Annotated in this window: 45 protein-coding genes and 2 tRNA genes (1 of these 47 running past the window's edge); 28 read left to right on the forward strand and 19 right to left on the reverse strand. The window is 63.3% G+C overall.

The features are described from left to right. Positions 1 to 1,370 carry the 3' portion of a hypothetical protein gene (locus tag GRS80_RS07145; protein ID WP_160046938.1) on the forward strand. It extends 1,009 nt beyond the left edge of the window, so the window shows 1,370 of its 2,379 coding nt (coding positions 1,010-2,379); its start codon lies off the left edge, out of view; it ends in the stop codon at positions 1,368 to 1,370. A 190-nt stretch (positions 1,371 to 1,560) separates the two neighbouring features. Here GRS80_RS07145 and GRS80_RS07150 read toward each other — a convergent pair whose 3' ends face one another. Beyond that, entirely contained in the window at positions 1,561 to 2,064 is a 504-nt protein-coding gene (locus GRS80_RS07150) for an ArsR family transcriptional regulator (RefSeq protein ID WP_160046939.1), read from the reverse strand. 185 nt (positions 2,065 to 2,249) lie between these two features. After that, complete coding sequence (locus GRS80_RS07155) at positions 2,250 to 2,450, reverse strand: hypothetical protein (protein WP_149080380.1); 201 nt, start codon at positions 2,448 to 2,450, stop codon at positions 2,250 to 2,252. A 511-nt stretch (positions 2,451 to 2,961) separates the two neighbouring features. Here GRS80_RS07155 and GRS80_RS07160 point away from each other — a divergent pair. The 3 genes from GRS80_RS07160 to GRS80_RS07170 all read left to right on the forward strand — a co-directional run bounded on the left by GRS80_RS07160 (position 2,962) and on the right by GRS80_RS07170 (position 5,217). Next, positions 2,962 to 3,294, forward strand: a complete 333-nt coding sequence (locus GRS80_RS07160) for a helix-turn-helix domain-containing protein (protein WP_160046940.1) — start codon at positions 2,962 to 2,964, stop codon at positions 3,292 to 3,294. A gap of 367 nt (positions 3,295 to 3,661) precedes the next feature. Continuing rightward, on the forward strand, positions 3,662 to 3,937 hold the full coding sequence (locus tag GRS80_RS07165) for a PadR family transcriptional regulator (RefSeq protein WP_149080378.1): 276 nt from the start codon (positions 3,662 to 3,664) through the stop codon (positions 3,935 to 3,937). Between the two features lie 281 nt (positions 3,938 to 4,218). Next, complete coding sequence (locus GRS80_RS07170) at positions 4,219 to 5,217, forward strand: DUF1616 domain-containing protein (RefSeq protein WP_160046941.1); 999 nt, start codon at positions 4,219 to 4,221, stop codon at positions 5,215 to 5,217. A 201-nt stretch (positions 5,218 to 5,418) separates the two neighbouring features. Here the strand turns inward: GRS80_RS07170 and GRS80_RS07175 are convergent, their stop codons facing one another. After that, entirely contained in the window at positions 5,419 to 5,949 is a 531-nt protein-coding gene (locus tag GRS80_RS07175; RefSeq protein ID WP_149080376.1) for a hypothetical protein, read from the reverse strand. Between the two features lie 621 nt (positions 5,950 to 6,570). On the opposite strand from GRS80_RS07175, the gene GRS80_RS07180 reads away from it, so the two are divergent. The 7 genes from GRS80_RS07180 to GRS80_RS07210 all read left to right on the forward strand — a co-directional run bounded on the left by GRS80_RS07180 (position 6,571) and on the right by GRS80_RS07210 (position 15,545). Continuing rightward, a complete protein-coding gene (locus GRS80_RS07180; protein ID WP_343161484.1) occupies positions 6,571 to 7,152 on the forward strand; it encodes an acyltransferase in 582 nt (193 codons plus the stop codon). Further along, entirely contained in the window at positions 7,149 to 8,285 is a 1,137-nt protein-coding gene (locus GRS80_RS07185; protein ID WP_160046942.1) for a DegT/DnrJ/EryC1/StrS family aminotransferase, read from the forward strand. The genes GRS80_RS07180 and GRS80_RS07185 overlap by 4 nt, the downstream gene beginning before the upstream one ends. Next, positions 8,282 to 9,283, forward strand: a complete 1,002-nt coding sequence (locus GRS80_RS07190) for a Gfo/Idh/MocA family oxidoreductase (RefSeq protein ID WP_160046943.1) — start codon at positions 8,282 to 8,284, stop codon at positions 9,281 to 9,283. The genes GRS80_RS07185 and GRS80_RS07190 overlap by 4 nt, the downstream gene beginning before the upstream one ends. After that, the gene (locus tag GRS80_RS07195) at positions 9,283 to 10,842 is read left to right on the forward strand and encodes a nucleotide sugar dehydrogenase (RefSeq protein WP_160046944.1); all 1,560 of its coding nucleotides are present in this window, start codon (positions 9,283 to 9,285) and stop codon (positions 10,840 to 10,842) included. Before GRS80_RS07190 ends, GRS80_RS07195 begins: the two co-directional genes overlap by 1 nt. Beyond that, positions 10,835 to 11,986: a glycosyltransferase family 2 protein gene (locus GRS80_RS07200; RefSeq protein WP_160046945.1), complete on the forward strand. Its 1,152-nt coding sequence runs from the start codon at positions 10,835 to 10,837 to the stop codon at positions 11,984 to 11,986. Before GRS80_RS07195 ends, GRS80_RS07200 begins: the two co-directional genes overlap by 8 nt. A 32-nt stretch (positions 11,987 to 12,018) precedes the next feature. After that, complete coding sequence (locus GRS80_RS07205; RefSeq protein ID WP_160046946.1) at positions 12,019 to 12,870, forward strand: alpha/beta hydrolase; 852 nt, start codon at positions 12,019 to 12,021, stop codon at positions 12,868 to 12,870. A gap of 380 nt (positions 12,871 to 13,250) precedes the next feature. Further along, positions 13,251 to 15,545 carry a DUF6517 family protein gene (locus GRS80_RS07210; protein WP_160046947.1) on the forward strand — a complete coding sequence of 765 codons (2,295 nt, stop codon included), beginning with the start codon at positions 13,251 to 13,253 and terminating at the stop codon, positions 15,543 to 15,545. Positions 15,546 to 15,578: 33 nt separating this feature from the next. Here GRS80_RS07210 and GRS80_RS07215 read toward each other — a convergent pair whose 3' ends face one another. Continuing rightward, complete coding sequence (locus GRS80_RS07215; RefSeq protein WP_160046948.1) at positions 15,579 to 16,385, reverse strand: hypothetical protein; 807 nt, start codon at positions 16,383 to 16,385, stop codon at positions 15,579 to 15,581. A 532-nt stretch (positions 16,386 to 16,917) separates the two neighbouring features. Here GRS80_RS07215 and GRS80_RS07220 point away from each other — a divergent pair. Together GRS80_RS07220 and GRS80_RS07225 are read left to right on the forward strand one after the other, a co-directional pair. After that, on the forward strand, positions 16,918 to 17,862 hold the full coding sequence (locus GRS80_RS07220) for an SDR family oxidoreductase (protein WP_343161487.1): 945 nt from the start codon (positions 16,918 to 16,920) through the stop codon (positions 17,860 to 17,862). A gap of 156 nt (positions 17,863 to 18,018) precedes the next feature. Further along, positions 18,019 to 18,591 carry a hypothetical protein gene (locus GRS80_RS07225; protein ID WP_160046949.1) on the forward strand — a complete coding sequence of 191 codons (573 nt, stop codon included), beginning with the start codon at positions 18,019 to 18,021 and terminating at the stop codon, positions 18,589 to 18,591. Between the two features lie 255 nt (positions 18,592 to 18,846). Here GRS80_RS07225 and GRS80_RS07230 read toward each other — a convergent pair. Next, positions 18,847 to 18,921 (reverse strand) — tRNA-Val (locus GRS80_RS07230). A gap of 184 nt (positions 18,922 to 19,105) precedes the next feature. Between GRS80_RS07230 and trpD the strand changes: the two genes are divergently transcribed. The 4 genes from trpD to trpG are packed head-to-tail and all read left to right on the forward strand — an operon-like array spanning position 19,106 to position 23,134. After that, positions 19,106 to 20,122 carry an anthranilate phosphoribosyltransferase gene (trpD, locus tag GRS80_RS07235; RefSeq protein WP_160046950.1) on the forward strand — a complete coding sequence of 339 codons (1,017 nt, stop codon included), beginning with the start codon at positions 19,106 to 19,108 and terminating at the stop codon, positions 20,120 to 20,122. Then, positions 20,119 to 20,778 (forward strand): phosphoribosylanthranilate isomerase, encoded by a 660-nt coding sequence (locus tag GRS80_RS07240; RefSeq protein WP_160046951.1) that lies wholly within the window; start codon positions 20,119 to 20,121, stop codon positions 20,776 to 20,778. Before trpD ends, GRS80_RS07240 begins: the two co-directional genes overlap by 4 nt. Next, positions 20,775 to 22,457 (forward strand): anthranilate synthase component I, encoded by a 1,683-nt coding sequence (gene trpE, locus GRS80_RS07245; RefSeq protein WP_160046952.1) that lies wholly within the window; start codon positions 20,775 to 20,777, stop codon positions 22,455 to 22,457. The genes GRS80_RS07240 and trpE overlap by 4 nt, the downstream gene beginning before the upstream one ends. Beyond that, positions 22,454 to 23,134 carry an anthranilate synthase component II gene (trpG, locus tag GRS80_RS07250; protein ID WP_160046953.1) on the forward strand — a complete coding sequence of 227 codons (681 nt, stop codon included), beginning with the start codon at positions 22,454 to 22,456 and terminating at the stop codon, positions 23,132 to 23,134. Before trpE ends, trpG begins: the two co-directional genes overlap by 4 nt. Positions 23,135 to 23,408: 274 nt before the next feature. Here trpG and GRS80_RS07255 read toward each other — a convergent pair whose 3' ends face one another. Then, complete coding sequence (locus GRS80_RS07255; protein WP_149080362.1) at positions 23,409 to 23,594, reverse strand: hypothetical protein; 186 nt, start codon at positions 23,592 to 23,594, stop codon at positions 23,409 to 23,411. Between the two features lie 476 nt (positions 23,595 to 24,070). On the opposite strand from GRS80_RS07255, the gene GRS80_RS07260 reads away from it, so the two are divergent. Next, complete coding sequence (locus GRS80_RS07260) at positions 24,071 to 27,226, forward strand: adenosylcobalamin-dependent ribonucleoside-diphosphate reductase (protein WP_160046954.1); 3,156 nt, start codon at positions 24,071 to 24,073, stop codon at positions 27,224 to 27,226. 107 nt (positions 27,227 to 27,333) lie between these two features. Next, positions 27,334 to 27,516, forward strand: coding sequence for an HVO_2523 family zinc finger protein (locus GRS80_RS07265; RefSeq protein ID WP_160046955.1), 183 nt, complete (start codon positions 27,334 to 27,336; stop codon positions 27,514 to 27,516). Between the two features lie 182 nt (positions 27,517 to 27,698). On the opposite strand, the gene GRS80_RS07270 is transcribed toward GRS80_RS07265, so the two are convergent. Further along, positions 27,699 to 28,430 (reverse strand): VTT domain-containing protein, encoded by a 732-nt coding sequence (locus tag GRS80_RS07270; protein WP_160046956.1) that lies wholly within the window; start codon positions 28,428 to 28,430, stop codon positions 27,699 to 27,701. Between the two features lie 102 nt (positions 28,431 to 28,532). Between GRS80_RS07270 and GRS80_RS07275 the strand changes: the two genes are divergently transcribed. Continuing rightward, positions 28,533 to 28,928: a DUF5830 family protein gene (locus GRS80_RS07275; RefSeq protein WP_160046957.1), complete on the forward strand. Its 396-nt coding sequence runs from the start codon at positions 28,533 to 28,535 to the stop codon at positions 28,926 to 28,928. A gap of 22 nt (positions 28,929 to 28,950) precedes the next feature. On the opposite strand, the gene GRS80_RS07280 is transcribed toward GRS80_RS07275, so the two are convergent. Then, positions 28,951 to 30,060: a hypothetical protein gene (locus GRS80_RS07280; protein WP_160046958.1), complete on the reverse strand. Its 1,110-nt coding sequence runs from the start codon at positions 30,058 to 30,060 to the stop codon at positions 28,951 to 28,953. Positions 30,061 to 30,163: 103 nt separating this feature from the next. Between GRS80_RS07280 and GRS80_RS07285 the strand changes: the two genes are divergently transcribed. After that, positions 30,164 to 30,316: transfer RNA gene (locus GRS80_RS07285), tRNA-Met, on the forward strand. A 397-nt stretch (positions 30,317 to 30,713) separates the two neighbouring features. On the opposite strand, the gene GRS80_RS07290 is transcribed toward GRS80_RS07285, so the two are convergent. The 5 genes from GRS80_RS07290 to GRS80_RS07310 form a co-directional block, all read right to left on the reverse strand. Beyond that, positions 30,714 to 31,013 carry a HalOD1 output domain-containing protein gene (locus GRS80_RS07290; protein WP_160046959.1) on the reverse strand — a complete coding sequence of 100 codons (300 nt, stop codon included), beginning with the start codon at positions 31,011 to 31,013 and terminating at the stop codon, positions 30,714 to 30,716. A gap of 114 nt (positions 31,014 to 31,127) precedes the next feature. After that, positions 31,128 to 34,274 (reverse strand): GAF domain-containing protein, encoded by a 3,147-nt coding sequence (locus GRS80_RS07295; RefSeq protein WP_160046960.1) that lies wholly within the window; start codon positions 34,272 to 34,274, stop codon positions 31,128 to 31,130. 147 nt (positions 34,275 to 34,421) lie between these two features. Further along, entirely contained in the window at positions 34,422 to 36,104 is a 1,683-nt protein-coding gene (locus tag GRS80_RS07300) for a gamma-glutamyltransferase family protein (RefSeq protein ID WP_160046961.1), read from the reverse strand. Between the two features lie 47 nt (positions 36,105 to 36,151). Beyond that, entirely contained in the window at positions 36,152 to 37,213 is a 1,062-nt protein-coding gene (locus GRS80_RS07305; protein ID WP_160046962.1) for a site-specific DNA-methyltransferase, read from the reverse strand. 98 nt (positions 37,214 to 37,311) lie between these two features. Continuing rightward, complete coding sequence (locus GRS80_RS07310) at positions 37,312 to 37,887, reverse strand: hypothetical protein (RefSeq protein ID WP_160046963.1); 576 nt, start codon at positions 37,885 to 37,887, stop codon at positions 37,312 to 37,314. A gap of 320 nt (positions 37,888 to 38,207) precedes the next feature. Between GRS80_RS07310 and GRS80_RS07315 the strand changes: the two genes are divergently transcribed. Further along, positions 38,208 to 38,852 (forward strand): hypothetical protein, encoded by a 645-nt coding sequence (locus tag GRS80_RS07315; RefSeq protein ID WP_160046964.1) that lies wholly within the window; start codon positions 38,208 to 38,210, stop codon positions 38,850 to 38,852. Between the two features lie 6 nt (positions 38,853 to 38,858). Here GRS80_RS07315 and GRS80_RS07320 read toward each other — a convergent pair whose 3' ends face one another. Both GRS80_RS07320 and GRS80_RS07325 read right to left on the reverse strand, forming a co-directional pair. Then, positions 38,859 to 39,446, reverse strand: coding sequence for an NAD(P)H-dependent oxidoreductase (locus tag GRS80_RS07320; RefSeq protein ID WP_160046965.1), 588 nt, complete (start codon positions 39,444 to 39,446; stop codon positions 38,859 to 38,861). A gap of 72 nt (positions 39,447 to 39,518) precedes the next feature. Continuing rightward, positions 39,519 to 40,454: an A/G-specific adenine glycosylase gene (locus GRS80_RS07325; protein WP_160047002.1), complete on the reverse strand. Its 936-nt coding sequence runs from the start codon at positions 40,452 to 40,454 to the stop codon at positions 39,519 to 39,521. Positions 40,455 to 40,586: 132 nt separating this feature from the next. Between GRS80_RS07325 and GRS80_RS07330 the strand changes: the two genes are divergently transcribed. The 4 genes from GRS80_RS07330 (at position 40,587) to GRS80_RS07345 (ending at position 43,426) form a co-directional block, all read left to right on the forward strand. Next, entirely contained in the window at positions 40,587 to 41,438 is an 852-nt protein-coding gene (locus GRS80_RS07330; RefSeq protein WP_160046966.1) for a triphosphoribosyl-dephospho-CoA synthase, read from the forward strand. Then, the gene (locus GRS80_RS07335) at positions 41,435 to 42,040 is read left to right on the forward strand and encodes a DUF447 domain-containing protein (protein ID WP_160046967.1); all 606 of its coding nucleotides are present in this window, start codon (positions 41,435 to 41,437) and stop codon (positions 42,038 to 42,040) included. Before GRS80_RS07330 ends, GRS80_RS07335 begins: the two co-directional genes overlap by 4 nt. 132 nt (positions 42,041 to 42,172) lie before the next feature. Then, a complete protein-coding gene (locus GRS80_RS07340; RefSeq protein WP_160046968.1) occupies positions 42,173 to 43,159 on the forward strand; it encodes a hypothetical protein in 987 nt (328 codons plus the stop codon). A 75-nt stretch (positions 43,160 to 43,234) separates the two neighbouring features. Continuing rightward, the gene (locus GRS80_RS07345) at positions 43,235 to 43,426 is read left to right on the forward strand and encodes a 30S ribosomal protein S17e (RefSeq protein WP_149083046.1); all 192 of its coding nucleotides are present in this window, start codon (positions 43,235 to 43,237) and stop codon (positions 43,424 to 43,426) included. Between the two features lie 147 nt (positions 43,427 to 43,573). Here GRS80_RS07345 and GRS80_RS07350 read toward each other — a convergent pair whose 3' ends face one another. Further along, the gene (locus GRS80_RS07350; RefSeq protein ID WP_149083045.1) at positions 43,574 to 43,831 is read right to left on the reverse strand and encodes a hypothetical protein; all 258 of its coding nucleotides are present in this window, start codon (positions 43,829 to 43,831) and stop codon (positions 43,574 to 43,576) included. Between the two features lie 240 nt (positions 43,832 to 44,071). Here GRS80_RS07350 and asd point away from each other — a divergent pair, with 240 nt between their 5' ends. Then, positions 44,072 to 45,106: an aspartate-semialdehyde dehydrogenase gene (asd, locus tag GRS80_RS07355; RefSeq protein WP_160046969.1), complete on the forward strand. Its 1,035-nt coding sequence runs from the start codon at positions 44,072 to 44,074 to the stop codon at positions 45,104 to 45,106. Positions 45,107 to 45,110: 4 nt separating this feature from the next. Here asd and GRS80_RS07360 read toward each other — a convergent pair whose 3' ends face one another. Further along, positions 45,111 to 45,545, reverse strand: coding sequence for a universal stress protein (locus GRS80_RS07360; RefSeq protein WP_160046970.1), 435 nt, complete (start codon positions 45,543 to 45,545; stop codon positions 45,111 to 45,113). A gap of 174 nt (positions 45,546 to 45,719) precedes the next feature. Next, positions 45,720 to 46,712, reverse strand: coding sequence for a D-2-hydroxyacid dehydrogenase (locus GRS80_RS07365; protein WP_235019662.1), 993 nt, complete (start codon positions 46,710 to 46,712; stop codon positions 45,720 to 45,722). A 109-nt stretch (positions 46,713 to 46,821) separates the two neighbouring features. On the opposite strand from GRS80_RS07365, the gene GRS80_RS07370 reads away from it, so the two are divergent. Continuing rightward, complete coding sequence (locus GRS80_RS07370; RefSeq protein WP_160046971.1) at positions 46,822 to 48,213, forward strand: NAD(P)/FAD-dependent oxidoreductase; 1,392 nt, start codon at positions 46,822 to 46,824, stop codon at positions 48,211 to 48,213. Positions 48,214 to 48,524: 311 nt separating this feature from the next. On the opposite strand, the gene GRS80_RS07375 is transcribed toward GRS80_RS07370, so the two are convergent. Continuing rightward, positions 48,525 to 48,878 carry a hypothetical protein gene (locus tag GRS80_RS07375; protein WP_160046972.1) on the reverse strand — a complete coding sequence of 118 codons (354 nt, stop codon included), beginning with the start codon at positions 48,876 to 48,878 and terminating at the stop codon, positions 48,525 to 48,527. Positions 48,879 to 49,301 lie beyond the last annotated feature (423 nt).

Below are 49,301 nucleotides of genomic sequence, written 5' to 3' on the forward strand. Positions count from 1 at the left end.
ACGACAACGGTGTCGACGATAACGCCGTCGACGACAACGACGAGCACGAGCAGGAAACCTACGAGGACCTGCGACTCGAGGTAACCATCGAACAGGCGAACGTCTTCCTCCTGATCGAACTTCCGGACGAACCCGTCCTAGAGGAGCCGGTCGAGGAGGAGCCTGAAGAAGAGCCGGTTGAAGAAGAACCCGAAGACCCAGTCGAAGAGGAAGAACCGATCGAGGAGGGGCCTGAAGAAGAGCCGGTTGAAGAAGAACCCGAAGACCCAGTCGAAGAGGAAGAACCGGTCGAAGAAGAGCCTGAAGAAGAACCGGTTGAAGAAGAACCGGCTGAGTCGTTCACCGTTGACTCGCTCGACGCACCGGAATCAGCGGAAGTCGGTGAAACGATCACCGTAACGGCCACGGTCACCAACCCTGGTGACGACGAAGCGACGCAAGACGTACAGTTCCGACTCGAGGGTGACCTCGTCGAAGCACAAGAGGTAACACTCGACGCCGGTGAGACCGACGACGTCGTCTTCGACGTCGAGACTGACGAACTCGAGGCTGGAGAGTACATCCACATGGTACTCACCGACGAGTTCGGTGAAGTGGCGATCCTCGAACTCACCGACGAACCCGAGGAGGAACCGGTTGAGGAAGAACCCGAAGAACCGGTCGAAGAAGAGCCTGAGGAAGAACCAGTCGAAGAGGAACCCGAAGAACCAGTCGAGGAGGAAGAACCGGTTGAGGAAGAACCTGAGGAAGAGCCGGTCGATGAGGAACCTGTCGAAGACGAACCACAGCCCGCACAAGTGACGTTCGAAGACCAGGCCTCCGACGGCGAGACGGTCGTCGTCGACGAGGTCACGATGGCAAGCGGCGGGTTCGTGGTGATCCACGACAGCAGCCTCCTCGTTGGAGAGGTCGTCGGAAGCGTCATCGGTGCCTCGGAGTACCTCGAGGAAGGAACCCACGAGAACGTCGAAATCACGCTCGACGAACCACTCGAGGAAGATGAGACGCTGATCGCGATGGCTCACCGCGACACCAACAACAACCAGGAGTTCGACTTCGTCGAATCTGACGGCGCTGACGACGGTCCGTACGAGGTTGCCGGTGAACCGGTGACCGACGACGCGGTCGTCACCGTCGACGGCGAATCGAACGAGGAGCTTGCGAACAACGAGCAGTCAGCGAACACCGAACACGCCGATAATCAGAACGTCAACAACAAGGACGCTGACGACAAGCACGTTGACGACAAGCACGTTGACGACAAACACGTCGACGACAAGGATGCTGACGACAAACACGCTGACGACAAGGACGACGACAAGGGAATCGTCGATAAAACCGCCAAGCCGATGATCAACGCCCCCGCCTGATCAGCCACCAGTCCAACGGACGGAGCGTAAACGGATTTTCTTGTCGGAGTTTCCGTCGTTCTTCTCGGCACTCACCTCGTACGATCTACCGTTCTCCGGTTGATCCTCAGCCTGTGGTTCTACCGGTACAGCAATCCGTATCAGTCGTCGCTCAACTCGCTGACGAAAGATCAGGAGGTGGTAGGCGAACTCAACTCAACAGCCGATAGATGCTACTGGCGGCCACCACGAGTAACACCAGAACGCTCGAGAGGACCGGATCGAGAGTCGAGAGGACCGGAAGATCGAGGCCGGCGAGTGCGATCACGATCAGCCCCAGCAGACAGATCGCGAAATGAAACTGGAGGATCGACGGTCGGTCGTCTTCGTGGCCGTTGATGTAGGTCAGGACGGACTCGAAGTTGCTCCCAGGCTCGATCGTCTTCGCTTCCGAGTCATACTCGATGACGCGGTCCTCCTCGAGTTGCGGGAGGTGGGTCTGCTGTAAGGAGACGTAGACGCTCTTGTACAGGTTGTTCGGAACGGATGACGTATCCGATTCGGTTGCCGCGATCTCCGTTGCGACGTCCGAGACATCGACCTGACTCGATTCCTGTGCGAGAAGCTGGACGATCGCTCGACGGCGGTCGTTACCCAGAATGTGAAAGACGTCGCTTTCCGCCAGCGAATCCGATCTACTCGTCTGGACAGACATCGTCAAGAGGAGCGTGAAACCGCGTTCTCGACAGGCTGTCCGTCATTGACCGTCATACATGGCTTGGATTTCACCGACCATCGACTTTAACCTCCGGTATCTTTTTCAGCCTAAGTGCTATGGAAATATAGTCATTCAACTCGGCGTCTGCACACCAAAACACATCGAGGGGCGACTCGAGTGAGCTATCGGGGTTCGTCACCTGGAAGGTGATCGCCGGATTGCATCTCACGATAGGTCGTACAGGACGGACAGCCGTGGACGACGTCGCCGTTGTCGCCGAAGACGCGTGCGAACTGCTGTGTGACGTGTGTACCACAGTTTCGACAGCGTGCACCTGCCGTCGACGATTCCATCGGTCGCCAGTCGTGTTGTGTGGATTTCATGAGTGGTGGGGGTGGAAACTCGGACGATCAGTGTCTGGTTCGACGTATCGGTGCTCGTCCGGGCGTCGTAGGAGTCAGGGGAGTAGACGCGAATAAAGGACACAGACTGTTCACTCACTGCGGTTCCGGATAGGGTGGGAAACGTCCAGTTTCTATGCGATTTCGGCGACTTCACCCGACACAGTGTCGGATTCCGAAACGAATCGTCGATCGATCTCAACGTGAGTTCAGACAAGTTGCGCCGTATTCGACCGACAAAGCAGGTCTTGTTCGGCGGCTCCGAGGAGGGAAATACGTGATTTCGTAGAACAAATACGATATTTCACGAGAGAATGAATGACCTTCGATCGGGAAGGCCCATCGTTATAAAATACCACTATCGCTTACCGATCGTTCCGTTGGAACGCTATGATGTCAACGAACGCGGCCTCACGACGGTCCGGAGAATCCGCACTGAATCCCCTCACAGCGGAGGGTGAACAGAACGATGCGTTCGAACCGAGGAGCGACAATGTCCACGAAAGCAACTAATACCCAGACGGAACCGTCCGTCGATCCGGCGACGCAACTCGACGTCCTCGGGGATACATGTGCTCGGACGATTCTCGTCGCGACGAGCGACGGGCCAAAGACGGCAAAAGAGCTGACGGATCGGACCGACAGCTCGTCCGCGACAGTGTATCGACGAATAAACAACCTGCTCGAGAGTGATCTCCTCGCCGAGTGTATCCGGTTCGAGGACGATGGCTCTCACACGACGGCCTACGAGGCGACGGTCGAGCAACTCGCCGTGAGAATCGACGAAGGTGGAATACGCGTCTCTCTGTCACGTACCGACGACTGATACGGATTGTTGGAGCGTGTTACCGGTGATCGTTCGGACGGGGTCATCGATCGCCGATACCGAACGACAACGGTCCGTACGAGAAGACGGTCGGACAGGTATCGTCTGCGCATCTCCGAAACGTCAGGCCGGAACCATCCAGCGAACTGGGAATCGAAGTCACTGTCCGAGAGAGACATTCTGGAGACGGCGACCCACTGGTACCGGACACATCAACGCGTATCGTCGACCCGACGTTTACGAAACCGAGACGTTCTCGAGAACAATCACTTTAGTTCCAGAAACAAATTGTGAAAGATGGCTGTACAACCCTGTATGATACGGATAACAAACATCTACTCAGTGGAACGGTCACTGTGATTGAACAATGCACGATCTGACTGGCTTTCAGCGAGACCTGTTGTACGTCATCGCGGGCGCAGATCGTCCGTCGGGCCAAACCGTCAAGGACGAAGTCGAGAAATACTACAGTTCCGAGATCAATCACGGGCGACTGTATCCGAACCTCGATACGCTGGTCAACAAGGAACTAGTAGAAAAGGGACAACTCGACAGACGCACGAACTACTACGCGATCACCGACGACGGCCGCCAACGTATCGACGAACGTCGCGAATGGGAACAACAGTACGTCGAATTCTGACGATGTCCGCGCTGGATCGGCGTTCTCTTGTGTGCTGACTCCATAGCTGGGGATACTTCCATCGGATTCACTTGCGTGGGTCCACGGACGGTATCTCGTCTTGCAGACGTACGGTCGAGTGGTTGATATCCTCCTCGCACTGAAGCGCAAGGTATTGTGCCTGTTCATCCCATAGCTCGGCCATAACAAAACGGTGGAGCGTGGAAGGTCTCACCCAGAATGGTACGGGCACCGTCTACAGCAGATCGGAAGAGACCGGATACAACCGAGGTGTTCGGCCGATGAGTTTTCGAAAGTATACGCGAACTCGACTGGCGTCCGTGCTCTCCTATCCTGCGGACCTCGCAACCGTCTCGGCACTCGCCGTCCTCTCGTATTTCGTCATCACATCCGTTTCGGACGGGGGAGCCGCCACGCTGTTTTTTGCCATTCCGCTCGCGTTGTTTCTCCCGGGATACGCGTTGGTATCGGTGCTGTTTCCGACCGCAAAGCAATCGCCTCGAGAGACGCCAGCGGTGGCTACGAATCGGCGTGGAATCGACGCCACCGAACGGATCGGACTCGCGTTCGCCCTGTCACTGGCGATCGTTCCACTGGTCGTTTTGACGCTCCCGGTTACCGAGTGGGGCCTCGAGACCGAACCGTTGGCTGCCAGCCTCGCGGTGTTTACCGTCGGTTTCGCACAGCTAGGTGCCATTCGTCGTCTCCGGAGACCGGAGCCGGAACGGTTTACCGTTTCGCCGATCGCCAGCGTGATAGCCGTTCGACGAACGGACGATGCTGTGCTAACGGCGTCGTCGATACTCCTCACGGTCGCGGTCGCGACCGCAATCGGGGCGTTGATCGTCGGATTCTTGATCCCCGCATCGGCGGGCGGGTTCACCGAACTCGGCCTCTACACGGCGGACGAGGACGGTGAGTTAGTCGCCGGAGACCTCCCGGACGAGATCGAGCCCGGGGAGCAGGTGCCCGTTACGGTCTCGATCGAGAATCAAGAGGGCGAACGGACGGCGTACACGGTCGTCGTCCAGCAACAGGTCCTCGAGGACGGTGCCGTGGTTGATCGGACAGAGCTACAGGAGGTCGACGCGAACGTTTCGGACGGAGCGACGGTTACCAGTCAGCGCCAGATCGGGCCGACTGCCGAGCCCGGAGAGACCGTTCGAATCAGCGTTCTTCTGTACGAAGGCGATCCTCCAGTCATCCCGACGAACGAGAACGCAGACGAGGACACGTACTTCTGGGTGACGGTAACCGACGACCCGCAGATCGACGAGTGATAGGCAGCGAACGTCGACCCGGAACGATCGCACACGAGGGGGAAACGACGGTCGACACCGACTCGAGGCGGAGATTCGGCGACGAGATGACGGACACGGCAGCTGACGTCGAGGCGAGGTGGACACTCCGAGTCCGGTTTTCAGACGTCACGACAAGATACGGTACCGATCGGCTCCGTGGAGGGCGACGAGAATCGGTCGTTATCGGCTCGCACGGCCGAGCGGAAACTGGCGGTCGGGCCGTCGCGAGACGTGCTGTACGATCGAGAGCGCGAGGACGACGACACAGACCGCGACTGCGACGAGTGTCACGATTGCAGTCGTACCGGTCAGAGCCCAGGCGAGTGCGAACACCGACGTGCCGCCGATCGCGACCGCGAGATAGAGACGGTGCCACTCGCGTTCTCTCCCGAGGTTTCGATCGAGATAGGGTTCGAACACGTCGTCGTTCGGCAGGAGTTCGATCAGGTGGGCGTCCGGATCCCAGTCAACGATTCCGTGGTCCTCGAGCATCGGCAGGTGCGTCTGGTACAGCGAGATGTACACCCGGCGACGCTGTGTTCGCGTGATCTCTTCCGGTGGTGCATCGTTTTCCCAAGCGGCGACTCGTTCGACGAGTTCCGTGAGGTCACAGGAGCCGCCCTGTCGTTTCAGGAACTGAACCGTCCGCCGGCGTCGGGCGTTGCTGAACACGTCGAACAACTCAGCCTGGGAGAGGTCGTGTTCAGCCATGGATGCCCTCGCGTTCCCGAGTCGAGCATCGATCGGGTGTGATCGGATACCTCACACGAACACGTGTCACACCCTCTCCCTTTACTATCGCACGGCTACCTCCTGATAATCGAATTGTACCGGTTAGCGGGCGTGACTAACGGGTAATCCAATGTTTCGGGTGGTCTCGACCGCTCGGTGGTGACGATCGACGGATCAATCACCGTTAGCGACGGCCTCCAGATTGCACTCGCGTCGTTCGGTACGAGGTCGACTCCGTCCACCGTTCCGTGTCGCGTTTTTCCCGCAGTTCGCCCGCCCCGAACGTGGTCGTCGGTGTGTACACTATGTTCCGGTCGGTTCTCGCGGTCCGGTCACCTTCGAACCACAACAGTCATCGAAATCGACAGTTCAGTGCATGCAGGTGGCCGCTCCCCCTCCGGTCACGGTCATCACCGAGACTGTAGTTCGTGGCTACGGACCCCTCAAGCCGGGGATAACAAAACCTCGTTACCGGCTGTATCAGGACGATTCCCACCCGGGTATCGAGCTACCGATGACACAGCAACACCGACGACGACCACGAGTTCGAGTGCGTGCGAGATCTTCCTCGAGACGCTCGAGAACTGACGGAGGTGAACCGTGACGAGCGAACTCGTCCAGGGAGCGGACTGTACGATCGACGACGACGTGACCGTCGGCTACGGCGAGTTCGCCGAGCCGACCCGGCTCGGGCGCAACGCGACGATTCGATCCGGGTCGATCGTCTACGGCGACGTGACGATCGGCGACGACTTCTCGACGGGTCACGACGTCCTCGTTCGCGAGGAAACCCGAATCGGCGACGACGTGCTCGTCGGCACCAAGACGGTTATCGACGGACAGACGACGATCGGTTCGCACGTGAGCCTCCAGACGAACGTCTACGTGCCGACCCAGACGACGATCGGTGACAACGTCTTCGTCGGGCCCGGTGCCGTTCTCACGAACGACGAGTATCCGGTTCGAAGCGACGCGGCGCTCGAGGGGCCGACGATCCGCGACGGCGCTTCGGTCGGAGCGAACGCGACGCTGTTACCGGGCGTCGCCGTCGGGGAGAACGCGTTCGTCGCGGCCGGCGCGGTCGTCACGGCCGACGTCCCGCCGAACACGCTCGCCGTCGGGTCGCCCGCCGAAACGCAGCCCTTACCAGCCCCACTCGAGGGGCCGAACCAGATCGCATGAGCGAAACGACCGACCCCGACCTCGACGATTCGGTTCGGATCGCGGATCCTTCGATCGACACCGACGTGATCGATCGGATCGAGTCGGCACTCGAGGAGGGAGCGCTCGCCGACGGCCCCGAAGTACGGGCGTTCGAATCGGAATTTGGAGCCTACTGTCGAACCGACCACGCCGTCGCGACGTCGAACGGGACGACGGCACTCCACGCCGCACTCGAGGCCCTAGACGTCGAGGACGGCGACGCTGTGATCACGACACCGTTCTCGTTCGTCGCGAGCGCAAACGCCATCCGACTCGCCGGGGCGACGCCGGTGTTCGCCGACATCGATCTCGAGACGTACACGCTCGATCCCGCGGACGTCGAGCGGGTCCTCGCCGAACGCGACGACGTCGTCGGTCTCCTGCCGGTCCACCTCTACGGACTGGCCGCCGACATCTCGGCGCTGTGTGAACTCGCCGACGAGCACGATCTCTTCGTTCTCGAGGACGCCTGCCAGGCCCACGGCGCGGCGGTGCGTGGCGACCGGGTCGGCGGCTTCGGCGACGCCGCCTGCTTCTCGTTTTACCCGACGAAGAACATGACGACCGGCGAGGGCGGCATCGTCACCACCGACCGCGAGGACGTCGCCGAGCGGGTCGCGAGCTACGTCAATCACGGCAGAGCCGAGAACGGAACGGGCGACTACGACCACGTTCGACTCGGGCACAACTACCGAATGACGGCACTCGCCGCCGCGATCGGTCGGAGCCAACTCGAGCGGTTGCCCGCGTTCAACGAGCAACGGCGGGAGAACGCGGCGTACTACGACGATCGGCTGGCCGATCTCCCGCTCGAGACGCCGACGGAGCCCGACGGGTACAGACACGTCTACCACCAGTATACGGTTCGAACGGACGACCGAGACGCACTCGCCGAGGGACTCGCGGCCAGAAACGTCGACGCGGCGATCTACTACGAGACGCCGATCCACCGACAGCCGGCCTACGAGACGGTCAGCACCGCCGCGGCCGAACTTCCGCGCGCGCAACGGGCGGCCGAGACGGTTCTCTCCGTGCCCGTCCATCCCGCCCTCAGCGAGCGCGACCGACGTGCCGTCGTCGAAGAAATCTACGACTATTTCCATAACCAATGAACACGGAACCAACGAGGACGTCGCCCAGACCGGTGCAGGTGGGCGTCGTCGGTGTCGGAGCAATGGGGGAGAATCACGCACGCGTCTACAGCGAACTCCGAAGCGTCGACCTGGTCGGCGTCACCGACCACGACGTCGACGTGGCGAGACGGGTCGCCGCCGAGTACGGGACGGAGTGTCTCGATATCGACCCGCTTCTGGAACGTTGTGATGCGGTGACGGTCGCGGTGCCGACTCACGCCCACTACGAGACGGTCTCGCGGTGTCTCGAGGCGGGCGTTCACGTGCTGGTCGAGAAGCCGATCGCTGAGACGATCGAGCAAGGCCGGACGATGGCCAAACTCGCCCAGAACGCCGGGGTCGTCCTCCAGGTCGGCCACATCGAACGATTCAATCCGGCAGTCCAGACCGTCGGCGATCTGATCGACGATCTCGACGTGATCTCGATCGAGGCGGAGCGACTCGGCCCGCCGATCGATCGGTCCGCGCCGGGCAACGTCGTCTTCGATCTGATGGTCCACGACGTCGACATCGTCGCCTCGTTGCTCGAGGACGGCCCCGAATCGATTTCGGCCATGGGCACCGAGGACGGCCGATACGCCACCGCGACGATGGGCTACGGCGACGTCGTCGCGACCGTGACGGCGAGTCGCGTCACCCAGAAGAAGGTGAGAAAGCTCACCGTCACCGCCCGCGAGTGTCTCGTCGAGGTCGACTACCTCGAGCAGTCCGTCTTGATCCACCGCGACTCCTACCCGGAGTACCTGATCGACGACGGCCAGCGCCGGTATCGACACGAGAGCGTCGTCGAGCGACCGCGAGTCGACAACGGCGAGCCGCTTCGCCACGAACTCGAGTCCTTCGTCGACACTGTCCGTGACGGGGCAGAGCCAGCCGTGACGGCGGGAGACGGTATCACAGCCCTCGAGACGGTCCAACGCATCGACGCGCTCGTTTCGAACGACGAGCCAAGGCGTGAACATGAGGTAGAGATCTAATGTCCGGATCCGATTCTGATGCTGCCGGCGACGCCAGCGCCGTCGGCCTCTACGATCCCGCGGTGTCCGAATCCCACCAGCGAGATCGTCTGACGTCCGGGCGTGTTCCGGTCGCGGTCTACGGCCTCGGAAAGATGGGGCTCCCGCTCGCGGGCGTCTACGCCGAGACGACGGGGAACGTGACCGGCGTCGACGTCGATCCTACGGTCGTCGAGACCGTCAACGCGGGGCGGAGCCACGTCGTCGGGGAGCCGGGGCTCGAGGAGCTCGTCACCGAACAGGTCGAAAACGGCCGGCTCGAGGCGACGGCCGACGGCCCGACGGCCGCAGAGCGCGCACGGATCCACGTCATCATCGTTCCAACGCTCCTGACTGACGACCGCAAACCGGATCTCGCGACGGTCGAAGCGGTCGCCGACGATATCGCGGCCGGGTTGGCCCCCGGCGATCTGGTCATCGCCGAATCGACCCTGCCGCCGGGAACCTGCCGAGATGTCCTTCGACCCCATCTGGCGGCCGAAAGCGGCCTCGGACTCGACGAGTTCGGGGTGGCGTTCTGCCCGGAGCGGACCTCCTCCGGAACGGCCGTGCGGGACATCCGGGGGCAGTACCCAAAGGTCGTCGGCGGCGTCGACGACGAGAGCACTCGAGCCGCCGCCGTCGTCTACGACGAACTGTCGACGAACGACGTCCGACAGGTATCGGACGCGACGACCGCTGAGGCGGTAAAAGTGTTCGAAGGCGTCTACCGCGACGTCAACATCGGGCTCGCGAACGAACTCGGTGTGCTCGCGGACGAACTTGGCATCTCGGTTCGCGAGGCGTTCGCCACCGCGAACGACCTCCCGATGTGTCAGCTCCACGACCCCGGTCCCGGCGTCGGCGGCCACTGCATCCCCTACTACCCGTACTTCCTGCTCTCCTGGCTCGAGACCCCGCTTGCGCTGACCGAGACCGCTCGCGACGTAAACGACGGGATGGCGGAGGCCGTCGTCGACAGGCTCGCGGCGGAACTCGAAGCCGACGGGACCGCGCTCGCGGAGGCGTCCGTCCTCGTCCTCGGCCTCACCTACCGCGCCGGCGTCGAGGAGACCAGGGCGTCGCCCGCACTCGACGTGCTCGCGGAACTCGAGGAGCGCAACGTGGACGTCGCCGCCGTCGACCCGCTGGTCGATCCCGGCGCGTACGGCGTTCGCCGAGTCGAACTCGAATCACTGACCGGTGATCGAGCGGGCGAACCGCCCGCGTTCGACGGCGCAGTGCTCGTGACGACCCACGAGGAGTTCGATCACATCTCGTGGGGCGACCTCGAGCCGACCGTCGTCGTCGACACGCGGGACGAACTGGATCTCGCCGGGACGGACCACCGGAGCTACACCCTCGCCGGCTCGCGAAACGGTCGGCCGCCCGCGGGCGACCGCGAGAGCGTGGCCGGAACAGAGGTCGATGCGCTCGCCCGAGAGGACGCCCCCGTCACGGCAGAGGCGACGTCCACCGAATCCCGTCTCGAGGAATCCGCAACCGATCCGCGACGCACGGACGGGGGTGACGATGTATAAGGGCAAGTCGGTCGCGGTGGTCGTCACGGCCTACGACGAGGAGGCGTTCGTCGGCCGCGTCATCGAGACCGTCCCCGACTTCGTCGACCGGGTCTACGCCGTCGACGACGCCTCGCCGGACGGTAGTTGGGCGGTCATCCAGCGCGTGGCCACACGGATCAACGAGACCGTCGAACCCGAACGCGCGGTCATCGACGGCGGCGACGCTCGCCGGGTCGTGCCGATCCGCCACGAGGAGAACCGGGGATACGGCGCGGCGGTCAAAACGGGGTACGAGCGCGCCGCTGCGGACGGGATGGACGTCGTCGCCGTGATGAACGGCGACGGCCAGATGGACCCCGACATTCTCGATCGGATCGTCGACCCCGTCGCCACGGGAGAAGCCGACTACGCGAAGGGGAACAGACTGCTCAGCCGGGAGGACCGCGAAGGGATGTCGACGTTCCGGTTCGTCGGCAACGCGATGCTGACCGGCCTCTCGAAGTTCGCCTCGGGCTACTGGACCGTCGGCGACCCTCAGAACGGATACACCGCCATCTCGCGGGAGACGATCGAACGACTGGACCTCGAGTCGATCACCGACCAGTACGGCTTTCTCAACCACATCCTCACCCACCTCAATCTCGAGGAGTGTCGTGTCGCCGACGTCTCGATGTCGGCAGTCTACGGCGACGAGGAGAGCAGCATCCGGTACGTGCCGTTCGTCCGCTACGTCTCGTTTTTGTTGCTCCGGAGTTTTCTCTTGCGGCTCAAACGCCGGTACGTCCTCGAGGGATTTCATCCGGCCGTCGTCTTCTACGGAGCGGGTTCTTCGGGGCTCGCGGTCGGGGCACTCGGTGTGGTCGGCTCGCTCGGCCGGTCTCTCCGCGGATCCGACGGATTCACCGGCACGCTCGTCTCGGTCGTCGCCTTCCTGATCGGGCTCGTCTCCCTCGGTATCGCCATCTCGATGGACGCCGAGGAGAGCGAGCCACTCGAGGTGACACGCTACGATCGGCGTGGCGGACCAGCGGCCGCCGACCCAGGCGACGGCGAAGACGGCGTGGACGAGGACGCCCTCGAGGAGACGACCGACGACGTCGTCGGCGACAGCTGCGTCGACGCAGCGGCGGACACCGAGTCGCCGCTCCAGTCGATGGACTAACCGTTTTATGGGTTCGGCGACGACGACCGACGATGGCAGAACTCGCGCTCGAGGACGGCACGATCTGGTACGACACGACGGGCGAGGGCCATCCCCTCGTCTTCGTTCACGGCGGGTGGCTAAACGGCCGGACCTGGCGATCACAGGTCGAACACTTCGCCGACGAGTACCGGATCGCCACGGTCGACGTCCGCGGCCACGGCCACACGGGCTCGACCGATCCCAAGCGGTACTCGGTCGAACTGTTCGCCGACGATCTCGAGGCGGTGTGTGCCGAACTCGACCTCGAGCGCCCGATCTTCTGTGGGCTCTCGCTTGGTTCGATGGTCGTCCAGGAGTATCTCGCCCGTCACCCCGATCGCGCCACAGGGGCGATCCTCGCCGGTGCGCTCAGATCGATGCCCTCGATGGCCGTTCCGCCGTCGATGAAATCGTTCGTCTCGCCGACGCCGGCGCTCACCGCGACGCTCTCGATGATGGGGCCGACCGCGACCTTTCGGTCGATGCTCGGCTCGATTCGGGCGATGACCGGCGACCGCTGGCTGACCGTCGATCCGGCGGTTCGGTCCGAGGCCCTCGAGGCCGTCGGAGACGTCTCACCCGCGGAGTTTCGGAAGGTCTTCGACGCGCTCTACCGGTACGACCCGCCGGATCTGTCGAACGTGAAAACCCCGACGCTCGTGATCCACGGCGACCGGGAAGCGCCGGTCGTCGCGCGCCAGGGCCAACGGATCGCGACGATGGTCGACCACGGCCGTCGAATCGTCGTCGACGACGCCGGCCACCTCGTCAATCAGGACCGGCCCGCGGCGTTCAACGACGAGAGTGAGACGTTCCTCGCGGCTCTCGATCTTCCGACCGAATCGGAGCCGACCAGGGCGTGATCGGCGACACAGATTCCGTCCCACGAGAGAACCACCACAACAGCGCCCTGGCCAGGTTCCAGGGATAACGATCTGCTCTCCTCAGACCTCGAGTGAGCGACGTCCGACGCAGAACACATCGAATCATCTGGACGTGTCGGGTGCTACCGAACTGGTTCGGGTCGAACTCCCGTGTTCGATCGACGATATCCCCGTGGTTGACGTCAGCCGGCGATAGAAGCCCTACTCCTGGGTAATCCCCACGATTACCTGTAACTCACCTTGATCTTATTACGCCCTAATGATGATTTTATTTCATGTCGGGAAACGGGAGGAGCTGTGACGAACCGATCGAGAGAAGTGAGGCAGAACGCGGCCAGCGACACAACGTGGTTCCGAGAGTGAACCGTCGCCGTATGCTTGCGGGGCTTGCGGGAACGGGTCTCGCCGGGTTCGCTGGCTGTTCCGAACTGACGGAGTTGACCGAACATACGTTCGAGGCCGATCCGGTGGCCGTGCCGCCGGACGGCCTCGAGCGGTTCGGCTTAGAACAGATCGAGGACGACGAGATCGTCGTCGAGGAAGAGCGGACAGTCGGCGGCGAAGACGTCCGCGCGGAGATGACGAGCCACGTCGTCGGATACGAGACGACAGGGGAGACCGGAGGTGAGGCCCAGCTCCGGACGACGCGGGACGTCGCAGCCGAAGAGGTGCTGGTGATGATCCCGGGCGAAGAGTTGGCGGGAACGAACCCCGACGACGCCATCGACGAGACACTCGACGTCGGCCGGTTGATGGTCCCCGGCGACCTGTTGGTCGAAGACGGTGAGTTCGACCCCGAATCGATTCCAGGAGGTTTTGGTTTGGGTTTTCAGGAGGAAGGGGAACATGCAGGAGTCGTCTTCTTCCCCGAAGTCGATGGGGAGTACGATGAAGACGACCTCGGCGAACTTCGCTCCGCCATCGAGGACGACGTTATGCCGCCCCACGAAGGGATGCTCCTGCCCAAACGAGGGTTATTGGACGAGAACCTCGAGGCCGTCCCGCTCGAAGCCCTTGGGGACGCGCTCGAACGCGGCGTCCCCGAGGAACAGGTCGGGAGACTCGTCGGAAACGGTGTCGTTATGTACCCAGAGCCTGGGCATGCCGTCGACGAAGAGCCGGAACTCCTCGAACAGGGCGTGGTGATGTTCCCCGGCGATACCTGGTTCCCCGGCGATACCTGGTTCCCCGGCGATACCTGGTTCCCCGGCGACACCTGGTTCCCCGGCGACACCTGGTTCCCTGGTGACTCCTGGTTCCCTGGTGACTCCTGGTTCCCCGACGAGGACGCAGCGTTTGTCGAGGGCACCGGCGGGCTCGAGGACCATCACGAGATCGAGGTCGGTCGGCTCGAGCTTCTGGAAGCCGGCAGCGTTCTGATTCCGGCTGGCTCCTACGAGGTAGGTGGAGACGACCAGGTAGGAGGGGCAATTTGGACGACGCGGAACGTCGGGGGCGAGGAAATACTGGTGACGATCCCGGGCGAAGAGTTGGCGGGAACGAACCCCGACGACGCCATCGACGAGGTGCTCGACGTCGGTCGGCTGATGCTCCCTGGCGATGCGTTGCTCGGTGAAGACGGAACGCTGGAGACTGGTGAGTATCCGGCCTCGGAGCTCACTCCGACAGCGACAGACGTCTTTTTCCCGGGTGATAATTGGGACGAGCTGGATCTCGGTGAACTTCACCACGCCGTCCACGACGATGTCCAACCCTTCGCGTCGGCGACGGACCTCCCCACGGAGGGAATCGTCGACGAGGACTTCGAGGCCGTTTCGTTGGAGGCCCTCAAGGTGGCGCTCGAACGCGGCGTCTCCGAGGACCACGTCGGCCGACTCCTCGAGAACAGTGGGTTGATGCCCCCACAGGATTGGGAAGACCCACAGCCGGAACTCCTCGAACAGGGAGTGGTAATGGTCTCGGGCTACAGGTACGTTCCATCCGGCTGGAGCGATTGGTACCCGTCCGGCTGGAGTGACTGGTACCCGTCCGGCTGGAGCGACTGGTACCCGTCCGGCTGGAGTGACTGGGCCGAGTTCGTTACAACCGACGCGGCGTTCGTCGAGGGCACCGGTGGGCTCGAAGAACTCCACGACACCGATGACGGGCGGCTAGAACTGCTCGAACAGGGTGGCTTCTTCCTGCCCGAGGGGAGTTGGGAAGAAGTCGAGACGGCCACCGCTTCGCAGTGGCCGTTGTGGGATCCCACCGGTGTCGGCGCGCTGTCGACCCCGAAGGCGGAGGTGATGGGCCAGACGCTCAATCCGGTCGCGGACTCGTCGCCGGCGGAACTGCTCACCGACGAGGAGACGCGATCGTTCGTCGGCCGACTCGGCCTCGACGGCGTCGAAGACGGCTGGGTCGAGGGTCCCGAGCACGTGAACTCGGAGACTGGGCGGCTTCTCGGCGAGGATACTCCCGTCGAGACGTTCGTCGGTCTAACCGGCTCCCGCGAGGACCCCGAATTCGCGATCGTTCACGTCGGCCGACTCGAAACCGGCGACGACGTCGTCTTCGCGGCCGTTAGTTCGACCACAGAAGTCGACCAGGTCGGCCGAGTGTTCGTCGGCGACGACGGCTACGTGACCGAAGATGATCTCGAGGCCGGTATCGAGACAAGCCTCGAACTATTCGGAACGGTCGAACGCGAGTGAGCGGGCTCCAACGGTCCGAGTTGCTGGACCGAATCACCGGACCGGCTGCTCGAGCAGTCGATCGCCGCTTTCGGCACAGACGACCGAGACGACCTCGTAGCTCGAGCAACAGGACTCGCGGGTCTCCGTGGCAAACTCGACCGGCCCGCCGTCCGGACACTCCTCGAGAAAGATTCGGACGCCTGCGACGAGTTCGCTGCGGGTGGTCGGCTGGAGTTCACGCCAGTAGGGAATCCGATCCGCGATCGGGCCGGATGCGGCGGTGTCCAACCGGAGCGCCGTCGGCGAGGGCCACTGACCGATCCGCCGTCCCTCACGTTCGACGACGACGGCGTCGTCGTAGCGATCGACCACGACGTCCTCCGACTCGATCCCCAGTCGATCGAGCAGTTCCGTCGGATCCGGGTCCTCGTCGACCGCCTCGAGTTCGGCCCGCCACTCCCGGTCGAACGCCGCGGTCAGACAGAGGTCGTCGACCTCCGCACAGGGTTCGAGAGCGCCCGCCTCGAGCAACGTTTCCTCGGGATCGATTTCGTCGGGCACCGCGACGTTCTCGAGCGGGTCCTTGCCGAACCACGACAGCATTCGCCGCGGCAGATATCGTTTGGTCAGCGTCGGCGTTCCCGGTACGAGATAGCCCCGAAGCCAGATGAGACACGACGAGAGACCGAGAACCAACGCACCCGCGAGAACGCCCACAGCGGCTGTCCACGTCCAGGCCAGCACCGTCCCGATCAGCGCGCTCACACCGAGGGCGATCAGCACGTTCACGATAGTGCAGGGGCCGCATCGATTTTCGCCGGTATACTCCGGATTTCGAAGCGAACGAACGACTGCCATATTGTGTCCCTCGACCTCAGTGCACGAATCGGTTTCCCTCCCGGATCCACCTCGCGATGGGGAAACGACGTGGACCGATCACACGAAGTGAAATCGAAACTGCTCGGACCATCTCCGACCGGCAACGATCGTCGTCCGCTCGCGTCGGTTCACTCTCGCTCCGGTCTCACGCCACCAACTACAGGAATAGAACGCGCGGGTGAGAGACAGACCGTTCGATGCGGCGAGGACACCACCGTCCGTTCAGCGCGACAAACCGTCGATACTTAGGTATCGTCTCACGAACGGATCAGGTATGACCAGCGCTGACGACGCCGACGGAACCGACGAGCGGGTCGACGGGGCCGAGGATTCGGTCGGCGACGAACCGGAGCGCGAAGCTGAGAGCGACCACGACCGCCCCGAACCGCCGGAACCTGACGATCGATCCGAGGAGTCGGAATCGGAACCGGACGCCGAGCCGGATCCCCCCTCCGACGACGAGTCCGCGGGGGACGGTACCGGATCCGCCTCGAGTGACGTCGACTCCGATGTGCGCGATACTGAATCCGACCGGATCGAAGACGAATCGGCCGAAAGCTCCGACGAGCGTGACGGAGCGTCCGGCTACTCCACTGCGCGTACCCCTCCCTCGGACGATCGGTACGTTCGAAAGGACTGCGTGTTGATCACCGGCTGTTCCTCGGGCATCGGCCGGGCGAGCGCCCGTGCCTTCCTCGCGGAGGAGTGGCAAGTGATCGCGACCGCCCGGAACGTCACGGACATCGAGGAGCTCGATGAGGCAGGGTGTACGACACTCGAACTGGACGTCACCGATCATGATCAGGTGCTCGACGTCGTCGAACGGACCGTCGAAATCGGCGGCGCGATCGACTGTCTCGTCAACAACGCCGGCTACGCCCAGATGGGGCCGATCGAGGACGTCCCGATGGCCGACCTCCATCGCCAGTTCGACGTCAACGTCTACGGACCCCACCGACTCACTCGGGCGGCGCTTCCGCACATGCGCGCCCAGGGTGAGGGGCGGATCGTCAACGTCTCGAGTGTCACCGGACGCGTTTCGTTTCCGGGATCGGGCGCGTACTCGGGGTCAAAACACGCACTCGAGGCGATGAGCGACTCGCTGCGGGCGGAAGTCGAGGAGTTCGGCATCGACGTCGTCGTAATCGAGCCGGGTCCGGTGGAAACGAACTTCTCGGACCGGGTCGACGACGAACTCCCCGAGGCCGGCCGGACGCCGGCCTACGAGTCGCTGTACGAACTGTACGACGATATGCAGCTAATCGGCGGGGGAAGCGGCGGTCCGTTCGCCTCCCAGCCGGAGGACGTCGCAGCAGCGATCCTCGAGGCCGGCACCCACCCCGAACCGCCGGCGCGATACCCCGTCGGCCCGCTCGGCCAGTTCGGCGTCTACGCCCGATATCTCCCGGACAGCCTGCGCGATGCCGGATACGCGTTGCTCCGCAAGCTGAGTTGACTCGTTCAGGTGAGTTCCTCGGAATCGTCGTTACGAGTTCGCTGGCTGATCGAACGGGCGCGTTCGACGCCGAACTGGTCCGATTCCGGAACAGCTCGGGTCCACGGTCACGTCAGTGTGGGAAAGTATTTGTTCTCGACGGCGATATCTTCGCTCATGTCGGAGTCGACACCGGGCGTCGTCGAACTCGCCGACGACGTTTCCGCACTACTCTACGGCATCGCGGGCTGGCTCTCGATCGGATTCGGGCTCCTGCTCGCCGGTAGTGCCGTCCTGAACCTGACACTTGGCGGACTTGCCCTCTCGGGCGCGTCGGCCGTATTCGCGGCGATGATGCTAATCGTCGCTTTCGTCTTCGTCGCCCTCGGTGCGTTCGTCAATCCGCGGATGCGTCGTCGGCTAAACCGTCGTCACGCGCCAACGACGTTCGGGCGAGTCCACAGTGTCGATCAGCGGGTCGTCCGCGCGAACGAGGAGTGTCCCGAACGGTGTGTCTCCTGTGGCTGTCGGATCGAGGAGGGGCTCGTCAGGCGGTACCGCGAGGAGTTCGCGCTCGCCGGCGTTCCCGTCTACACGACCGACGTTGGCTACAACCACTACTGTCTCGAGTGTGCAATCGAGGAGTTCCTCGGAGAGCGTGTCGAAAGCGAGACGCGGACCGAATCGGTCGAAATCACCGATCGCCACGACCCGACATCCGCTCGAGATCGATCCGTCGAACGCGAGTGAGCGGTCGTTCCAGTCGCCTCGGGCGTTTTACGCGTTTGATCTCGGTCAGTAGCCCGGTCCCAGGTGTCGGTAACCGTATGATCGCTCGAGAGGAACCCGCACGCGACCTCGTAAGGATGTCTCTCGAGGGGATGCGGTACGAAGGGGGACGGATTTGAACTACAGTCGCAGTGAAGCTGCTCCCTGGTTCAAACTGCCGACCATTTTGGCGACACGGACTCGTCGCTACGCTCCTCGCCGTTGTATCGCTAAAAATGGGTTGGGGCAGATTTGAACTGCCGGCCTCCTCCATGTCAAGGAGGTGTCATAACCAGACTAGACCACCAACCCGCCTGGTTTGTCCCGTGGCGTCTGCGCCACGTCATCTGCAACTGTTCGTTGCCCGCCACCATAATTGAAGGTTTCGAATCGGGATCCGTACGCGAGCGTTCACCACGGCCCACTCGGTCCGATACGTTTAAATTGGTGTACTGATTCGATCATTATAGGACAACTACGTACATTGGTGTTCACAATGAAGGAGTACGTTCGCCGGGTGACCGACGGCACAGATCTCACACAGTCGGAGGCTCGAGCCGCGTCGTCTGCGGTCTTCGAGGAGTCGACGGAGGCCCAGATCGGCGCGCTACTCGCCGGATTGCGCGCGAAGGGCGAAACCGAAGCCGAAATCGCCGGCTTCGCCGAGGGGATGCGCGAGGCGGCCCGAACGATCTCACCGAACCGAAGTCCGCTGGTCGACACCTGTGGCACGGGCGGTGACGACTACGATACGATCAACGTCTCGACGACCAGCGCGATCGTCGCTGCGGGTGCCGGCGTTCCGGTCGCGAAACACGGCAACTACTCGGTCTCCTCGTCCTCCGGGAGCGCGGACGTCCTGGAGTCAGTCGGCGTGAACGTCGAGGCCGAACCGGCGGCCGTCGAGCGTGCGATCGAACGGACGGGAATCGGGTTCATGCTTGCGCCGGTGTTTCACCCGGCGATGAAAGCCGTCATCGACCCCCGCAGGGAACTCGGTGTGCGGACGATCTTCAACGTCCTGGGTCCGCTTACCAACCCCGCCGGTGCCGACGCCCAACTTGTCGGCGTCTACGATCCGGAACTCGTCCCCGTTCTCGCGGACGCGCTCGCGCGAATGGATGTCGATCGTGCCCTGGTCGTCCACGGCTCGGGCACCGACGAAATCGCGATCCACGACGAGACGGTGGCCGCCGAGGTCGACGGCGAGGGTGTCGAGCAATACTCGCTCGAGCCGAGCGATCTCGGCCTCGAGCGCCACGACATCTCGGCGATCGCGGGCGGTTCCTCCGAGGCCAACGCCGAGGATCTCCGCGGGATCGTCGAGGGCGAGGTCACCGGTGCGAAGCGGGACGTCATCCTCGCGAACGCAGGCGCAGCGATCTACCTCGCGGGTGAAGCCACGTCGCTCGAGGACGGTGCCGAAGCCGCACGCACGGCGATCGAATCCGGCGACGCCGCGGCGAACCTCGAGAAGCTACGAGGGGAAACACCGGAAATCGAGGGCCAATGACCCGTGTGAAGATCTGCGGGCTGACGACCGAGAGCGACCTCGAGTTGGTCGTCGGGGCCGGTGTAGACGCCGTAGGAATCATCGTCGACGTTCCGGTCGAAACGCCCCGGGAGGTATCGGTCGATCGCGCGGCCGAATTGGCCGATGCCGTCCCCCCGTTCGCAGCGAGCGTTCTGGTGACGATGCCCGACACCGTCGATCGAACGGTACACGTCGCCGACGCGGTCGAACCGGACGTCCTCCAACTCCACGGCGAGTTCGGGGTCGACGAACTCGCCGACATCCGCGAACGAACCGGCCGCAGTCTCGTCCTCGCCGTCGACGCCGACGAGGCGTCGAACGCGGGGCGGTACGACGGAACCGTCGACGCCTTCCTGGTCGACACGCCGGCCGAAGACGGCGGAGGCGGAACCGGTCGCACCCACGACTGGGGGCGGACGAAATCGGTGGCCGCGAATCTCGAGTCACCCGTAATCCTCGCCGGTGGGCTCACGCCCGAGAACGTCGACGCGGCCGTCGACGCCGTCGATCCGTTCGCCGTCGACGTCGCCAGCGGCGTCGAAGCCGAAGGGGGAATCAAAGACGGCGACGCCGTTCGGTCGTTCGTCGAACACGCGAAACACAGCTACGGGACGGAGGCAAGTCCACAACCATGACCGGCACCGACTCGAATCGGTCCGATGCGACGTCGACGGCGACGTTCGACGTCGACCGGGAGACGTTTCACGTACTCGCTGGCGATCACGACGATCGGCCGACGGTCGTCCGAGTCGCCGCGACGCTCGACCTCGAGACGTCGCCTCTCACCGCGTACGCGACCCTCACCGGACGCACCGAGACGACCGATCGCGACCGAACGCCGTACGCCTTCCTCCTCGAGAGCGCAGAAAAGACCGCCTCGAGTGACCCCGACGGCGCGTTTCGTCCGACCGCGGTGGGTGCCGAGCGCCACGCACGCTACTCCTACGTCGGCTACGACCCGGACGCCGTCGTGACCGTCGGACCGGGAGAGACCACGGTCGAGGCGCTTGCTTCCGATACTCCACTGGACCTGATCGATACCGACGTCGACGGTGACGCAGTCGACGCGCTTCGGGGAGCGATGCCGGACGTTCGGCTGGTGAACTTCCCCGACCACGATCGACAACACCTCGAGGGAGGACTGGTCGGCTTCCTCTCCTACGACGCCGTCTACGACCTCTGGCTCGAGGAGGTCGGCCTGGAACGGCCTGAATCTCGGTTTCCGGACGCGCAGTTCGTCCTGACGACCAAGACGCTCGCGTTCGACGAGCGCGACGGAACGGTGTCCCTCGTCTGTACGCCGGTCCTCACGGCGGACGACGACCCCGACGCGACGTACGATCGCCTGCTCGCGGAACTCGAGACGGTCGTGGAGACGCTTCGAGATGCCGAACCGCCGGAGACCAACGGGTTCGTCCGAGAGAGCGAGATCGCCGGTCCCGCCGGCGACTACGAGGAGAACGTCCGCCGGGCGAAAGAGCACGTCCTCGACGGCGACATCTACCAGGGAGTGATCTCCCGGCGACGGGAACTGTACGGCGACGTCGATCCGATCGGATTCTACGAGGCGATGCGCGAGGTAAACCCCTCGCCATACATGTATCTGCTCGACCACGACGATCTCACCGTCGTCGGAGCGAGCCCGGAGACGCTGATCTCCGTGCGCGGACGCGAGGTCATGTCGAACCCGATCGCGGGCACCTGCGATCGCGGCTCGAGCCCGGTCGAGGATCGTCGTCTCGCGGGCGAGATGCTCGCCGACGGGAAGGAACGCGCCGAACACACGATGCTGGTCGACCTCGCGCGAAACGACGTCCGCCGCGTGGCGGAGGCAGGGACGGTTCGCGTCGAAGAATTCATGAACGTCCTCAAGTACAGCCACGTCCAGCACATCGAGTCGACCGTGACCGGCGAACTCGCCGCCGATGCGGACGCCTTCGATGCGACGCGAGCGTCGTTTCCCGCGGGAACGCTTTCAGGCGCGCCGAAGGTTCGGGCGATGGAGATCATCGACGACCTCGAATCCGAACCTCGCGGGCTCTACGGCGGCGGCGTCGGCTACTACTCCTGGACCGGGGACGCCGACTTCGCGATCGTGATCCGGACGGCGACGGTCGAAGACGACGGAGATCGCGACCGTATCACCGTCCGCGCCGGCGCAGGACTCGTCGCCGATAGCGATCCCAGAGCCGAGTACGAGGAGACCGAAAAGAAGATGGGTGGCGTGCTCGCAGCGCTCGAGCGGATCGAAGTATCAGCCGACGAGTCGGAATCGACAGGGAACGATCTCGAGACGCCGGAGGTGAGTCGATGAGCGTGCAAGGGAACGAGGGCGGTCCCGAGGCGGTCGACGAGCGGACGATCCTGTTCGTCGACAACTACGACTCGTTTACGTACAATCTGGTCGAGTACGTCAGCCAGCAGCCCGGCACTGACACCGAGGTCCTGAAGAACACCGCCACACTCGAGGACGTGTACGCGGTCGATCCCGACGCGATCATCGTCAGTCCGGGCCCGGGCCATCCGAAGAACGACCGCGACGTCGGCGTCACGATGGACGTCGTCCGGGAGCTCAGCCCCGACGTGCCGACTCTCGGCGTCTGTCTCGGCCTCGAGGCAGCCGTCTACGCCTACGGCGGCTCGATCGGTCGCGCCCCGGAACCGGTCCACGGGAAGGCGTCGGCCGTCGAGCACGACGGAAGTGGCGTGTTTCAGGGGATAGAACAAGGCTTTCGCGCCGGACGCTACCACTCCCTGGTCGCCACCGAGGTGCCGGACTGTCTCGAGGTAGTCGCCACGGCAGAACACGGCACGGAACCCGGTTGTGCCGACTCCGCGGCGGAGCCACAGACCGATGGCGAGATGCTCGTCATGGGCGTCCGACACCGCGAGTACCCCCTCGAGGCGGTTCAGTTCCACCCGGAGAGCGTGCTGACAGCGGTTGGCCACGACGTGATCGAGAACTTCCTCGAGTCACTCGAGGACGCGTAAGTCGGCAGCACCGGACGGCCCAGTGATCGAACACCACGTACTGGTTACACTTGACGAGTACTGACCAGTCTCGGACGACGTACGCCGCCGCTATGGAATGCACCGGTAGAAGACGGTGAATTGTTCAAGGAGTGACTCGTACGGTTTACTGTCCGTCAGTACCGCCGCGCCCGGGACCGTTCTCCGGGCGCGCCGGGACACAAGGACAGCAATCCGTTTCGAGCAGCCTCACCGATCGCCGACTCGGACGGACGAGAGCGGGGTCACGGCCGGATCAGCCAAGAGGGAGCAACTCGAGCGTTCCAGTCGCGTACAGCGCCGCGAGGACGACTACGGCGACGATTCCGACGCGAATCGCCAGTTTGATCGCGATCCGAATCGCGATGATGGCGACCGCGATGGCGGCGAGTACTGCCAGGACGAGGAGGATTGCCGTCCCGGACGTCAGTGCTTCGATCATACTTCGTCCCCGTAGCGAAGGGACGTAATCTTTCTGGAAACCGTGACTGAATCGGATGTTGATCGATTTGTGGGAGTACTAGCGTAGTAGAGCGAAGATCGAATATTATTGTCACATGTCAAAATTTTTCGCCATCGTTGCAAAATCCCCTACGAATTGATCGACAGGAAAATAGATCAACAGTCTTTATCACTACCAGATAAATACCTTCCAGAGGTTGATAAATTCATAGAGGGATCTTACGGAAATAGTAAGGACGGATTTAAGTCAAAGGACCGATTAGGTACAGTTACTACTTGATAGAGCCATCTCTAGATACAATCTCTATTGTACTATTACAAGTCCAGCAGTGTAGAACACCATGTTTTATGACCACTCACGGATACCGAACCTTCGTCACGAATGATCAGAGTCAGGACTCGGGCCCACGCCAGAATCGGCCCAGGGCGACGGGACAGCGACGAGGTGACGCGCGCATGAGCGAGCACGAACTCTCCGCGGCGGATCTCACCCTCCCCATCAAGCGCACCGACGGCGACACGCTCGAGGAGCGCTTGACCGGCAACGCCTATCACAACATCCTCCCTGCACGATACCTTCGCAAGGACGCCAACGGCGACCTTATCGAAGAGCAGGAGGACCTCTTCGACCGCGTCGGCAAGAACATCGCGCTCGCCGAAGCCGTCTTCGAAGCGCGCAAACGCGATGTCGAGATCACGGTCACGCCGGATCAGCTCAAGCCCGACCACCCGCGGCGAGACGAACTCGCCGAAGAGGTGTTTGGCGCGGGCACCACCGCGGAAGACAGCGAGGGGTCGGAGACCCCTCGAGCAGACGGCGAAGCCGTCGACGATGCTGAGACGACGCTTTCTATCTACAACGTCAACAAGTTCGCCTACGACACCGTCGTCCCCGAACTTCCCGACGAGATCCGCGACCACGTCGAGTCGGTTGGCGACGAGTTCCAGCGCATGATGGAGAATCTCGATTTCATGCCGAACTCGCCGACCCTGATGAACGCGGGCGACGAACTCCAGCAGCTCTCGGCGTGTTTCGTCGACTCTCCCGACGACGACATCGACGATATCCACCAGACCGCAAAGGAGGCCGCACAGGTCTTCCAGAGCGGCGGCGGCATGGGCTATGCCTTCTGGCGACTGCGCCCCTACGGCGACGCGGTCGGGAGCACCGGCGGCATCGCCTCCGGCCCGATCACGTTCATGCGCACGTACGACCAGATGTGCGAGACGATCGCCCAGGGCGGCGCTCGCCGCGGCGCACAGATGGGCGTCATGCGCGTCTCCCACCCTGACGTCATCCAGTTCATCCACGCCAAGAACAAGGATGTCTCGCTGGCCGAGACGCTTCGCCTGAACGACCCCGACGACTACACGCACACCTCCTTCCAGGACGCGCTCGAGGAGGCCCGCGAACTCATCGACGACGAGGGCCGCGTCCCGAAACACCTGCGCAACGCCGTCGAGGGCCACCTCTCGAATTTCAACATCTCCGTCGGCATCACCGACGACTTCATGGGGGCCCTCAAAGCGGGCGAGGAGTTCACCTTCACGAACCCGCGCACGGAAGAGCCACACATCGCCACCGAGGAGACCAAGGAACTCTACGACATGTTCGGCCTCGGCGAGTACGTCGAGGTCGGCGAAGAGCTGTCGATCCCGGCCGAGGAACTCTGGGACGACATCGTCGAGGGCGCCCACGAAAACGGCGAACCCGGCGTGATCTATCTCGAGCGGGTCAACAAAGAACACTCGTTCGATATTGATAAGCATCCTGAACATAGAATATTAGCGACAAATCCCTGTGGCGAACAGCCGTTGGAGGAGTACGAGGCCTGTAACCTCGGGCACATCAATCTCTCGACGCTCGCGGATCTCGAGGCGCCCGACTGGCGCGTCTGGTACGACGAGCACGGCGACGAGTACGACGACCTCGAGGACGCGGTTGATGCCTTCCTCGGGGAGGCCGTCGACTTCGAGGAGTTCGACCACCGCATCGAGATGGGGACGCGATTCCTCGAGAACGTCGTCACCATGTCGGACTTCCCGGTCGAGAAGATCGAGCAGAAGGTCCGGGAGATGCGCAAGATCGGTCTGGGTATCATGGGCCTGGCGCAGCTGTACATCCAGCTGGGCATGGAGTACGGCAGCGAGGCCTCCAACGAGGTCGCCCGCCAGCTGATGACCCACATCAACCACACCTCGAAGTGGACCTCTCACGAACTCGCCGAAGAGCGAGGCAGCTTCGAGGAGTGGGACAAGTCGAAGTACGCGAACCCGACCGAGTACCGCGAGTGGTTCGAACACCAGACCGGCGAAGACGCCGACGAGTGGGCGGACGGATTCCCGATCCGCAACCACAACACGACGACTATCGCGCCCACGGGCACCACGAGCATGGTCGGCAACACCACCGGCGGCTGTGAGCCGATCTACAACGTCGCCTACTACAAGAACGTCTCCGACGACGTCCAGGGCGACGAGATGTTAGTCGAGTTCGACGACTACTTCCTGCGCGTCTTAGAGGACAACGACATCGACGTCGACGCGGTCAAAGAGGAGGCCCAGGAGCAGATGGCGACCAACCAGTTCAACGGCGTCGAGGGGCTCTCGACGGTCCCAGACGCCATCGGTGAACTGTTCGTCACGACCGGCGACCTCTCGGCGAAAGAACACGCCGGCATTCAGGTCGCCTGTCAGGAAGGCGTCGACTCCGCGATCTCGAAGACCGTCAACGCGCCAAACGACTCCACGCTCACGGACGCCAAGGACGTCTTCGAGTACATCTACGAACACGGCGGCAAGGGCGTCACCTACTACCGCGACGGAACCCGCTCGAAGCAGGTACTGACGACCCGCGCCGACAACGCCGACTTCGCCGACGAGACCGAGGCCGCAGAGGCACTCGTCGAGCAGATCGACGAAATCTTCGGCGGCTTGGAGCAGTTCCTCGAGAGCGAGGAGGTACGAGACGTCCTCTCGGAGGATTTCGAGCCGGTCGTCGGCGGGGAGGACAGCCGGGAGAAACCCGTCCAGGTTGACTTCACAGAAAAGCGCGAGCGACCCGACGCCCTGCAGGGTGTCAGCCAGCGCATCGACACCGGCTACGGCAAGGTCTACGTGACGATCAACGAGGACCCCGAGACCGGCCAACCGTTCGAACTGTTCGCGAACATCGGCCACTCCGGCGGCTTCACGAACTCCTTTACCGAGGCGTTGGCGAAGGTCATCTCGACGTCGCTTCGTTCCGGCGTCGATCCCGAAGAGATCGTCGACGAACTCTGTGGCACCCGCAGCCCGAAAGTCGCCTGGGACAAAGGCGAGCAGATCCAGTCCATCCCGGACGCTATCGGTACTGCAATGCGCCGGTATCTCGCCGACGAGATCGACAAGCCGTACCCGACCCAACAGACCTTAGAGGAGTCTGCAGACGCCGACGGACGCGCCGATCACAAAACCGACGGCGGTGCAGCAACCGCCTCGAGTGACGACGACACGACGCAGGATCTCATCGACGCCGGCGAATCCCCAGAGTGTCCCGACTGCGGTTCGATGTCGCTTTACTTCTCGGAGGGGTGTAAGACCTGCGAGTCCTGTGGCTGGTCGGAGTGCTGATCGACTGAACGCTCCGTTCTGTCTCCGTCTCTCGTTTTGCCCCGATCGTGTTGGGCCACCTCGATCGATCACCAACACTTAGCATACGCCAGCGATAATCGGATCGTATGGCAACCGATCGGATCGACGAAACCGACGCCTGCTCGAGCGAACCCGAGCGTAGCGGTTCCACTGATCGATCGTCAGGTCCAACCTGCCCGTCCTGCGAAATGTTGATGTACAAGCGCCACTGCAAGTACGTCTGCCCCCAACACGGAGTCGTCATCGACTGTAGCGATCCGTTTCTGTGAGACGGGTCGCTACGAGTCGGTACCGATCGATCGCCCGCCGTTGTACGATCGACCGGCAATCATATGGGTTGCTGTCCGTCAGTACCGCCGCGTCCGGGACCCGTTCTCCGGGAGCGGCGAGACACAGGGACAGCAATCCGTATCAGTCATCCCAGACCGTACGAGGAGTTCGATCGGCGTCGTCACCCGTCGGCCGATGGCGTCGACGGCCGCGAATCGATCCGCGAGCGGACCGCGTGGTACGCTGGGCCTGCAAGGAGGAGGGCAGCGGCGAGGCCACAGGCGACCGTCAGTGCGAGTCCAAGTTCGCCGAGTCCGTCCATCGTGATCGTCGCGGCCGACGCGCCGACGACGACCGCGGCAACCGTCCACGGCAGTTCGCCGATTACCGTCCCGACGAGGAGGTGGCGCATTCGAACGCCGCTTGCCGCCGCCGCACACGTCGAAACGTCCGACGGGATCGGCGCCAGCCGAGAGGCCACGACGCCCCGGATCGGGCCAGCCGTCCGATAGTAGCGCGTGATCGCCCCACCGACTCGTTCGAGCGACCCCCACCGAGCGGGACCCATCGGCGTTTCGCGGTCGAGATCACACTCTCTCTTGGGGGCGACCCAACACGCCGCGACGAAGACCGGGGTTACCGTCACGACGACGCCAGCCAGCGCGATCGGAACGCCGAGTACGATACCGTAGCCGTAGCCGACGACGACCGCGAGAGGCGTCGTCGGCCAGGCGAACAACGGTCTGACGAGATAGAGCCCCGCAACGACGAGGCCGAACAAAATCGGGTTCGCCGCGACCGACTCGAGAGAAGAAAGCGCCGCCGCGGGCGACACGAGCAGACCCGCTGCGACGATCGCGCTCACTGCGACCGCTCCGACAACCGCGCGCGTCGACGCCGACGGAATCGACATCGGCCGGAGTTTCGCCTCGAGTACCGAAGCTTTTGTGTCTCGCGTCGCCGGCGTCGGCCGTCGACACAACGTTTAACCGCTCCGGCCCGACACCACCTATCGATGGCCGGAGACGGAAGCGACACCGGGGACGACCGCGATCACCTCGACGATCGGGTGGGCCTCGGATTGGCGCTTCTGGAGCGACTCGAACACGAATCGCTTCCACTTCCCGACGTCGTCGACCGGATCGAGACGGTCACCACGGATCCCGCAGTTACCCGAACGATCCTCGACGAGGCGGAGCTCCGCGGGATCATCGACCGCGAGGACGGGATTGTTCGACCGAAGAGCCGTCAGTACGTCCGGTTCGGGCAAGACGTTGTTACGAAAGAGGGGGAGTTTACCTGCCGACGCTGTGGCTCGAGTCTGTCGACGGGCCACTTCATCGACCTCGAGGCGGGCGAACTCGGCCCGTTCGGGTCGTCGTGTATTCGGAAAGTAACGGGACGGGAGTGAGAATCGGACGACGAGCGAGCGGCTACCGACCGCGGCGGAGTTCGGAGATCAGTTGGTCGATCGTCTCCTGTTGGGCCTCGATGAGTTCGTTCTGACGGTCGATCGCCGCCTCGAGATTCTCGAGACGCTCGAGGACCTCCGGGTCGGGCCCGTCGGTCGCGGGGCGTTCGATCGTCTGCTGGGCCCCACTCTCGCCGGAGCCGGCGGAATCTCCGAAGACGTTTCCGGTCTCGACGGTCGCCGTTCGTTGGTGACTGCCGGCGTCGCCGGACGCAGGCTCCTCACGGGTTCGTGCGGGTTCAGACTCGCCTCGACTCCCGTCGTCACGGTGGTGGCCCGTGTGAGTATCGGCGTTCAGATCGGCCGTCTCCGCCGGCGGTTCCTCCGCTGGCTCGATATCGCGGTCGTCGGGCTCGGGTGGGTTCGCATCGAGCGGGTCGACGCCATCACCGAAGTCCATCGAGGCATCCCCTCGCTCGGCCCCGTCCGCTTCGTCACCGACCCGTTCGTTTAGTTCCTCAAGCGAGGAGACGTCGTGGTAGTCGAACAGCGCCCGTTTGAGCCGTTCCCGAAGATCGTTCGCCTCCTCGTTGGGCGCTTTGATCCGCTGGGGCCGACCGTCGACGACGAGGACGATCTGTGTAGCCACGCTCCCGTCCTCGAACGAGAGGTTGCTTACATCGTCGAACTGATACTCCTCGTAATCTTCGTCCCAGACAGCACCGCCGATGTGTTTGACGAGTCGATCGCTCGTGATGATGATCGTCAGTTCGCTAAACCGGTACGTCTGAACGACCGTTTCGCCGGGTTCCGTGATCCCGTTTCCGTTTAGTACGCCCGCGAGAACGGGATGGAGTGCGGAGTCGGTCTTGCTCGCCGGAACGGAAAATTCGCGACTCCCCTCGAGTGGGTACTCGAGGCTGAACTTGGTCTTTCGCCGACCTTCGGATAGCGTCAGGCGATCCGCGTCGTGTGGAAAATCGTCGACCGACTCGTCGCTCAGCAGTCCTTCGGCGCGATAGACGAGCGTACGCGTTGGCGTGATGAAAAGTGTATCCTCGCCGCCGAGAGAAACTTCCGCTGCAATCTCCTCGTCGTCGAGAGTAGACTGGACGATTCCGGGAACGCTCATATCGCGGTAGTTCGTAAGGGCATGTGATAAATCCGTGGGTCCCCGTTACACGGCCGCGTCGAATGAGAAGCTTAAAGAAACGGACCGCACTACGAGAGAACGAGCCCGGGTGGCTTAGCTGGACATAGCGCCGCACTCATAGGGTTCAGAGATTCGGTGCGGTTTCGCCTTGGAAGCCTCCGTGTCCCTCGAGGACTCTGCCGAGCCTCGGACCTGGGACATGCGGAGATCGAGGGTTCGGAGCCCTCCCCGGGCATTTTCCGATGGAGTCACGGACGTGGTGGGTGACGACGACGTGACTCATACGGATTGCTGTAACACTGTACCGGCGAAACTGTGATCCGTCTGCGGTTTCGGCGGTAACGACGTACAGTAAACCGTCTCAGGAGCGGTGACACCGACGGGGACGAGTCGGTTGGACGTTGGAACGACGATGCGTTGTGGCAACGACTGTCGTCCGTTTCCCCGTCGGATTCCGGTACGCTACCGCCTCCGTATGGGTGTACGCGAGCGGTAAGACGGGGATAAAATCCTCGGAGAACCGGGTTCTCGACGAGATCCCCCTACCCCCGTCTATTCCACTCTTAGATCGGTCAGTACGTAAACCTGTTGGCCGGTGTACGGATCGCCAAAAGTCGGCGTTGGAAACCGATCTACGCTCGCTCGACTCGGATCTCGCCAGTTGCAGTGACTGTTACCAGACACTCGTTGTACTCGAACGCAACCGACCCCTCCGACCGCAGGCCGTTCGCCCGCGGCTCGAAGAGTCGCTCGAGTGCGTCCGCGTTGATCGCGTAGTGGAGCGGGTCGAGTTCGGTGGCGTTCGTGTTACAGAACGTCGCGACCGCGTCCGCGACGGAAACGCTGAGCGGTTCGTCGTCGAGTCGATCGTACTGTACGGAATAGTGGTCCCCCGTATGCGTAGACGGAGACTCCGAAGTTATCTCGTTCATTGGTATAACGTACCCCCAGTACGTGTAGTGGGTAGACGATACCACGTTCGAGGTACCCTGCAAAGAGCCTAATCGTTAACTGTGTAATGTCGAGTGTAGACCAGGGTTAAACAGTTAACCATCATCGGTCTGCAGCCCGTCCCCGAAGAGCGCTTCGAAGAGTTTGCGTTCGGTGGATCGGACGTGTTTGTGAAACGCCGGCGAGGAGATACCGATCGAGTCTGCGATCTCCTCACCAGTCGTCCGTCGTGGCCACTCGAAGAATCCGCTGTGATAGGCGGTCTGGACGACCTCCCGTTGTCGGTCCGTGAGTTGGCCGAGTAACGTGTTTCGACCAGTAGCGCCGAGCGTCGCGGTAATGCGTCCGGACTGTTCCCGACGCGCGGTCAGCGAGACGCAAATATTCTGGCGGTTGAGTGCCGAAACCATCTCGCGAACGTCGATGGTGGCCGGAAGATCGACGACCGCCACCGTCTCCGCCCCGTCGGCAACGAACTTCCGAATCGTTCCGCCGTGATCGGCGACGACCGATCCCAGCGACGGGTTCGAAAGCTCGAGTTGCAACAGGGTTTCGTCGTCGTTCGATGCGAGGACGGCTGCGTCCAGCACCCCTTCGATCTCATCGACTAGCGTCGCAGCCTCTCGGTCGAGTGACGCGTCGACCGAGACGAACACCATCGTCGCGTCGTCCCGAATCGTCGTCCCCTCGAGTTCGGTCCGAGCATTCAGTCGACTCGAGAGTCCTGAGAGGGGCGTTCCGTCGGCGACTTCGAGTTCGATCTCGGTGACATCGTCACCGAGGAGGGCGGTCTTGCGTTTGACCGCGTCGATCGTGTAGGCGATCGTTTCGGCCAGTTCCTCAAGCGTCGACCGAAGGAGTTCGTCGAAGGCAGTCGGTTCGTCCCCGTACAGCGACACCACTCCGTAGAGGAGCCCGTCGTAGACGAGCGGGACGGCGTACACCGACTGGTAGTTCTGGGAGAGTGCCTCTGCGCGCCAGCTACCGTCGTGAACCGAATCCGCGACGTTTTCGACGTACACGGTCCGTTCCGTTTGTGCGGCTCGACCTGCCGGCTCGGCAGCAGAGTCGTCGACCGTCGTCACCGTCGTCGCCTCGAGATAGCCGCGGTCACGGCCCGCGATCGATCGCGTCTCGAGGCGACTCCCGCTCGGGTCGGGCGTTCCGATCCAGACCATCGAGCACGCCTCGAGATCGGCGAGGCTGTCACAGAGTCCGCGTTCGATTTCCTCTCTGGAGTCGGCCATCAAGAGTAGTTGTTCGATTTCTTGACGAATGCGGTTCGTCTCGTTCAGCCGCTCTAGGTGCTCGTTCTGTCGTTTCAGCTCGTGCTCCCGATCGTGGAGCCGCTGGGTCTGACCGATCCGGTCGAAGGCGGTTTCGGCCGTCGTCGCGAACAGCTGTGCGAGTTCGACCGTGTCCCGATCGAATTTCCCCGGTGTCGTCGACGCGGCGACGAACACCCCGTGTTCGCCGAGCGGGATGTAGAGTCCGCTCCGAGCGTCCGTCGATTCGTCGTAGACCACCTCCGAGGTGCGAACGTCGTCGAACACGACAGGGAACCGTGAAACGAACGCGTTCCAGGTGATGCTATCTTCCTGGGGGCGAAGGGATGGTAACACGTCGAAAACGTCCTCGATTCCGGGCGAGTGAGCCGCCGGGACCAGTTCGTTACCCTGCTCGTCGAATCGGTACATCGCACCCTCGAGGTCGAGGACGTCAGACGCGACGTCGACGATGTACTCGCAGGCTGTCTGTTTCGAGTCGACCGACAGCAGGTGACCGGTCGCATCGTGTAGTGCGGACAACGCCTCCTGGGACTGGACCCGACCGGTGACGTCGACGGCGATGCCGATAACCCGATCGACGTCCCCATCGCTCGTTATCGGTCGACACCACGCGTCGAACACCCGGTCCCCGATTCGTCTGAGCGTGTCGACCCGGTGTCCGTCCAGAGCCGCGCGGAAATCGGCTCGAGCAGCCTGGTAGTCATCGAATACCGTAAAGATCGACTCCCCGACGAACTCGTCGGCGTCGACGTCGAGATGATCGAATATCCGTCCCTCGGCGAACGTGACCGTCCCGTTTCCGTCGAGGGCGAACACGCCGACGGGAGCGTTTTCGATCACCGCCTCGAGGCGTTCGGTTCGCTCGTCGAGCTCCCACTCGCGCTCGACGCGCTCGGTGACGTCCCGCCAGTAGATCGAGACACCGGACGGCGACGGATAGATCCGCGCGTCGATCCAGGTGTCGTACGGCTCGAGGTAGGTTTCGACCGACCGGGGTTCCTGTCGGTCCATCGCCTCGAGCGCCACGGACTCGAGTTCCGACCCGTCGAGAGCGGGGAAGACGGATCGGAAATCCCGACCGAGGAGCTCCTCGCGATCCAGGTCGATGTCCTGGATGGCACGGTCGTTGACGTAGGTGAATCGCCACTCCGAGTCGAGCGCACAGAACGCGTCGGTAATGCGGTCGAACGACTCGTCGAGTTCTCGCTCGACGTGGTGGTGTGCAGTCACGTCACGGATCGATCCGACGATTCCCCCCAGCGTCTCGTCGTCGAGGCGGTTAGTAAACGACGCCTCGTAGACCGAACAGCCGTCGACACCGACGGATCGGTACTCGACGGTCGCGCTCGAGCCAGGGCCACGGTGTCGAAGCGACTCGAGCGCCGCCGAAGCCGAGTCCCTGTCGTCCGGGTGAACCGTCTCGACCATCCGACGCCCGGTCGGATCGTCACAGGTCGGACCGCGCCGATCAACGGGCGGAACGAACGTGGCAATTCGGTTCTCGTCGTCGAGGACGACGAGGGTATCCCGGCTCTCCTCGAGGAGTTTCCGGTGCAACTCCGTTCGTTCCGGGAACTCGCGCATCGACGAGCAGTCGATCGCCCGACGAATCCGATGTTCGAACACCGGGGAGGCGAGATCAGCCTCCGAAGCGACGACGTCCGCGACGCCGTCATCGAGGAGTCGATCGAGCTCCCCGCGGTCGAGATCCGAGGACTCGCCGGCGTAGACGATCGGAACGTCCTCGTCGAACTGGGAGAGGACGGCCGGATCGTCCGTGAGCAGACAGTCAGTTCCAGCCACCGATTCGAGTTCGTCGATCCCGTCGACCACCTCGGAGACCGCGAGGGAACTCTCCTCGAGCGCGACCGTCACAGCCCGTATCCGCTCCGACGATCCGACGACGGAAACGCGGGGTTCTGGCCGACCCGATGGCTCGAGACTGCGGTTCATACCTCCGCTGTGTTCTGCGAAAGTAAAAACCTCGCGTCGATTTTGGCTCCGCACTCGTCACACGCGTCGTCAAGGGTGACGCACATCGCTCCTGGCACAACCGTAGCCAGTCTACGGGTACACCGTCTGCCGGTAGAGGGTCTCCGCTCAGTAGCCGATCGCGGTGCCGTCTTTTCGAGGTTCGGTCGCGCCCGAGAGTACGCCATTCCGTCGCCGAACGATCTGACCACCGCCGAACATCACCGGCGGCATGACGCTCACGTCGTGGCCGATCCGAGCGAGTTTCGCCGCGTTCGTCAGCCGTTCCTCCACGCCGAGCGCGCCGTCCTCACGGTAGCGCCACCGGGGCGCATCGAGCGCCGCCTGGAGGTCCATTCCGTAGTCGACGACGTTCGAAAGCACCTGGACGTGACCCTGTGGTTGCATGTATCCGCCCATCACACCGAACGCCAGCCAGTCGTCCGCACCGAGTCTCGTGAGTGCCGGAACGAGGGTATGGAACGGCCGTTTTCCGGGCTCGAGGCTGTTCGGATGGTTCGAGTCGAGCGAGAACGACGCGCCGCGGTTCTGGAGGGCGATTCCGGTGTCGCCGGCCACCAGTCCGCTTCCGAAGCCCGCGAACCGCGAGTTGATGTAGGAGACGAGGTTCCCCTCCTCGTCGCCGACGGTCAACAGGACCGTATCGGCGTCCTCCGCGTTCGCGTTCGGAACGCCGACGTCGGGGTCGGCGATCGGTGTCGGTCCGATCGCTCTGGCGCGCTCGCGGGCATACTCTGTCGAGGCCAGCGGCGGGATGGACTCGTAGTCGGGGTCCGTGACGTAGTGGTGGCCGTCGACGAACGCGAGTTTGGTCGCCTCGGCGAACGCGTGGACCCGTTCCGGCGACTCGTAGGCGTGATCGCCGGCACCGATCTCCTCGGCGATGTTCAGCGCCTCGAGGGCGATCAGCCCCTGGTTGTTCGGCGGGAGTTCGTACACCTCCGCGCCGTTGTACGTGGTCGTGACGGGATCGACGAACTCGGGCTCGAATTCCGCGAGGTCCTCGTGAGTCAGGAACCCGCCCGCCGACTGCACCTCCTCGACGATCGCCTCGGCGATCTCGCCCTCGTAGACGACGTCCGCGCCTCGCTCGGCGATCGTCCGGAGTGACCGTCCGAGTCGGGAGAGCCTGACGGTCTGGCCCGGGTCCGGACTCTCGCCGTCGAACAGGTACGCCTCGCGTGCGTTCTCGTCGGTGAACAGTTCCTCTGCCCCCGCCCAGTAGTGAGCGATCACCGGTGAGACGGGAAACCCCTCGAGTGCGTACTCGATCGCAGGTTCGAGGACTTCGGCGAGCGAGAGTCGTCCCAGCTCCTCGATCGTCGTCTCCCAGCCACGGGCCGTTCCGGGGACGGTCACTGCGTGAGGTCCCAGGAACGGCATTCCGAGATCGTCCGCACTCCCCTCCCCGTCGACGGCGTATCCGCGCGATTCGGGGTAGTACTGACCGGGGTTGGCGGCCGCCTCGAGTGCATCACGGACGCGCTCGATCGTCGCCCCGGTCGGCGCGCCACCGCACGATCGCAGGGCACCGACCTCGCCGTCGGCAGTTCGGTAGAGCGCGAAGACGTCGCCCCCGAGCCCCGTCGAAGTCGGTTCGACGACGTTCAACGCGGCCGCGGTCGCTACGGCGGCGTCGAAGGCGTTTCCACCGTCGCGAAGAATCGAGACGCCCGCCTGGGCCGCGAGCGGTTGGCTGGTCGCGACCATACCGCGATTCGCGTACGCCGTCGAGCGCCTCGAGTCGAACCGATCGAGACCGATTCCGTCGTCTCCGAAATCGAGTTCCATAGCGCAACACGTGCGCGAACGATCAAAAAACGCTAGTCAGAACACGATCACTCGTCGCCGTCCGAAAGCGGTTCGTGTTCGACCCGATACCCGTCCGCGACGGTTTCGATCGATTCGACCTCGCGAAGCCGGATGGATCGCTCCATCTTGGTGACGACCGACGTGTCGTAGTACTCCGCGTCGTATTCGAGCGTCGACCCCTCCGCACGATACTCCTCGACGAACGACCGATGAGCCTCGAGTCGCGCCCGGCCGATCGACCGGGAGATCCCCGGCACGTCGTCGATCTGGCGGTCAAACGCCTCGAGAAACGCCTCCTCGAGTTCGTAGCCGACCGACCCCCTCCCGGCACACATCGCGGCGAGCGTCGTCGTCCCGGTCCCCCAGAACGGATCGAGGACGGTATCGCCGTAGGCCGAGTACATACAGATCAGCCGGTAGGGTATCTCGAAGGGGTAGGCCGCGGACCGTTCTCGCAACTCCTCGCTTCCCTCGAACTCGAGCGTCTGGAGTTCACCGCGGACGTCAGTCCAGACGTCGGTGAACCACCGATTTCGTTCCTCCCAGAAGTACGCGGCCTCGTACCGGCGATCCGCGCGCGGTTCGAAACTCCGACTCTCCTTTCCGTTCCGGAAGACGAGAACGTACTCGTGTTCCAGCGTGACGTAGGCGTTCGGCGGTAACGTTCCGCTACCCATGAACTTCGCCGCGCTGTTCGTCGGCTTTCGCCAGAGGACGTCGGGAAGCGGATCGAACCCACGTGACTCGAACGCCTCGAGCACGCGGGCGTGGTTCGGGTACACCCTGAAACTATCGTCTATCGAACGCGTCGCGTCGCCGACGTTGATACACGCGATACCGCCGTCGACCAGCACCCGCTCGAGTTCGTCCCAGACGCGATCGAGCTGGGCGTGCATCGCCTCGAACGCCACGCGACCGTCCCCCGACTCGAGGGCGTCGCCGACCGCCGGATCGAGGTCGGCAAAGAGGTCGTCCCACATCTCGATCATGGGATACGGTGGGGACGTAACGACGAGTTCGACGGAGTCGTCGGCAACGGCAGAGAGATCTCGGGAGTCGCCGACGAAGACGCGGTGAATCGTCTCCATTGGATTCACACTGTCGGCGTCGCCCCCTTAGCTCCTTCGTAGCGAGATGGAGAATCAGCCGGCCGATTCGCGGGTATCTCTCCGATGCTTGTTCCGGACTACTCTTCGTCGGCGTCCGCTTCGGTTTCGCCCTCGTCACCGCCTTCGGTTCCCGTTTCCGACTCCGATTCCGCATCGCTCTCGTCGGCCTCTGACTCGTCGGCCGTTCCGACGCTCGTCGCCGGTTCGAACTCCTCGATCGGCTCCCACTCCTCGTCCTCTGACTCGGAGAGTCGCCGCCGCAAGATCGCGATTCCGGCCACGGCTCCGAGGACGAGCAGGAGTTTCGGGAGACGACTCGAGGAGCCCTCGCTCTCGGTCTCCTCGTCGATCTCGATCTGCTCTTCCGGGCTCTCGGATTCCGCTACGACGTCCTCGATGATCTCGGGTTCCTCGATGTCCTCGAACGATGGCTCCTCGAGGTCCGGGCCGTATCGCCCGGCCAGATAGCCAATCGTCGCACCGAGGCCGAACCCCGCGCCGACGAGCGAAAGCGGTCCACCCGTCGGTCGCTCGTCGGCCCCGTCGACCGCCTCGAGAATGGAGTCGCGCAGGGGCGTGTCGAGTCCTTTTTCTACGGCCTCTTTGACGATGAGCTCGGACAGCGTTTTGTCCTGTTGTTCCGTTTCGGGCATAATCCGCCACGACCACATCACCATACATAGTTCTGTCCAACGTTTCGGCGTGTTCTCACGCTCGTCCCGGCGTTATGGCGACGTTTCTCAGCAGTTCCGAACCGAGTACCGTCGTTCTGTGTCGATACCCGCCGCGAAATCTGCACACGAGGTCCGGGTATCAGCTCCAACGCACGGCGACTTGAGGCTGTGACAGTTCAGTTTCGAGCCATCGATAACCCAGGAAACATACTGTTAACCGACTATATACTCACGAACCGCAGGCATTCAGCCCGAGTAATGTCTCGCATAACGAAACCGTTCCTGTGTGAGTAACTGCCATGAGCGTTATTCGCCAGCCCGGCGTCCTCGGCCGAACCACGCGGAGACGCGTCGTCGGTGTCGGCGTCGCGTTCGTCGCTGCCGCGGTCGAAACGCTCGCAGTGGGCGTCTGGTTTCTCCTCCTCGTTGGTTCTCCGTCGACGTCGACCGCACTCGCCGGGCTCGGGATACTGTTCTGTGGAGCCTTAGTCAGAACCGGGCTGTTCGGCGTCGCCACGAGTGAGCTGTCCGAACTGATCAAGCCGTGGCGTCTGGGCGCCGCACTCGCGATGACAACCAGCTGGGTCGTCTGGCTGTTCGTCGCCCAGACGGTCGGCGGCCCGGTCGGCCTCGCCGCTGGGACGCTCGTCCTCGGCGGCGCACTCCTCGTGCAGTTTCTCTTCGAACGGTACGTGTTCCGACTCCGTCCACCCGCCCGGCTCGAGCTCACACCAATCCTGTCTGCAACGTTGCTGGCCCTGGGCGGCGCGACGCTTCTCGCGTCGGTCTGGTTCGTCGATCTCGCCGTCGTCTCGCCGCCGATTTCGGTCGATACCACGACCGTCGTCGTCCGAATCGAGGCCGTCCAGATCGCCGTCGTCGTCTTCGGAGTGCTCGCGTTCGTCGCCCACCAGCGACGGTGCCAGCGTCTGCTCCGGTCGTAGTCCCGATCACTTCCCCGCCGCACCCACGTTCTGGTCGCTCTCGAAAGAGTCCGGATCCGGCTCGATCGCCGCGTACTGTACCGTCTGCCGCCCGAGCGTCGCGATTCGATCCTCGAGACTCGGATCGGCGAACGAGCCGTCCTCGAGCGCCGAGTTGGAGTTCGCCACCGCGGCCTGGTGGGGGATCACCCACGCGTTCAACGACCGACAGACCGACCGCAGGTGCTCGAGTGCGGTCACCGGGAACGCCCCACCCGAGACGGCGAGCAGACCGACCGTCGTCTCCTCGAACTCCTCGAATCCGCAGTAATCGAGCGCGGTCTTCAGCGGCGAGGCGTACGAGCCGTGGTACATCGGTGAGCCGAGGATTACCGCGTCGGCAGACCGCAACCGGGCGGCGAGCGCTTCCGCGTCGCCGGCCACGTCGCGCTCGCGATCCGGATCGAACGGCGGAAGGTCGTACTCCCTGAGATCGAGCAGTTCGGCGTTTGCCCCCGATCGATCGGCCGCCTCGAGTGCCCGCCCGAGGGCGACGCGGGTGACGCTTCCCTCGCGAAGACTACCACAGATTCCGACGACAGTGACGTCAGCCATGGTCGATCCACGGCCTACACGGACAAATGGATTCGTTCCGGCCGACGTGGTTGGACAGCGAGTCGAAACGGCTCACCGACGGAGCCGGGCAACCGTATCGCCATCCCGCTTCCCCACCTCGACCAGTCCGTCATCTTCGAGGTCCGAAAGCAGTTCCTCGAGCCACCTGCGCCCGTACTCGCCGTCCGGAGCGTAGTCGACGCGGATTCGGTGTCCCAGCGTATCGAGTTCGAGTTCGTCGTACTCCCGGAGCGTCCCGATCACGCGGCCCCGAAACTGGCGGCGACTACCCTCGAAGCTCGGCTGGGTGGGGACGTCCGGCGCGGTAAAGTCGCCGCTCGCGTAGGCACCACACCACTCACGCCAGGGACAACCGGCCTCGTCACAGCGAGGTGTCTGTCCGCAGGCGACGCCGCCGAGTTCCATGATCGCGTTGTTCCAGACCCGCGACCGGCCCGCCGGGAGCAGGTCGTTTGCGGCCTCCTCGAACGCCGTGTCGTCGTCCGGAACGTCGAACGCGCGGTGACAGACCCGCTTGACGTTCGTATCGACCACCGCATCGCCGGCGTTGAACGCGAAACTCGCCACTGCGTTCGCGGTGTAGGGGCCGACACCCATCAGCTCCTCGAGCTCCGCGGGCGTCTCCGGAAACTCGCCGTCGTACGTCGTTTCGATCTGGGCGGCCGCTTCGTGGAGGTACTTCGCCCGGTTGTTGTAGCCGAGGCTGTGGTCCGTCCAGAAGCCGACCACATCGGCCCGGTCGGCCGCCGCGAGTTCGGCCGTCGTCGGCCAGCGTTCGACGAACTCCGCCCAGGCCTCGACGACCCGACCGAGTTGGGTCTGCTGGCTCATCACCTCGCTGACGAGAATCGCGTACGGATCGTCGGTCCGTCGCCACGGAAACGCCCGGTGGTCGTCCTCGTACCACGAGATCAGCGCCTCCCGAACCGCCTCGAGGTCCTCGGGGAGACCCCACGCGCCGTCCGTCTCCTCGGCTTCGCCGGTCATCGACGGCCGTTGGGGCGGCGTCCGTTTAGCCATGATGATTCGAGAATATCGGCAATCGGCCCAAATCGGTGACGATCCAGACGCCCACGCGAGAACCCTACCTCTAAGCCCCCCGAACCCGCATCGACGCACATGCGACCGCCGGCACAGAACGCGGAACTGGCGCTTCTCCTCGAGGTCGCGGGCACGCCTAAACCGGGCAACGTCGACCGTCGACGCGACCTCGAGGAGCTACGATTCGAGCACTTCCTCGCGGGCGCAGTCGGTGCTCGGGACGGCCTCGAGATGGCAGCCGACGGCGCGTCGGTCGGCGCGGCGTTCGAGCGAGCCGTCGGGGGAATGGCCGCCCAGGGAGGCGACAACACGCAGTTCGGCGCGTTGTTGTTACTCGTCCCGCTCGTTCGAGCCGCGCGTAACGAGCTCTCACAGCCGGTCGTCGAATCCGTCGTCGAGGGGACGACCGTCGCCGACGCGGCGGCGTTCTATCGGGCGTTCGAGCACGTCGACGTCTTCGTCTCGGACCCGCCCGCGGAGATGGAGCCCCTCGACGTCCGGCGTGGGTCCGACGCGGTCCCGGTCCTCGAAGAACGCGGGCTGACGCTGTTCGACGTTCTCGATCGCAGCGTCCCCGGCGACGACGTCGCACGCGAGTGGACCCGCGGCTTCGAACGCTCGTTTCTCGCCGCACAGCGACTCGCCGACGCCAGCGGGACACCCTCCGAGCGGACGGCGTCGGTCTTCCTCTCCCTGCTCGCCGACCGGCCCGATACCCTGGTCGTCAAACGCCACGGAGAGGCCACCGCACGCGAGGTCATCGACCGCGCGGCCGAACTTCACGAGCGCGACGCCCTCGAGACGGATCCCGACGCCGTCGACGCCTTGGCGGACGATCTCGTCGGTCGAGGCGTCAACCCCGGGACGACGGCCGACGTTACCGCTGCCGGACTGTTCATCGCCCTGGAGCGCGAACGCCTGGAGATATGACCGACGATCCGGCCGGCGCCGCGGGTGACGACGAACGGGTCGCGGACTGGCCGGTCGCGCTGTCTGGGGTCACCGAATCCGTCGTGACCACGCTCGGCCCGAATGGTCGATGGAACGCCGCTGCACTCGGACTGTTCGCCGGCGATCCCGTCACCGCGAGGACCTGGGGAAACACCCGAACGAAGCGAAACTTCCACCGCCGCGGTGAGGGCTACGTTCAGTTCGTCGACGATCCCGTCGTCTTCACCGACGCCGCGCTCTCTCGCTACGAGGTCGACGAGCCGATCCTTGGGGAGGCAAACGCCTGGGCCAGGGTGACAGCCGAGTCGATCGAGACAGGAACCGACGACGGGACCGAGTGGGAACAATGGACGCTCGAGCCCGTCGACTCGACGGTCGTCAGAACCGAGGTCCCGACGATCGACCGCGGGTTCGCCGCCGTCGTCGAGGCGACGGTCGCCGCGTCGCGGCTCGGCGTCGACGGCTACGACGAGTCGACCCTCCGCGACCGGCTCGCCCACTACGCCTCGGTCGTCGACCGCGCCGGCGGTCCGCGCGAACGCGAGGCCCTCGAACGCGTCCGCGAACACTCGAACTGGTGACAGTCGCGTGGCCTTCTCGCCCGCGATCGGCGAAAACGTCATCCGTGAGCCGGTGGGTCGGAAACTCGTCGCGGGCCCGACTCGAAAGCCACCCGAGAGTTTATATCAGAAGGCGGGGCCAGGACCGGCCACATGGTACTCCACTTCAGACGCGCGACGGCCGTGTTCCTCCGGACGATGCCGTTCGTGTTCCTCCGAATGGGCGTCGGCATCCTCCTCGGGATCGTCTCGGTTCTCTACTTCGGGACCGTCCTCTGGCTCGGCTTTCGACTCCTCGAGTCCGGGTCGATCTCCGGTCCAATCGCAGGAGTCGGGCTGTTGCTCTCCGTGGGCGTGTTCGTCGCCGGGTGGCGGCTGTTCAGCCGGTACGTGCTGTATCTGGTCAAAGCCGGACACATCGCGGTCATCGCTCATGCCGTCGAGACGGGCGAGGTGCCGCCCAATCAGCTGCGGTTCGGGAAGGACCGAGTCGCCGAACACTTCGCCGAAGCGAGCGTCCTCTTTGCCATCGATCAGGCGATTAAGACGGTGATCAACCAGTTCAACGACGGCGTCGTCTCGCTTGCGAGCATCGCTTCGCTCGTCCCCGCACTCCGAACGTTGATCCGCCTGATCGGAAAAGCGATCGCGATCGCCTCCTCGTACATCGACGAGGCGATCATCGCCTACATGTTCACCAACCCGGAGAAAAACGCCTGGAACGCAGCCAAAGACGGCGTCGTCCTCTACGGGAAAAACTGGAAACCGGTACTCGGTACCACCCTAGTGATCGTCCTCGGCATGTACGTGACGGGCATTCTCCTCCTGTTGGCACTCTCGCCGGTCGCGAACCTGTTGAGCGGCCTCTCGTCGACGGTCGAACTGGCGAGTTGGGCACTCCTCGTCGGACTGTTTCTGACAGTCTACGTCGGCCTCCTCAAACCGTGGGTGAAGACCGTCGTCATCACGACCTTCCTCGTCGAATCCCGTGATTCGACGCCGGACAGCGCGACCGTCAATCGGATCGCCGACCGATCCGAGAAGTTCTCGGAGCTCGTGAGCAAGGCCGAAGACGAACGCCCGGAAGAACGTCCCCACGATCCCGATCCGACGCCGGTCGCGGGTGCGAACGCTCGATGACGGTGAATCGCCGGATTCGGACACCGCCCGGGCCAAGAGAAAGGGATTAAGAGCCTCTGGACGGAACTTCCCCTTATGGCAATCAAACCGGCCTACGTCAAGAAGACCGGGAACCTCCTCCTGGAGCGGTACCCGGACGCGTTCACGACCGACTTCGAACAGAACAAAGAGAGCGTCTCGAAGCTCACCAACGTCGAATCGAAAGGCGTTCGAAACCGCATCGCCGGCTACGTCACCCGGAAGAAAAGCGCTCAGGTTCCCGCGTAGATCGACCGTTTGTTACTCGCGTTCGAGCCCTCAAGCTACTGGATTCGCGTTCACTCGGAGAAACGTCCGTCATACGGTCTGCTGTCCGTCAGTTCCGGTGCGGTCGCGATCAGTCCTGTGGTCCCAACGGCAAATCGGGAGAGCGGATCAGTGGTCGAATCCTGGCTCCATGTAGGCCGCCGCGACGAGTGCGATGAAGGCGACGAACATCGAGATCATAAATCCGGACAGGCCGTTGACGATGTTCATCTCCGTCCCGACGAGCAGGAGTTCCTCACCCTGGTAACCCGTCCAGGCGAACACCACTGCGACGAGGACGCTGAGGCCAGACAACGCCGCGGCTGCGATACTGAACCGCGTTTCGAACAATCCAACCTCACTCGCGTTCGTCGACGTACTGGTCATCGGTCCCACCCCGAGCGGCCGCCGGCCGTAACCGATCGAAGCGCACTCTCCTGGGAGTCGCGTTCGGACTGGAGTTCTCGCTGTTGCATCGTACGTTAGGTCTCACCCGGTTTTCTTAATCTCTTCTATCCACCTCGGCCCCACCCCAGTATCGTGAACTCGACGTCGACAATCACGGGTAGAATGTCGTGTCGACGGAAACCCAAACGGTTTTGCGGACCCGTCCCCGAATAGCGGAAAATGGCAGTACGAGTAGGCGTACTCGGTGCAACCGGTGCCGTTGGACAACGACTGATTCAGCTTCTCGAGCCGCATCCGGAGTTCGAAATCGCCGCCCTGACAGCGAGCGAGTCGAGCGCCGGTAAGACGTACGAACAGGCGGCCAAGTGGCGCGTGAATAGCCCGATCCCCGACGACATCGCGGAGATGACCGTCACGGCGACGGAACCAGACGCCGTCCCCGACGACGTCGACCTCCTCTTCTCGTCGCTTCCCTCGAGCGTCGGTGCCGAGGTCGAACCACCGTTTTGCGAGGACGGCTACGTCGTCTCGTCGAACTCCTCGAACAGCCGAATGGCCGACGACGTCCCGCTTATCATCCCCGAGGTCAACGCCGACCACCTCGACTTACTCGAGGTCCAACGCGACGAACGCGGCTGGGACGGGGCACTCGTCAAGAACCCCAACTGTTCGACCATCACGTTCGTCCCGACGCTCGCCGCACTCGCCGAGTTCGGCCTCGAGACGGTCCACGTCGCGACTCTTCAGGCGGTCTCGGGTGCCGGCTACGACGGCGTCACCTCGATGGAGATCATCGACAACGCCATCCCCTACATCGGGAGCGAGGAGGACAAACTCGAGACCGAATCGCGCAAGCTACTGGGCGAGTTCGACGGCGCTTCTCTCTCGCAGGACGGCGTCGAGGTCGCCGCCTCCTGTAACCGCATTCCGACGATCGATGGCCACCTCGAGAACGTCTGGGTCGAAACCGAAGAGGAACTGACGGTCGAGGACGCGAAAACCGCGATGACGGAGTACCCCTCGATCGGTCTCCGTTCGTCGCCCGACCAATTCATCCACGTCTTCGACGATCCCGACCGCCCACAACCCCGGATGGATCGAACGATCGGTGACGGGATGGCGATCGCCGCGGGCGGACTCCGCGACTCGACGTTCGGACTCCAGTACAACTGCCTCGCGCACAATACGATCCGCGGTGCCGCCGGCGCGAGCGTCCTGAACGGAGAACTGTTGCTCGAGAACGGCTACCTCTAACAAACTACTCGGACGTCGTCTGGGGCAACGCGACGACTGGAACGGCCGCTTCTTTGACCATTCGTCTCGCGACGTCCCCCGTGAGTAACTCCGCGAGCCGATTGCCCTCGCGCGGATTGAAAACGACCGCGTCCGCGTCTCGTTGTCGTGCTTCATCGAAGATCGTCTCGACGACGTCCGTCCCGTAGAGCGTCTCCGCCTCGACCGTCGCCGGTGAGTCCCGCAACGCTGCCTGTGCACGATCGAAGATCTCCTCGGCGTACTCCTCGCGCTGTCCCATCGGTGCCTTGTCGATCCCGCCGCCGGCCTTTTCGATGACGTTGACGACGACGACCGTACTCGCCGACCCGAGGTGTTGCTCAAGCCCTCGCGTCGTCCGCTCGCCGTCGTCCGGATCCGCGACGGGGACGATCACCGTCCCGTCGAACGTAAGTGTCATGGCGACTCACCCGCGGTCGGCCACAAGAGGTGTCCGGACTGTTCGCTCGGAACGTAGACGATCGGTAACGTCGTCATCACTCCGTCGTTCGGCCCAGCGCGTCAAAAAGGTGTGCGGGAACGGTCCGACGTGGCGATCCGCCGATCGACCGGGACAGACGCATAGCGGATCGTATCAGAGACGAACGCGATTCTTCAACTCGCCGCCGGAGCCATCCGCCTCGAACCTGCGCGCGTTTTCCGCGACGATGTCGGCCAGTCGGTCGTAGTACTCCGGCGTGTGTCCCGCGTTGTGTGGCGTTATCTGAACGTTCCCGAAGTTCCACAACGGATGGTCCTCGGGGAGCGGCTCCGGATCGGTGACGTCCAGGGACGCGCTCCGGATCCAGTTCGACCGAAGCGCATCCACCAGCGCGTCGGTGTCGATCACCGGCCCACGTGCGATGTTGACAATCGTCGCGTTCGGATCGATCGTCACCAGGGCCTCGCGGTCGACGAGCCCCCGCGTCGTCTCGGTCAGCGGACACGCGAGTACCAGGTAATCGGTCCGGGCGAGCGCCTCGTGGAACGGTCCCTCCTCGAACCCGATCACCTCGTCCGTCGGCCCGCCTTTCTCCGGCGAGTACCGGACGCCGATCGTCTCGACGCCGAACGGTTCCAGGCGCGTACAGACCGCACGTCCGATCGCACCCATACCGACCACCGTCACGGTCGATCCCTGGAGTTCGTGAGCCTGGTAGTGGCGCCACTCCCGGCGCCGCTGACGGCGTGTCGCCACGTGAAACCGCCGGGTCGACCAGAGAATCGCGCCGAGGACGTGTTCGCCGATGTTCGGTCCGTGCACGCCCGAGGCGTTCGTCACCGCGACCTCGTGCTCCTCGAGGCGGTCGAGCGGCAGATGACCGGTTCCCGCGTACGCACACGCGAACACCTCGAGGTTCTCGGCGACCTCCAAAAGGTCGTCCTCGAGAACCATTCCCGTCACGAACGCGGCGTGTCGAATCGCCTCGCGTTCTTCGGACGGCGTTCGGGCAAGCCGAATCGTTCGATCGGGCAATCGATCGCGGAGCGCATCGGCGTACCGTTCGATCGGAATGCCGTGGGTTCCCTTTCGAAGAACCAGCACGTCCGCGGCGTCATCGGCCATATCGCTACCGTAGTCCGTCATGTGCGTTCACTCGAAGCGATAGCTCAAAAGCGTTCGTCCCGATAAGGACGTCATCCTCCTCGACGCGAATTTCATGCGGTTTAATACGGTGGCCGACCGCCCACGCTGTATGGAACGCGTTGACGTCGCGATCGTCGGCGGGGGACCCGCAGGTGCCTGCGCGGCCGAACGAGCCGCCAGCCACGACGCCGAGACGGTCCTCTTCGAGCAGGGAGTCCCGCGGGAGGATCGGGACGGACCGGGTCCGGATTCGACCGACGCGGCCGGCATGCTCGACTACTGGATCGACATCATGGACTTCGATTACCGGGAGATCCCGGACGAGATCATCCACCGCGAACTCGAGGGGACCACGTTCATCGGTCCGGAGAGCCAGGTCGAGTTGAAAACGACAGGTATCGATGCTAACTACCCGGAGTTCGGCTACACGTTTCACCGCGCACGGATGGACGACTGGCTCCACGAGCGCGCAACCGACGCCGGTGCCGACCTCCGAATCGGGACCGCAGTCACCGACCTCGAGACCGATCTCCGCGCCTCGAGCCCGAACGGTCCGACTCACACGCTAACGCTCTCGAACGGCGACCAACTCGAGGCACAGTACGTCGTCCTCGCCGACGGGCCCCAGCGGCGAATCACCCTCGACGCACTCGATCAGTTCACCGCACCTGGCCGAAGCGTCTCCGAGTACCTCTCCCCGCCCGAAGCGAATCACATCGCCTACCAGGAGTATCGGGAGTTTCCGCCGGAACTGTTCGCCGAGTTCGAGAACCAACTCAAATTCTGGTGGGGGTACATGCCCGGCGAAACCGCCTATCCCTGGATCTTCCCGAACGACGGGACGGTCGCCCGCGTCGGACTGACGATGCCCATCGGGATGCAACTCGAGGACGTCGACAATCCTGGCTCGTACAAACTCCTTGAGCCAACCGACGACAGTATTCCGTCCGGCTCCGAATACATTACCCGGCTCCTCGAACGCGAGTACGGCGACGAGTACGACGTCGAAACGGACATCCCGATCGTCGAAGACCGTGGGAAATCGAAGGGGACCGAAACGTATCCCATCTCCTCGACACGACCGATCGACTCCCCCGTCGGCGCGAACATCGCCGTCGCTGGGGGTGCAATGGGGACGACTTCGGCATTTCACGAGGGAGGCTACCACGTCGCCGTCCGCACCGGCAAGATCGCTGGCCGACTCGCCGCGACCGATTCCCTCGAGAACTACAACGATCGCTGGAAGCACGCGATCGGCGACGAGATTCTCCGGAACGTCTCCTTTGCCGACATCGTTGCCGACTACGAACCCGACGACTGGAACTGGGCGTTCGACGTTATCAACGACATGCAAGGCAACAGCGCCGAGAACGTCTTGATCTCGAAACGCTACTCCGCCGGTCTTGACGCCACGAAGATCGTCGCCGCCTACAAGCGACGAAAGTTCAACTACCGCGCCGGCCGATACGTCCAGCTCGCCGAAGACGACTACTTTTACTAACTGAAGACGAACGTTCACGAAGCGACTCGGCACAGCACGACACGAGTATCGATATGTCGTCACTGAAAACGTTAAACGTCTCTCACCCGTAGCCGTACGTGCGTGCCTTTAGTCCCCGTCCGAGCAAACCCATTCGGGTGCAATGACAGCACGGCGAACCCGGGCACGCGACAGCGCCGGGGTGCGCGACGAATCCCCCGCCCGGCACGAGGGTTAGCCAGCCGACGCGGCACGCCGCCACGGGATGAGGCTGGACGTTAGTGTTCCGGGCGACACCTTTCGTACTCACGTGTCGACGACTACAACCGTGGCTACCGGTTTTCCGTGAGCTCTGTCGATGACGATCCCCCCTCGAGTTCCGTCCGCTTGCTCCGCTCGATCGTCTCCCGGGCCGGGTCGAACCTATCCGTCGTCTCCACGGTTCCGTTCGCTCGCTCGTAGTCGATTACCCCGACACCCGCCAACCGCGGCAGATGATCGTGGATCAACGAGATCGTCACGTTGTCTTCGTCCGGTTTGTCCTGCTCTCGACGAGTAACCACTCGAGCCAGTTCTTTCACTGTCGTCTCCTCGACTTCGTTAAGATGGTACAACACGTATCGACACCGCGTCTCCGATAACATATCGTACACCGAATCGAGGAACATCCCTTCCCAATTGTCCATACACCGGCTCTTGACACACAGCCGAATAAGACTCGTTCCAAAAATGTTTGGGAGCCAAAACATCTCTCCTGTTTCGAACCGCCAACTCGAGTCTTGGAACCGACTCGAGAATAAAGAGTCACTTCGAAAAGAGAGGTTTATCGTGAGAGTAACCGCTGATACGGTCTGCGATGACTGATTTCCGGTCGATCGCACGCCGGTCTGCGATCGACCGGTAACGACTCATCGCGGTCCGTATGAATACGTGATCGTAAAGACGTCAACACCATAACCAATCTCCACCCAACTCAAAAAACTACCCCCACCCCGCAATGATACTTACCCTATCACCGACAGCTACTGCTGTCGCTGATAGGGTGAAATGAAAGTATGAAAGGGGCGGCGAATCCACGTTCCCAGAGGGTCTCCCACTCCAGTAGTTGC

This window comes from Natrialba sp. INN-245, assembly GCF_009807105.1.
GTDB lineage: Archaea > Halobacteriota > Halobacteria > Halobacteriales > Natrialbaceae > Natrarchaeobius > Natrarchaeobius swarupiae.

What these genes read in the sequence shown, in the direction of transcription:
- GRS80_RS07150 (WP_160046939.1), bottom strand. Translation starts at nt 2,064, where the DNA reads ATGTCTGTCCAGACGAGTAGATCGGATTCGCTGGCGGAAAGCGACGTC.
- GRS80_RS07155 (WP_149080380.1), bottom strand. Translation starts at nt 2,450, where the DNA reads ATGAAATCCACACAACACGACTGGCGACCGATGGAATCGTCGACGGCA.
- GRS80_RS07160 (WP_160046940.1), top strand. Translation starts at nt 2,962, where the DNA reads ATGTCCACGAAAGCAACTAATACCCAGACGGAACCGTCCGTCGATCCG.
- GRS80_RS07165 (WP_149080378.1), top strand. Translation starts at nt 3,662, where the DNA reads ATGCACGATCTGACTGGCTTTCAGCGAGACCTGTTGTACGTCATCGCG.
- GRS80_RS07170 (WP_160046941.1), top strand. Translation starts at nt 4,219, where the DNA reads ATGAGTTTTCGAAAGTATACGCGAACTCGACTGGCGTCCGTGCTCTCC.
- GRS80_RS07175 (WP_149080376.1), bottom strand. Translation starts at nt 5,949, where the DNA reads ATGGCTGAACACGACCTCTCCCAGGCTGAGTTGTTCGACGTGTTCAGC.
- GRS80_RS07185 (WP_160046942.1), top strand. Translation starts at nt 7,149, where the DNA reads ATGAGCGAAACGACCGACCCCGACCTCGACGATTCGGTTCGGATCGCG.
- GRS80_RS07190 (WP_160046943.1), top strand. Translation starts at nt 8,282, where the DNA reads ATGAACACGGAACCAACGAGGACGTCGCCCAGACCGGTGCAGGTGGGC.
- GRS80_RS07195 (WP_160046944.1), top strand. Translation starts at nt 9,283, where the DNA reads ATGTCCGGATCCGATTCTGATGCTGCCGGCGACGCCAGCGCCGTCGGC.
- GRS80_RS07200 (WP_160046945.1), top strand. Translation starts at nt 10,835, where the DNA reads ATGTATAAGGGCAAGTCGGTCGCGGTGGTCGTCACGGCCTACGACGAG.
- GRS80_RS07205 (WP_160046946.1), top strand. Translation starts at nt 12,019, where the DNA reads ATGGCAGAACTCGCGCTCGAGGACGGCACGATCTGGTACGACACGACG.
- GRS80_RS07215 (WP_160046948.1), bottom strand. Translation starts at nt 16,385, where the DNA reads ATGGCAGTCGTTCGTTCGCTTCGAAATCCGGAGTATACCGGCGAAAAT.
- GRS80_RS07225 (WP_160046949.1), top strand. Translation starts at nt 18,019, where the DNA reads ATGTCGGAGTCGACACCGGGCGTCGTCGAACTCGCCGACGACGTTTCC.
- trpD (WP_160046950.1), top strand. Translation starts at nt 19,106, where the DNA reads ATGAAGGAGTACGTTCGCCGGGTGACCGACGGCACAGATCTCACACAG.
- GRS80_RS07240 (WP_160046951.1), top strand. Translation starts at nt 20,119, where the DNA reads ATGACCCGTGTGAAGATCTGCGGGCTGACGACCGAGAGCGACCTCGAG.
- trpE (WP_160046952.1), top strand. Translation starts at nt 20,775, where the DNA reads ATGACCGGCACCGACTCGAATCGGTCCGATGCGACGTCGACGGCGACG.
- trpG (WP_160046953.1), top strand. Translation starts at nt 22,454, where the DNA reads ATGAGCGTGCAAGGGAACGAGGGCGGTCCCGAGGCGGTCGACGAGCGG.
- GRS80_RS07255 (WP_149080362.1), bottom strand. Translation starts at nt 23,594, where the DNA reads ATGATCGAAGCACTGACGTCCGGGACGGCAATCCTCCTCGTCCTGGCA.
- GRS80_RS07260 (WP_160046954.1), top strand. Translation starts at nt 24,071, where the DNA reads ATGAGCGAGCACGAACTCTCCGCGGCGGATCTCACCCTCCCCATCAAG.
- GRS80_RS07265 (WP_160046955.1), top strand. Translation starts at nt 27,334, where the DNA reads ATGGCAACCGATCGGATCGACGAAACCGACGCCTGCTCGAGCGAACCC.
- GRS80_RS07270 (WP_160046956.1), bottom strand. Translation starts at nt 28,430, where the DNA reads ATGTCGATTCCGTCGGCGTCGACGCGCGCGGTTGTCGGAGCGGTCGCA.
- GRS80_RS07275 (WP_160046957.1), top strand. Translation starts at nt 28,533, where the DNA reads ATGGCCGGAGACGGAAGCGACACCGGGGACGACCGCGATCACCTCGAC.
- GRS80_RS07280 (WP_160046958.1), bottom strand. Translation starts at nt 30,060, where the DNA reads ATGAGCGTTCCCGGAATCGTCCAGTCTACTCTCGACGACGAGGAGATT.
- GRS80_RS07290 (WP_160046959.1), bottom strand. Translation starts at nt 31,013, where the DNA reads ATGAACGAGATAACTTCGGAGTCTCCGTCTACGCATACGGGGGACCAC.
- GRS80_RS07295 (WP_160046960.1), bottom strand. Translation starts at nt 34,274, where the DNA reads ATGAACCGCAGTCTCGAGCCATCGGGTCGGCCAGAACCCCGCGTTTCC.
- GRS80_RS07300 (WP_160046961.1), bottom strand. Translation starts at nt 36,104, where the DNA reads ATGGAACTCGATTTCGGAGACGACGGAATCGGTCTCGATCGGTTCGAC.
- GRS80_RS07305 (WP_160046962.1), bottom strand. Translation starts at nt 37,213, where the DNA reads ATGGAGACGATTCACCGCGTCTTCGTCGGCGACTCCCGAGATCTCTCT.
- GRS80_RS07310 (WP_160046963.1), bottom strand. Translation starts at nt 37,887, where the DNA reads ATGCCCGAAACGGAACAACAGGACAAAACGCTGTCCGAGCTCATCGTC.
- GRS80_RS07315 (WP_160046964.1), top strand. Translation starts at nt 38,208, where the DNA reads ATGAGCGTTATTCGCCAGCCCGGCGTCCTCGGCCGAACCACGCGGAGA.
- GRS80_RS07320 (WP_160046965.1), bottom strand. Translation starts at nt 39,446, where the DNA reads ATGGCTGACGTCACTGTCGTCGGAATCTGTGGTAGTCTTCGCGAGGGA.
- GRS80_RS07325 (WP_160047002.1), bottom strand. Translation starts at nt 40,454, where the DNA reads ATGACCGGCGAAGCCGAGGAGACGGACGGCGCGTGGGGTCTCCCCGAG.
- GRS80_RS07330 (WP_160046966.1), top strand. Translation starts at nt 40,587, where the DNA reads ATGCGACCGCCGGCACAGAACGCGGAACTGGCGCTTCTCCTCGAGGTC.
- GRS80_RS07335 (WP_160046967.1), top strand. Translation starts at nt 41,435, where the DNA reads ATGACCGACGATCCGGCCGGCGCCGCGGGTGACGACGAACGGGTCGCG.
- GRS80_RS07340 (WP_160046968.1), top strand. Translation starts at nt 42,173, where the DNA reads ATGGTACTCCACTTCAGACGCGCGACGGCCGTGTTCCTCCGGACGATG.
- GRS80_RS07345 (WP_149083046.1), top strand. Translation starts at nt 43,235, where the DNA reads ATGGCAATCAAACCGGCCTACGTCAAGAAGACCGGGAACCTCCTCCTG.
- GRS80_RS07350 (WP_149083045.1), bottom strand. Translation starts at nt 43,831, where the DNA reads ATGACCAGTACGTCGACGAACGCGAGTGAGGTTGGATTGTTCGAAACG.
- asd (WP_160046969.1), top strand. Translation starts at nt 44,072, where the DNA reads ATGGCAGTACGAGTAGGCGTACTCGGTGCAACCGGTGCCGTTGGACAA.
- GRS80_RS07360 (WP_160046970.1), bottom strand. Translation starts at nt 45,545, where the DNA reads ATGACACTTACGTTCGACGGGACGGTGATCGTCCCCGTCGCGGATCCG.
- GRS80_RS07365 (WP_235019662.1), bottom strand. Translation starts at nt 46,712, where the DNA reads ATGACGGACTACGGTAGCGATATGGCCGATGACGCCGCGGACGTGCTG.
- GRS80_RS07370 (WP_160046971.1), top strand. Translation starts at nt 46,822, where the DNA reads ATGGAACGCGTTGACGTCGCGATCGTCGGCGGGGGACCCGCAGGTGCC.
- GRS80_RS07375 (WP_160046972.1), bottom strand. Translation starts at nt 48,878, where the DNA reads ATGGACAATTGGGAAGGGATGTTCCTCGATTCGGTGTACGATATGTTA.